The following is a 57,671-nucleotide window of genomic DNA, read 5'->3' as shown; positions in this document are numbered from 1 at the left end:
TTCTAATGCATATAGAGCGTTTAAATCATCGCGATATGCAAAAAATGGGTTTACAATTAACTCCTGAAGAAATCTATAGTATTAACAATCAAAGTTTAAAAGATGCTATTGTGCAATTCAATGGAGGCTGTACCGCTAGTATCGTTTCAGATAGTGGTTTAGTTCTAACAAATCACCATTGTGGTTATAGTGCTATTGCAGAATTATCTACTGCAGAACAAAACCATTTAAAAAATGGATTTTGGGCAGGTTCTAAAGCAGAAGAATTAAAGCCAGAAAGCTTATACGTTCGCTTTTTTGTGCGTATGGACGATGTGTCTAAACGTATGTTGGCGCAAGTTAATGACAGCATGAGCGAAAAAGAACGTGAAGCAGCATTGAACAAAGAGATTGCTAAAATAGAACAAGAAAATAGCGAAGGTGGTAAATACACCGTTTCTGTACGTTCGTTTTACCAAGGTAATGAGTTTTACTACTTTGTTTACGAAGACTATAAAGATGTGCGTTTGGTAGGAACACCTCCAGAAAACGTAGGTAAATTTGGTGGTGACACTGATAACTGGGAATGGCCAAGACATACTGGTGATTTTTCATTATTCAGAGTGTATGCGGATGCTGAAGGGCAACCAGCCGAATATTCTACAGATAATGTGCCTTTAAATGCAAAATATCATTTACCCGTTAATATTGATGGAGTAGAGGAAGACGACTTTGCTATGATCTTAGGATATCCTGGTCGTACTAACCGATGGATGCCAGCACAAGGTGTTGAGCAAAACATAAAATTTGCGTATCCTGCTTGGGTTGAAGGTTCAAAATTAAGTATGGATGTGATGAAAAAATACATGGATGCAGACGAGTCTGTTAACCTTATGTATGCATCTGGTTATGCAGGTATTGCTAACTATTGGAAGAATAGAGGTGGAATGATTGACGCTTTAACGGAGCATAAAACCGTAGAGAAGAAGAGTAAAACTGAAGCTAAATTTGATAAGTGGGCGAATAAAAAAGCTAACAAAGCGATGTACGGTGATGTGATTAAAAACATCAATAATTATTATAGCTTAACGAATGAAAAAGCGAGACAAACCAACTATTTATTAGGTATTTTACGTTCTAGTAAATTTGCTGTTTTACCGTATAGAGTAGGATCGGCATTAAAACAATATGTTGGTGCTAGTGAAGCTGAACGTAAAAACCTTTTACCACGATTAGAGGCTTATATAGAAAGTAACTATGAAGATTATCACTTACCTTTAGAGAAAGAAATTCTAGCAAAACAATTAGGCTTGTTGGCTTCAAAATCTAACTATTCCTTACCAGAACTAGTTGCAGAGGTAGGAGAAAAAAATGACAATGACTTTACAGCCTATACCAATGCTATTTTTGATTTGAGTTTATTTTCTTCAAAAGAAGGTGCTTTAGCGTTTTTACAATATCCTGATGAAGCGATTCTTGAGAATGATCCTATGTTTAAATTATCGAATCAATTATTGGATAAGTATAGAGAACAACCTGAATCTTTAGAGCAGCCAACAAATGATTTTGAGGCGTCTTTTAGATTATTAGTAAAAGGCTTACGTGAATCTGGATTGAGTGATATTCAATATCCTGATGCGAATTCTACCTTACGATTATCTTATGGAAAAGTGAGAGCTTTACCAGCCGATAAACGCAACGATGCTAAAGTGAATAATTATACCACTTTTCAAGGTATGATTAATAAGTACAAACCTAATGATAGTGAGTTTGATTTAGACCAAAGCATGTTAGATAGTTTTGAAAAGAAAGATTATGGTCGTTATGCGAATGAACGTGGCGAATTATCTGTAAACTTCTTAACCGACAATGATATTACAGGTGGAAATTCGGGATCTCCAGTGGTTAACGGCAATGGAGAATTGATTGGTTTAGCGTTTGATGGTAACATTGAAGCCATGGCTGGTGATGTTATTTTCGATAAAGATTTACAACGTACTATCAATGTAGATATTAGATATGTATTGTGGTTAATTGATAAGTACTCTAATGCAAAGCATATTGTTGATGAGTTAACAATTGTTACCAAGTAGTTATTCTTAAAACTAGTGCTACTAAAAAAAGCGACCTGAAATTCAGGTCGCTTTTTTTTTGCACTATAATAAACGGTGTTGTGGTGCTTAAGAGGTTTTATCGATTTTCATTTCGTGCTTTCAACTTGTGCTTAAACGATGAAAGAAGATGCCTATTCCTTAAGAAACTTAACCGTATCGTAAGCTCCTATAGTTAGGAAATAGGTGCCTTTCGTTAAATTGCTAATGTCAAGAGGAGTTTGATTGTTAGATTTTCCTCTCAATACTAATTTTCCTGAAATGTCATAAATTGAATATTCAAATGCCTCTAAATTACCATTGACTTGAATAAAATCTGCAGATGGGTTAGGGTACACGTTAATGTTTTGAGTCGGTGTTTCAATGTGGACTACACTAAGCGTTTCATTTCTCGCTTGAATATTATCAATGTCTAATACGGCATCAATAGGATCTCCTTCCCAGTTTGGTGTGTCGTTATGAAGTATTCGAAATTCTCTAACATCGTCAAACGTACTATTGTACCCAAGGCCAGAGGTTGTGATGTTCGTTAATGAATTTTCGTCAATAGGAAATACAATAGTTTGCCAGCCTTGTCCTGGGATGACCGCTATAGGATTGGTAGAACTAAACCTTCTACTGGTTGAAAAGCCTTCAAAAGTCAATCTTAAAAGAATAATTGATGAACCCGAATTCCTCACATCCATAGAAATATAAGTTACGCCAGCAGCATTATAATCTCCTTGCCATTGCGCATTATTGAAGGTAACTAATTTAGAATCTGAACCACTACCACCATTAGATTGTACTCTTAAGAAGTTGTCATCAGTTCCGTTAGGTCCGTCGGTTAAAATGTTTTGGTTTGGTACGGTGGAGTTGCTTCCTTTGGTCCAGTTTTCAGTGGTTACACCTTCAAAATCATCAATAAGACTTAAAGCTATTTTGGGTTCGCCTGTATCAGCTAAGCCCATATCGTCATTTCTCGCTGTAATATTGTCAATGTCCAATATGGCTTCAATAGGATCTCCCTCCCAACTTGGTGCATCGTTATGAAGCACTCGAAATTCTCTAACATCGTCAAACGTACTATTGTACCCAAGACCAGAGGTTGTGATGTTGGTTAATGAATTTTCGTCAATAGGAAATACAATTGTTTGCCAGCCTTGTCCTGGAATAACCGCTATAGGATTGGTAGAACTATATCTTCTACTGGTTGAAAAGCCTTCGAATGCTAATCGTAAATAAAGGGTTTCAGAACCTGAATTTCTCACATCCATAGCAATATAAGTCACGCCAGCAGCATTATAATCTCCTTGCCATTGCGCATTATTGAAGGTAACTAATTTAGAGTCTGAACCGCTACCACCATTAGACTGTACCCTTAAGAAGTTATCATCACTTCCGTTAGGTCCATCGGTTAAAATGTTTTGGTTTGGTACGGTGGAGTTGTTTCCTTTGGTCCAGTTTTCAGTGGTTACACCTTCAAAATCATCAATAAGACTTAAAGCTATTTTGGGTTCACCTGTATCAGCTAAGCCCATATCGTCATTTCTCGCTGTAATATTGTCGATGTCCAATATAGCTTCAATAGGATCTCCCTCCCAACTTGGTGCATCGTTATGAAGTATTCGAAATTCTCTAACATCGTTAAACGTACTATTGTACCCAAGACCAGAGGTTGTGATATTGGTTAATGAATTTTCGTCAATAGGAAATACAATAGTTTGCCAGCCTTGTCCTGGGATAACCGCTATAGGATTGGTAGAACTAAATCTTCTACTGGTTGAAAAGCCTTCAAAAGCTAATCGTAAAAAAAGGGTTTCTGAACCCGAATTTCTAACATCCATAGAAATATAAGTCACGCCAGCAGCATTATAATCTCCTTGCCATTGCGCATTATTGAAGGTAACTAATTTAGAATCTGATCCGTTTCCGCCATTAGATTGTACTCTTAAAAATTTATCATCAGTTCCGTTAGGTCCGTCGGTTAAAATGTTTTGGTTTGGTATTGTTGAATTGTTTCCTTTAGTCCAGTTTTTAGTGGTGTAATCTTCAAAATCATCTGTTTGATTAAGGGTTATTTGAGATAAAGCAAATAAGGGTAAAAGTAACAGTGTAATACATATAAAGAATTTCATTTTGTAATAAGTTTATGATTGATAGAGTTGGTTGGCTTCGCCTGTGCTTGGTGCTCGGCGCAGCTTGTTTCAGCGCCTAATTTAATAAATTGAACTTAAATAGACCCTGTGCGTTATGAACTAAAAATGTAAAATTCGTGTGTGGTTTTGTAAGTGGTTGACGTTTAGGTATTATTTTTATAAGGCGATGCTATTTTTTTTGTAGTACTTTGATGTGCATCGTATGTGTTTAGTTTATAATTCCTTTTGAAGATACACCAGCTACAAATGCTCAAATGATTACTACTCTGAGTTTTAAATTCTAACTACATATATGTCCGTTTATAGTTGTCAGAATTTCTAAATCTGTAACTTTCTTGTTTGATCGTTCAATTTCGTATTTGCTACGGTTTTTATCAAATTGTTTCAAACATGTTTATATATGGTCTCTTGCAGGTTTGAATCAACTAATTTAGGTGCTAAATACCGTATAGAAAATTCATGAGAATTTTTGGAAGTAGACTATAACTAGCAATGAATTATACACGCTTAAATTTGCAATAGTTTTTTAAAAGCAAGCATTAAGTTTTTCATCGATTTGCTGCATCAAAGCCCAAATATATATATGATAATCTTTCATATGAAAATCGCCCTCGGTAAAGATAATAGGGCTTTGTAAATTTTCTAATTCGTTAGGTCGTTGGTCCGAAATGTTTGGGGTGTAATTTACAGCCAAGCCTATTCTATGATTAGATTCTCTTTTTAATCGCGCCGTATACATATCATCAAAAGCTACAAAATTTGCGCCATTACTAAAATTATACTGAATACCTGGTGTGATATAACGCATTGGATTATTTTGCGAATTAAAAATTAAATTATCATGAAAAAACGTATCACTATTCAGATGAGTTGTACGATATACCAATCCGCTATTTACTAAAGTTTCACTAAACGAGGGAAAGGTTGTAATCGGTTCTGGTATGGTCTGGTCATTTTCATAACTTCTCCAGTAATGAACACAACCACACTCATTGGTGGTAGTACAGAGTCCTATGTTTTCCCACCAACCACCTAATGTTGAATTATCTAACCCATAAACGTAGCCCATGCCGCCTAATGCAGCAGTTACTAATTTTTCTCGTAGTTCTGGATTAGTGTCAAAGAGGTCTCTCACTAACATGGCTAAAAGAAACGACCCTTGAGAATGTCCTGCAAGAATAATCTTATTACCATTATTATGGTTGTCTAAGTAATTTTGAAAAGATGCTTTTATATCGGAATAGGCTTCTAATAAACCTGTTGCTCTTTCTTCTTCTGTATGAGAAGCACTTAGGAAAGATGCAGGTGTAGCTTGCCTATATTTTGGTGCATAAAAGCGACCATATTTTGCCAATAATGCTCCTTGAGCTAAAATGGTTAGACCAATATAATTTGTGTCTTGATTATCAATAGCTACTGTGCTTGGAATTAGTGGTGGATTATCAAGATGTGTTGGATGTACCCAAAATACATCAATACCTGTATTTGTGGTGGCGTTATTATTAATCTCAATGGTAGAACTTAGGCTTAAACTTTCATCAATCACTGCAATATCTAAATCATAAGATTCTAAAAAATTTAAAGGTTGATTGGGATGAAAATACCAATTATTCACTGTGCTATAGTCCGTTGTTGAAATAGGAATGTCTATAACATTAGAGTCAGGTTCTTGTTCTTCTTGAACAGTAAAACAAGAAAATAAGAAAAGTAGAACTATAAATAACCCGAAGCATTTTATTAATTTCATGCTTTTTTGACTATTGTAATCTTAAAAGGTTTAATAGGTATTTCGAATTATTTTTAAGTATAATTTTGTGTTTGTTGCGTTACGTTATTGAATAGAGCTTTAGTTTAGCTGCATTACAGGCCACTGTTTTGTATATGAAAAACAGCAGATTTTAAGCCCTATATTTTCAATGTAATAAGGGTTTGTAACTTATTGAAATTTAATTGTTTAATAGGTGGAATCGCTGTTTCTGATATACGTTTTTAGCTATAGTATTTTTACTGGTTTCTTATTATCGTCAATCGCAACAAATGTAAATTCTCCGGATACTGCTTTTTCTCGGAAATCGGTGTACATTTCCTCTACGAAAATATCTACTCTCACTTTTAAACTTGTATGTCCTACGTGGGTAACATATCCATCGAGTTCCACAATAGTTCCTGCAGGAATAGGCTTTTTAAAGTCAATTTTATCACTACTAACAGTAACCATTTGTTGTCGACTAAACCTTGTTGCTGTTATAAACGCCGTTTCGTCCATTAATTGCATTGCTGTGCCTCCGAAAAGGGTGTCGTAATGATTCGTTGTATTAGGAAAAACCGCTTTAAAGATTTTCGACCTTGATTTTTTTATTTTTTGCTCTACGTCCATTATACTACTTGTTTTTCTAATGCTATAAAATGCGTTGTTTCTTTGTGGTAAAGCGGTATAATCTTTACCTCACATTTGTAAATTGATTTGTCTTTTCGGTGATTGACTATGACTTCCTTGAACGGTTTGTTAAGTTCAATTTTAGACTTAATCTTTGCTTTAGTTCTTAATGAGGTTTTCTCGCCTTGTAAAAACCTCGGTGTTTTGTTTAGAGCAAATGATTTTGAATAACCAGTCATAGACGTGAAACCATCATTTACCCATATTATTTTCTGATTTATATCAGTAATAATCAAGGCTTCGTAATCATTCTCAGCAAAAGCAATTTCAAGGTCATTTTGCCAATTAAATTGTTTTGCAAAAGAAAGAACTTTTTCCAATTCAATTTTCTTTTTGGCTTCAGTCATTCGTTTATGATAACCATCCCTATAAATATCCCAACTCAATAATGGCATCGATTTTGATTTTCTAGTACCAATTTTATGTTTGATTTTGTCGTATTCCTCATTGGTCAGATTTGATAAGTAAATATCCAAAGAGTTCATTGCAGCAAGATCATGTTTCATAATATCGTTTTTTATATTGTAGCCAATGTATTTGTGTATGATTAGTGACGTGTTTAAACCCGCAATTTAGCACACTTGTTTGCGCAACAGCTAAGTAAAAACCGACTAGAAAATCGGGGTTCGTAAGCCAGTCCTGAGCGTAGTCGAAGGGTAGGCGAGGATTAGCAAGAAATTATATATACTGTTAGCCACTGGTTTAATTTAATTCAGTTGAGGTATCATCTATGTATTTTTTAATAATATCGAGTAAAAGATCTATCTGTTCAAGATGCGTTCTAAATTGAACAATGGCTATTCGTATCCAAAAGACATTATTTATGTTCGTAGATGATAGAAATATACGTCCATCAGTTTGAATGGCTTCAATTAACTCTCTGTTGAATACGTTTGCATCTCCATCTTTAGGAACGTACCTAAAAATAGCCACAGAAAGTTCTGGTTCTGGGCCTACTTCAAACCCAGGTAATTTTTGTATTTCATCATAAAAATATGTTGTGAGGTTTAGTTTTTCTTCTAATGCTGCTCTAAAAGGTTTTAAGCCAAATAATTTTAATGGCAGCCACATTCTCATCCCTCGAAAGTGCTTTGTTTGTTCGGCAGATATATCTGCAGGTGAAATTTCATCTTCTTTACCCACAGTATCTTGCATATAGTCCGCTAGACAGTGATAGGCTTTTAATAAATTCTCTTTGTCTTTTATGAGTACAGCACCTGTTCCATAAGGAAGAAAAAGTGTTTTGTGCGGATCTAGAGTTATGGAATCCGCTTCTGTTATGCCTTTAAATTTTGAATCTAATTTTTTAACTAATTTAAAGAAACCACCATAAGCTCCATCGACATGAAACCATAGTTTGTGTTTTTTAGCGATCTCTGCAATGGCTTCTAGAGGATCAATTGTTCCTGTATTGGTGGTACCAAATGAAGCATTGATATAGAAAGGAATCAACCCCTTTTCTTTGTCTTCAATAATGGCCGTTTCTAAATGTTCTGCGGAAAGCTTTAGGTTGTTGTCTAAAGGTATATATCTTAATTGCGCTTCAGATAATCCTGAAATTCGGATGGCTTTTAATATAGAATGATGTGCTTGTTTTGTAAGATAAATTACAGATTTTTCAAAATCTCTAGCTTTAAGGTTATAAGCTTCACGTGCTGTTACTAAGGCCATTAAGTTAGCAATGGATCCACCTGAAGTTAAATTCCCAAAGGCAGTAGTAGGATAACCCATAAGGCGACACATCCATTTAATAATCATATTTTCTAAACGAACGGCTCCTGGTGCAGCATAAAATACTCCAGCATAACGATTGCTAATGGCTGCCATATAATCTCCAAGCGCAGAAGGGTAAAGTCCACCACCAGGAATGTAACCCATGTGTCCGCCAGAGGCAGGATTTATACCTACGCCGTCAATATTTTTTGTTGTACTATCTAATAATGAGGTTAATTCAACTGCTTGCTCTTCAATATCTAAATTATAGATAGCCTTTCCATTTTCTTTAGACTGAATAAAAGCTTTTGAAGTGTCTAAGTTGTTTATGAATGTATTGGAATACTCTAAAACCTCAGCGTTCCATTGTTCTCTTATGCTTTCTTTAGGGTCTAAAAGACGTGATAATTTCTCTAACTCTTTAATCTTATTAATCATGGTTAAATAATAGTTGTGAATGTTATTATAAACTTGCGGCTAACTCGTAATATCATAATTTTCATAAGTCCTATCCATAAATTTATCAGGATATAACAAAGGTTTCTTATCAGAAAAATTATGAGAAACGAAGTTAATTATATTTATTGATATAGCGAGATGTAATTGTACGTATAAATCCCTAAATCACAGGCCAAGTTAAAACCTTTTATGCTATATAACGTTCGTTAAGCTGTAAGGTTGTGAAAAACAATGTCTTATATATTGAAAAGCACAAGGCTTGCGTTCAGTAGTTTTTAAACTGATATTAAGAAAATTATTATCGGAATAAACTATCAGCGTCCCGATTGCTAGGGATTCGCAGGTAGGCTTGCACTAGCAATGAACTATACACGTTAATAGCTTAGATTTTTTTTCAGTTCGTCTTTATCTATTAATATTAAAATACCTCCAATTACAAATCCACTTATTAATCCGCCAAAATGAGCTGCATTATCAATTCCTCCTAAAAACCCGAATAGCAGACTTACTCCAGCATAAAGTCCCAACAACATCCAAGTCATTCCACGCATATAATCTGGATAAATCTTGAAAACGGTAAAAGCTAAAATCAGTCCATAAAGTCCAAAAATTGCTCCAGATGCTCCAACGCTAACTGTATTTTCGTGCCAATAAATACTCGCTAAACTTGCTAGTGTTCCGCAACCAATGTAGATAATTATAAGTTTTAAAGAACCTAGAGCCTTTTCCAACAAACTACTGCCAAGTCCAAGTCCGATTAAATTCATAAACAAGTGTAAGAGTCCACCGTGAATAAATAAAGAAGAAAATAATCTCCAATATTCTCCATTCATAACTTCAAATCGTCTATTTCCTCCAATTTCGAGTAATTCTCTTGGTGTAGGAGAAACGATGTTAAGTCCGTTAAAGGTCATAATTAGGAATACAATAATATTTAGAAGTAATAAAATTGCTGTAGCTTTATTTTCGCCTATTGGATTTAAAAGGCTTATCAGATCTTTTAAATGATCTTCTTTTAGTGGTTTATTTTTCTTAAAATCGTTTAATTCCTTTTCGTCAATTTTAGGAATTACTACCATTACTAAAAGGGCTAGTGCTCCGATACCAAAAGACCCAAAAATCCAGGAAAACGAATTACCAAGTCTTTCTTCAAAAACATCTTTTTTAGGTACAAGTATTATTTGTTCCTTTTCGTTTAGATTAGCGTTTCTTTTTTGTATTGCTTCTATAAATCCATCTCTGTCGTCTGAATATCCTAGTCGTTCAAAATATTCTACATCGTGAAAATTATATGTTTTAAATTCTTGTTCTGATGTATTTAAAAAAGTTCTGTATTCTGATTTTTTTCTTTGTTCATTAATACGATTACTTAAATTCTTTTTATACTCAACTCCATACCAAATAGAACTCGTTTCCTTAAAAGGACAGGCGAGATATAAGTAAAAGTTTAGATTATCATTATTTCGACCAGAAGTTCTCGCAGTTACATATGGAAGGCTTGAGTTATGGTCAATATCAAATGAGCTTATTTTAAAATATTTTTCATTTTTTAATTCTTTAACTTTTGCTATTGAAGGTATTTCGTTTAAGTCAAAAGAATTTTTCTCAATGTAGTGTTGACTTATTATTAATGGCACAGCGATTGCTACGGCCATAGCAAATTGATATGCAAAATAGCCGTTATCTGTTTTGCCTCTAACATTTAAAATTCTAATTCTTCTTCGTAACCAAATAAGTATTGGAATGCAAGGAAGAGCGAAAGGAATCCAAAAATTCAATAGGTTTTCCTTTAAGGGTAGAATTCCGAGTTTGATATCTAAAGTCCAACGAAATATATTGTAAAAAAGAATTGTTCCTATCGAAACTATTAAAAATGGAACATATACGTCTTTAATTTTTGTTTTTATAGTGTTCAATAAGGAGATGTTGGTTTTAAATGCAAGCTAACATTTTTGTATATGGTTTGTTGTGTGGTTGTGTAACGTTTTTTATTTAGTACCATCTTATTTGATATGGATACTTTTCATAAATCACATTGTCTTCGTTTATTGTGTTTCCATTTCGACCATTAATCTCTCCTAATTTCTGTAATTCGTGTGCCTCTGTTGTTTTTCCAATTCGTCTTAAACAATCCGATTTGAAAATTTGGACTTCTGAAAAGTTAGGGTAAATTTCTAAAGCCTTGTCGAAAATTTCAATTGCTCCTAAATAAACTTTTTGCTCATATTTACTAATACCATAATAAAACAAGTCTAAATGGTGAAGCCAATCTTTGCCTTTATCTTTTAGTTGGTATTCGTAATCTTGTTTAAAAATCTGTTCCGCTTTTTCAAATTCATTTAATTGTAAGTAGGAAAGCCCAATGTAAAAGTCATAGGAATGGTCCATAACATAGCTATATCCAAACCTTTTTTTGCAATCTTTAAAATCTGTAATCGCATCTCTATACGTTTTAGCAAAAATACATTTTATGAATGCTCGATAATCTTGCCACCCTTGTCTGTCGTATTTTACAGCCTTATCAATAAAGTCCACTCCAACCTCATATTTTCCTTGTTTGAACATTGGCATTGCCTTTTGTTGCCATAAATATGCGATAGTGCTATCTTTTGCAAGTCCTTTGTCAATTTCTTCTTGCCATTCTCTTGAAAATAGTTCGTGTTTCCACGCTCCGTTTTTCAGATGTTCATTTATTATTTCTTTCTGCTTTTCTTTCTGCGGACTTAATGCTATCACTTTATTTTTTGCTAAATCTTTGTCAGATGTATCAGATTGGCCACAAGAAGACATTGTAGCAAATAATAAAATGGTCAATATTTTGATGTCACTTATCAATTTTTGGTCAAATGTTGCCTAGCGGATTAGCGTATGATATCATGGCGTGGTTATGCCCTAAAGTTTTCAATTATAGAAGACACATCTTCTATCTTTTTCCATTCAGTAGGTCTTTCAAAGTCCTGTCCTGACTTTAGAACTTTCGCATTTGGATAATTATCTCGAATGTTTTCCCAAGTCGTATCGCTCCATTTGTCGTTATCCATCTCAATGAGTTTTACATTCTTTAAGGGACCAGAAACAGCTTTACCAATCAATGGCCACCACAAGCTTTCTGTTTCTCTATCCCAAAGTACAAATCCATCTAACCCATTCCATATTTCTTTATCATAGTAGGTATATCCACTTAATGCAAATGTTAGTTCTTTATTTCCATAATTTCGCTCATAAATAGCACCCAAATCAGCCAATATACAATAAGCCGCCATTATAGGTTTACCATCCAGAACGTCGTTAACAACTTCGTGTCTAGTAAGGTCTTTAACAGAGTAAGCTTTAATCTCATTACCAGATTGTGCTAGCAAAAATCTTGTACTGTCTGCCCAAACTTGGTTAGCTTCTGTGACAGAAATAAATTCTGGTTTTAATAAGGCTGGAAATTTTTCACGACCAATTCCATAATGAAACTGTTCATCTTTAAGTAAATAGTCACTTATGTCGAAATGTTGATTTTCCAATTCTCCACCATACAACATTTTCTTTCCGTCAACTTCAAAAAATTTACCATCTTCTAAAGCAACAGGTCGTTTCTTTTTTACAATTTCTTTTTTGTCTACTGATTTAACGTCTTCTTTTTTTGACTGCTCTTTACATCCTATAAAAAGAATCGTCAGACATAGAAAAATGATTTTTTTCATTATTGTTTGTTTAATGTTCGCTAACGCTCTTGTATATGGTTAGTTACGTGGTTAGGCAACTAAGTTAGCAAACTTTTACGAACCTAATGAAATTTCGGCATTATGTTTCGTGGTTTTCAGCATCTATTTTAGAGACTTCTAGTTAAACGGCTAATAGTGCTAATCCAATTTTCTTAAAATGTGCTTGAATACTTTCTACTTTTTCAGCTTTAATATCGAAATAATAATGCTCGTATTCATATCTTATGTTTTCCGCACCAAAATTTACTATCATTTTACGATGTATTGTTTTTAATTTTTTGGAGGTTTTAAATTTGTACCTTTTCATTCTATCGTTTGTTCTTTCAGTTTTATTTTCTCAGTATATTTATTTTCAGCATTCTGCTTAGATATTATGGCCTAGGTGTTTCTTTGGTTTGTCATAAATTATACACGCTGTTGAAGCCAGTTATTTAATTCCAAATTTCATTCGATTCTGTTAAAATGACAGGATATTTATCAGTTACCAGTATCGTTTGTTCGTGTTGAGTTACATAGCCACCTTTATTGCCTACTAAAGTCCAACCGTCATTTAATTCTACAGCAACAGTTGAATTTGTTGAAATAAAAGTTTCTATTGCTACTGTGGTGTTTTTTTTGAATCGTTCTCTGTTACTTTTAACTCTGTAGTTTAAAATATTTTCAGGCTCTTCGTGTAAACTTCTTCCGACTCCGTGGCCAGCCAAATTTTTAATAACTTTAAACCCTGACTTTTTAGCTTCAGTTTCTATTAAATATCCAATTTCAGAAATTTTCACTCCGCCTTTTATATTGTTTATAGCTTTACGTAGAATGTTTTTAGAAGCATCTACAAGCGGTTGGTGATTATAAATGTCTTTTCCAAGAACAAAAGAGCCACCATTGTCAGACCAAAAACCGTTAAGTTCCGCAGAGACATCAATATTAATTAAATCTCCTTCTTTCAAAATCTTTTTATTTGATGGTATTCCGTGTGCTGCTTCTTTGTTTATACTTATACAAGAATAACCAGGAAATCCATAGGTTTCATAAGGGGCAGATTTAGCACCATAACTCTTTAAAATTTCACCTCCATATTCATCTAATTCTTTAGTAGACATTCCAACTTTAGCATATTCCCTCATTAATTTTAGTGTAGTTCCAACAACTTCACTAATTTTTTTCATTCCGATTAATTCAGATTCTTTTGTTATTGACATTTCGTAATTTTTATTAATCTTTTATTTTCATTAGTTGACTATACAATTCATCTAAAAATCTTTGTTGATTTTTATCTTCCTTAAAGTACCTTTGATTATTTACACCGCAAGATTCGATATCCAGAATGTTTTTTTTGTTAAAAGACCAATCATTTGTGTTCTCTACAGTTATTCCCAAATTATCATTACAACGTAACCATAAATTAGAAAATTGTGTTTTTTTAGTATTATTCAGCTTATCGAAATCGGCATTAACAGAAAACCCTTTCATTTTTGAGTTATAAAATTTATGAATAGAAGTTATCGGGACTCCTCCCCAATCTATTGTAACTCCTTTCTTAAAAGAAATATCAGTAACATTCTCTTCATTTAGTAATTTTTCTTGCTCGTATTTCTCCCAAAAAAAACGTTTTTTATATGTAATCTTCGTTCCTTTTGGTAAAGGTATATTTTTAATAGTTATGGATTCAGTAGTTATAAAATAAGGACTTTCATCTGGCTTATTGAGCACCCACATTGAACCAAGTGCATTCATATAAGCATAAATAGAACCAATCAATAAAAGTAGAATAATACTAATTATGATAACTAATTTTTTTCTTTCCATTTTTGTAATGCGTTCCAATTCTTATATTACAGGCAAAATGTCTGTGTACGTTTAGTTGCGTGGTTTAGGCAACTAAGTTAGTAAACTTTTACGAACCCGTTAAAATTCCGAAGGAATTTTTGTGAGTAGGGAAGACTCTAGCAAATTAATTAAACGCGGTGTTGTGCGTAGTTTTAGTCCTTATTTAAAATTCTCCACGTATTATCTGTTTCTTTTAAACCATTTAGAATACCACTAAAATGACCTTTTCCGTAAATTATTGCAATTTTCACTTTTGTTTCTTTTGCAACTTCATTAACAACAATTTGATTCCTAAATTCAACAACTGTGTCATCGTATTTTTTTTTATCTTTAAGCTTGTTTTCACAAGTTGATTCTTGAAATATAGAGGTTTCAAAGTCACAAGGTTCTAAATGTATAACTTCATACTTTTCTTCATAGTAATTTACCATATCTTTTAAGGTCGTATCTACGTTACGACTATTTAAAGAGTCAAGACCTAATTCTTTATTAGAAGGTTGATTGACTAACTCTTTTTTTAGTTTAAATTTAAACTTCTTTTTTAATAATGAATCTATTGAACCAGTATAGCCATTTTCTGTAAATGGGATATTTCTCAATTTTCTAACCTTCCTTAAAATTGTGTCTTCTTTTTTATGAGCAATTACATTTTCATAATAGAAATAGTACCCTTTTTGGTTTAAGGAATCAATTTTATATTTAATATCTTCATAAAGATTTTTTGTTCCGACATGGATCATTGGAAAAAATATAATCTCTTTAGAATCACTTTTTAATTTTATTAATTCAATTTTTTCATCGTATGCACCATATTTTTTTAGTGCCGTATTGAAAACTATGCCTTTACAGCTAATGCAAGTAATTAATAAAAATAAAAGAGAAATTTTTTTCATGAACATTGGTTTTTATTTGCGTACAAGGTGTTTGTATATATGGTTTGTTGCGTGGCTTAAGTACCTAATTTAGCAAATAAAAACCGATAGAAAATCCATTAGAATTTTGTGAGTAGGCTAGAACCAGCATTAAATTATATACGATGTAACCACCAGTTATTTTATCAGTTTAATAATATTCGGATATAAATTTTCCGTATGTCCTTTGTTCGTTTTAATAGCAAAAGTTATCGGTGATATGATATTCAAAGCATAAAGTGCGATAAATATATAAAATAGAATTTCATAAGTTCCGTAATGCATTAGTTTAAATAGAGCAAAAGTCGTTATAGAAATAAAAGTAAAAACAGACCAAACTATCTGAAAATTTAAAAGATTTGCTCCAATCTCTTTTAGTCCAATTATCTTATCTTTTTTGTTCATCCATAAAATGAGAGGAACAATTATGTTTCCAACTGGTATTGCCAAAAATACTATTACTGAAAGATGAAAAACTATTAAATAATTTTTATCCGTTTGTTTTCCGTAATCTAAAATATCTTCTGTATTTATGTTTAGAGCTTCGCAAATCAAATTCAAGGTTTTTCCACGTGGTTCACTTTCATTGTTTTCAATTCGTTGAATTGTCCTTAAATTCACTTTAGCAGATTCAGCCAATTCCTCTTGAGAAAGTCCTTTTTTCTTTCTTACTTCTCTAATTTTATTTCCGATTTCGTTCATAATTAATTTTGATTTATTGTTTGGACAAAACTACTTATGAATCTATCATTTTGATAACGGTTTGTTTGCGACATTTGTACGACATTCTTGTCAATATGTTGATTTTGTTGGGTTTTTCCGTTTATGTATGTTTAGTTGTGTGGTTTAGTAAATAAACACTAAACAGAAAATCTGTTAGGATTTTTGTAAGCAAGCTCAAACAAGCCATTAATTACACACGTTGTTCTACGCAGTTTTTATTCGTGTTAATTTTTAATTTCAGTTGTTAATTCAGTCGGATTATATTCAAAAGTTCCATTTCCGCTTGGGCAGCAATTCGCATCTTCTTCTGACCAAGCAAAATATTCTCCAATAATTGTTTTTCCAAGCCCTTTGGTCATAAGTCCAATTGCAAGAATTGGGAAAATAGTTTTTTTATAAAATTTGTTTAATTTTTCTAGTTTGTAATTTTGTTAAATTACGTAGAGCGGTCTCGTGTATCCGTCAGTTACGGGTTTAAAGTTACTGTTTTTCGGTTAATCACAGGCTTTAGCAATTCCGCGTGGATATGACTATGTCCGAATCCACGCGGAATTGTGCTTATACATTGTTGGCTGTAATGTTTTTTCAATCCCATATTTTTGGTCTTTCAATTTTCATTGCTCTTAAATACGACAAAAATTGTCCTGCGTGAACTGATTCGTGATATCCAATCCGCAATAAATATGTTCCAAGTATTTTCTTTTCTCCGTTCCCAGGATGAATGATTTCGGTTTCGTTTAATTCCGTATCCGAAAATTGCCTTACACGTTCTATAAATGTTTTTCTATACGGTTCGGCAAATTCAAGTTCATCAGTAAGGTTAATGAATGGTCGGTTTTTCCAAGGTGTTTTATAATTCGTCATATCACCTTGATTAATAATAAGGTTCCATCCATAATCAGCCTCCAAAACGTGTCTTATCATGTCTGACGCACTCATTGCTTTTTCGTCAGGTTTCCAATTATAATATTTCTCAGGTAGTCCATTCCAAAGTTTTATACTTCTTCTCCTTATTTCTTTAAAATTTAAAATTATAAATTCAGATTGGGTCATTTTCTTTGTATCGTGTTTCAAACAACTTATTTAGTAAATAATTACCGACTAAGAAAGACCGCGAGGACTTTCGTAAGCTAGCTAAAACTAGCAATTAATTTTATACGGTGTTATTTGCAGGCTTTACTTCATGGATTTTAATATATAGTTAGGTATCATTTCGTTTGGCGGTGTACTTTTACCATACAATTGATAAGAATTATAGTTTCCACCTGTAAATACTGTAATCATATCGAGTTCAGGCCAAATGTTGATTTTTTGTCCGCCATTACCCGAAGCTAAATATGAGTTATATGTTTTTCCGTTAATTATAAAATATTTATGTTCCCACAGATAACCGTAATCACCTTTGTCCATATTAAATGTTTTATCAATCCAACTTTTTGATATTATTTGATTGCCTTTCCATTTACCACCATCTTTAAATAATTTTGCTAATTTAATTAAGTCTCTTGATGTAAAATACGTTTGACTAAAATCGTCTTTACTCGTTTGATTTGGTTCGAAAGTCCATTTGTAATTTGAAATATTTAAAGGTTCAAAAAGATTTTCTTTTGCAAAATCCTCAATTTTCTTATCTGTTGCTATTTCTATTAAACTGCCTAAAGTCAAAGCACATCCTGTACAATAAGATGATGATTTACCAGATTCTTCAATCATTGGTAAATTGAGCGTGTATTTTACCCAATCTTTACTTTGCATCATTTTTAATTCATTTCCTTTACTTGCAGGATTATTGTTTTCACAATCCATTCCGTGGCGATACATTAAGAAATTTTCTATTGTAATTTCTTTTTTTCTTTTGTCTAAATTGGTAATTTCTGAATATTTAGAATTAAAATAGGGTAATAGTTCATCTTTTTCGCTTTTTATAAATCCTTGGTCAACCGCTATGCCGAGAATTCCGCCAATGAGTGGTTTTGTGGCAGACCTTAATTGATGTGGTGTATTTTCATCATAACCGTAAAAATATTCCTCAAGTACTAATGTGTTGTTTTTATAAATCAAGATGCTATGGACATCGGGAAAATTACCTTTAATGGTTTCTTTGACCATATCGACTATAAGTTTGGGGTTTTTAAATTCATCGTCCAAATTGCCCGTTAAAAGTCCATCATCAGTTTCTATCGGTTGCTTATACACGTAATTTTCTGGATTATCGAAAAGTTCTTTTCTCGGAAACATATTCGATTTATCAATAGCTCTTGTAAGTAACTTAAATTCATGACCGTCAGTCTTATAGTTTATTACTTTATTTGAGTTGTCCCTTTCAAAAATTACAGAACTTCCTTGCATATCTATAAAACTATCCAAAGCAATAAATTTTAAAGGATATTTTGCATTATCTATAACAGCATAAAGCGTGGTGTCCATCGCCGAAGCTTTAAGTTCTAATGTCGTATTATCAACATACTCGTATTTGCCTTCATAATCTAAAAGACTTTGGTATTCCGATTTCTCTTTCGTTACCGAACAACCAATAAATAAAGGAATTAATAAAAGTAAATATTTCATTTAAATTCTGTTTTTGGATAAGCAAGATTGTTTTTTTGCTTGCACATACCGTGTTTGTGTATGTCTAGTTGCATGTGTTAAACACTAAAGTAAGAAAATAAATGACAGCTATAAAGTACATAAGGACTTTCGTAAATAGGCTATAACTAGCAATGAATTTTATACGTTGTTGGCAAACGTTATTTATCCGTATGTTTAAATCAGAAATTACTATTTGTTCAGTTGCCCTAATTTTTCAACTTTTTTCAACCATTTAGCTCTAAACTCTTCTGTAGAAAGCCGTATAGGTCCAATGGCTGTAATTCGCACTTTTTTTACACCAATATAATGCAATGTTCCTTTTTTCATTGCATTGTGGCTAGGGCTTTTATAAACAAATTTGTAAAACCAAGTTGGTTGATCCATTGTGCAAATTATTCTGGCAGATTTACCTGTTAGGCACTTATCCGAAAGCAATGCGTTTTCTCTTTTTTTAAAAGCAAACCCAGGAAGTAATATCCGATCTAAAAAGCCTTTCATCATTGCAGGGACAGAGCTCCACCAAATAGGATATACCCAAACTATATGGTCTGCCCATTTTAATTTATCTTGTGCATCTAGTAAATCTGGTTCTAGTTCAGTCCGTTTTCTATATCCAAATTCTAGGTTTGGATTGAAATTCAATTCTCGAATATTAATTTCTTTTATTTCAGCATTTGATTTTTTTGCTCCTATTTTATAGGCTTCTGAAAGTGCAAAACTGAAGCTTTCCTTGTCAGGATGTCCGTTTATAATGAGTATTTTCTTCATCTACTTAGAGATATTTTTTGATTTTTGATTCAAATTGTGTTCCTGATAAAGTTTCTGTATTGAAGAATTTATAGAGTATGAAAGTAGCAGGAACGGTCAAAAAGAAGCTACAAATTGCAAAAGTGGTAATGCTACAAAGCACAGCTAAGATTTGTGAGCTAAGTTCTCCCAAGTAATTTTGTGCGATAAAAAAAAGATAGATGGCTTCTGAATAGTCATAAAAGCGAACGGTGGTTTCGTAGATAAGCCAAGTAGGATAAAACCATTTTCTAATAGGTTCCCACCATTTTCCCCAAATTGACTTTAGTTGTTTGTTGTTTTCTTCCATTTTTAAACTTTTTTACAAAGTTTATTTTAATGGAAGATGTATCATTTGATATAAATCAAATTCGTTTTTTTGGATTTCTTATTCTGCTTAATGTTTCAAGTGTAATTCCTAAATATGATGCAATGTGCGTAAGAGGTATTCTTTGGGTTATATTTGGATAAATATTTAAAAGGTGTTTATATCGTTCTTCTGCCTTGTTGAACTGAATTGTGTATAATCTTTCACAGAGTCCCAACATAGTTTGAGTCACAACTTTACTGATAAAACGTTCAAAATCGTGGTGCTTTTTTGAAAGGCAATCCACTGTATCTTTTGAAAATTCAAGGACAACGGAATCTTCAATAAATTCAACATAATGAGGACTTGGCTCTTCGCTGAAAAAACTGATAATTGCAGCCATTATTTCATTTTCAAAAGTGAACCAGTCAGAAATGTCCTTTCCGTCTTTTAAATAATATGCTCTTGAACAACCTTTTACAATTAAGTAGGCTTTTTTAGAAAATTGTCCCTCACGAACTACAATCTCACCCTTTTTATAACTTACAATTTTTGAATTCGCAATTAACTCTTGTTGACATTCATTGGTAATAGGATGATATGTTTCTCCAATTTTATTTAAGATATTTTCAATGTTCATTCTTTATTGACTGAAATTTTACGCTTTAGTACAGAGGTTCGTTTTAATGTTTGCCAACGTTTATGTATAAGAAAAGTTGCGGTTTTGTGTGCGAGGATTTTCGGAAATAAAATCAGACGTAACAAAAGAGCAACGATCTTTGTTTAAGCCTAAAATAGCAATTATTTTAATACTGTGTTGGGTACAGTTATTTTTATCGGTTTAATATTTTCATAAGGTTCTTTTTCGTTCGCAAATTGTAAATTGTCAAAAGCGATTGCAGATTTACCTTTTTCTATTTCAGTATTAATTAAATTTTCCAAAAACTCAATTCCCATTGCGTCAACTCCATAATAATCTAAAAGGATAGAATCGTTTTTTTCAAAACAGGCTTTAATGATTAGTGCTTTTTTGTTTTTGAAGCTCAAATATTCAAATTTCTCATTTAAACTAATTCCGATTTCTTCTGCGATTCTTCTTGCTGTAAGTTTGTCAATCTGCATTTTATTAATCAGATATTTATTTACAGTCAAAGGGTTTAAAAATTCCGTAACAGTATTTTGTCGGTAGTTTTTTGCCCAAGGAAAATCAGTTTTTTGATTTTGGAACCGTTTTATCAATTCGATAGTTAAGTCAAAACCTAATGGTAAGTTTTCAAGATTGAAATTCGGAATATAAATTCGGATTAGATTTCCGCTTTTTAATTCAAATTCAGGCACAGAAATTCCGTTTATCTCAAACTCTTCGTTATGAAAAATACTGTTCGTCATAATTGTACTCAACGGTCTCGTATAACCGTCAGTTACGGGTTAATATGCGTTAATTTTCGGTTTAGCACAGACGTTAGCAATTCCGAGTGGATTCGGACGTAGTCGAATCCGCCGTAATTGCGGTTATACATTGTTGTGAGCAGTACTTTATTCACAATATTCAGTCAGTTTTATGCTTTTTAATGCTTTAAAAAATTCAGTTTGCGTTGAGTCAGATAGATTGTTTCCATAAAAACTCAAACTTGTTTTGTTAGAATTCGGTCTACCGTTTTTTAAGTTGTCAATGTAAATTCCGCTTGCTCCAAATCCTTTATTTTTTGGCTTTATAAATTTAGCTACAAAGCAGTCAATACTGTCCAATTTGTATTCGTACTTAAAGTAATCTTTTGCGTCATATTCAGCGGTTAGAAAGTCCTCGATAACTAAATGCTTTACATTTTCTAATTGCTTTTTTTGCTTGTCGCTAAATTCTGCATATTCAGATTGCTCAAATACCAACACCTCTGGGTTTTTAGTCAAATCAGGTGAGTACCAACCTAAATCAAAAATCAGCGTGTCGTTTTTGTCTGTTATCAATCCGCTAACATAGCTGTCAATTCCTTTTATTTCATATTCCGACCAACTTTTGGGAACTGTTATTTCAAACGCTCCGTAGTCAATCGTTTTGTTTTCCGACTTATCACACGATAAAATCAGAAGTAAAATAAGTATCGATAGCGTTTTTCTCATATTGCTCACAACGTGAATTATAACAGCAAAATACATCGTTACCCAATTACATTCTCGGGATAAGGTTTGTTTTTACGCTATTATATATCGTAAATCTAACAAAAAGAAATCAATTTTTTCTACGATAAGTAACTTAGCAGCCACAAAAAAAACCACCAAGTTGTCACATGGTGGTTTTTTTAAGTTTCTAATATTTTTATTAAGATTCGGTATTTACGACACCAAGTGTATAGAGTTGTTCCATAGTTGGTGACACGCTTCCTCCTTCGGGTTCTAAAGTGATACCAAATGCTTGGCTTTCATTAGTGTTGGCAATGGTAAAGATTTTATTGTCGTCGGTATTAAAATCGTCTATTGTTCCTAAGCTTGTTGGTGTTAACGGATTTAGTGTAAGGGACCAAACTTGCCACACTTTCCCTTCTGGTGCACTTGGTAATCCTTCTCCATCGAGATAAATGGTATTGTTTGCTTTGTTCCAATATACTTTAGCAAAGCTAGTAGCAAACTCTCCTTGGCCACCAAGTGGTACGGCAATAATTTCTCTATCTCTAATAACATCTAATAGGTTTTTAGTGGCTGCCAAATCGGTTCTGGCATCTTCTATTTGTGTTTCGAGATATTGGTTTTCTATGTCAGCCGTTTGCAATTCTTGCTCTAGGTCTGAGTTCTGGTTTAATGTCCAAACTAAACCAGCTGCCAACAAGATAGATGCAGCCCAACCTGTATAACTGATCCAATTAGTCTTTCTTGGTTGTAGTTCTACCACTTTAGAGTCTTCAGCGTTTAACCTTGCCTTAATAGACGCATAGCCTTTTGCTCTTGGAGATGCTGCTGCGGTTAATTTAACCACAGCGCTTTCTATTGCTTCAACTTCTTGTAACAACTCAGGGTGTTGTTTTAAGCGTTGATAGATCTCTTCATTTTCTGTTTCAGGAAGTTTTCCGGCTACATATAGCTCTAAAATACCTGATTCTATGTAAGCGTTTATATCCATATTACAATACCATATCTCTTAATTGTTGAATACAATTTCGGTTTCTTGTTTTAATAGTACCTAATGGCATTTGTAATTCTTCCGAAGCTTCCTTTTGTGTGAATCCTTTAAAATACAGGAGTTCAATCACGGCTTTACATTTTTCGCCTAATTGCGTTACAAAGGTTTTAATACCAATGGCATCCGTACTGTTATCTAAATTATCATGGCTGGCTATAATATCTACGAAATAATCCGTATTCAGGTTTTTTCGAGATTGTTTAAATGCCTTAGACCGTGTTTTATCAATCGCTGCATTCCTAGCAATGTTAAGAATCCATGTAAAAAAACGCCCTTTTTTTGAAGAGTAAGTATCGGCCTTATGCCACGCTTTTATAAAAACATCTTGCATTAGCTCGTCTGCAATAGCCGTATCTTTAACGATATTGTAAACGACACCATGTATGCTTTTGTGGTACATCCCATAAAGCTTTTCAAAAGCTACATGGTTTTTATCTTGAAACTGTTTTACCAGTAATTCTAATTCCATTTATTCGCGATTTTACTTAGAATATTTCGCAGAAATGGGGAAGAAAATCGCCGCAATTGTTCTAACAATGTAATTGATGTAATATGTTTTAGGAGTTATTCAATAATACCTGCACAACCGATACGTGCACCTGCAGCTCCTGTAGGCTGCGTTTTTAAATCATCTTCACCTATATGTACAATAATGGCTTTACCTAAAATATCTTTGGTTTCATCTCCACAACCAATACACCATTCATCTGTAGTTTTGGTTATAGTTGCGCGACCGTTAGCATTAGCTTCCAAGTTTCCAATGTCTCCTTTGTGATAGCCAGCTTCATCTCCCCAAGCACCATGTGGTTGACCTGTAGGATTCCAGTGACCTCCAGAAGATGTACCATCATCAGCAGAACAATCTGCTTTTTCATGAATATGAATAGCGTGTTTACCTTCTTCTAAACCGGTAACTGTACCAACCATAGTTACCATTCCGTTTTTATCAGAAAAGTTAACTGTGCCTTCAACGTTACTTCCACTCTTTGGTGATAAGGTTATTGATAGTTTTTTTGGTGTCGTTACAACTTCTTCGATGTCTTCGACTTCGGTTTCAATTACCGTTTCATTTTCTTTTTTTGTGTCCTTACACGCTGTGGCTGCAGATAATACAATAAAAGAAAATATAATTAATTTTAAATTTTTCATAATATACTTTATTAAATTATTTATTGCTGTTAAAAATTCTCCTAACGGATGGTTTATTAATCATCACTAATTGAACTTGGTTCAATGCTAATTTTTAAAATTACGTTAGATAGAAATGATTATCAATCAATGCACACAAATTAATGAAGTAAAAAGTGCTTTAGATGCTCAATCACAACTATTATTAATTCATTTGATAATAGTTAAAATACGGTTATCAGATTTTAAAATTAAAAGGGGTTTACTTGTCGCGTAAATAAGTACTTACTTCTATTGCGACATCTTCCCAGGTTTTACTCACTCCGTCAGCACCTTTGTGCAGATCAAAGCAAACTTTATTTAAAGACTCTAAAGCCCCTAATGCGTCCCAATCTTCAAGATTCATGGTAGCTTTCATACTTACACGTCTTTCATCTGTAATATTTACTTCTAACGGTAGGTCTTTAGTAACGCCATTCATTGTAACTTCGGCAGAATAGGCCTCGTTAGCATATTTAATTTTTCCTGTTAAAAATTCAGGATTTAACATCACACCAAAAAATGAGTTCTTTAGCTTTTCATCTCTAATATCATCCATAGTAAATAAACTACTTACAGGAATAGAAAACTCTAAGTTATTTAAAGCAGCTTCTGGTGTTGCACCTTCTTTGTCATCAAAATTGAGCGTTGCAAATTCACCAGCTACGGGAACTTTGTCGGTTGTTTTATAAGCTGTCCATTTTACATTGGTAGCTTCAGACTTAACAACATATTTAATAGTGTTCTCTATAGTTTCTTTAGTATCGGCTTCTTTTTTTTCTTGTTTACAAGATGAAAGAACTAAGCTAATAGAGATTAAAAGTGATAAGAATTTTATGCTTTTCATGATTTGTTTATTTTGAGTAAAATTAATGATATAACTGCGTTAATGCAAGTAACACGTACGACTTAACTAGAAATTTTTAACCTGTATGATATAAATCATGTTTTAAGAGTAACGATACGGTTACTTTTGCCTCTAAACTTATAGTTATGAGCCAACCCTTAATTACTAAATACAACGTTGCAGGTCCTCGTTATACGAGTTACCCAACGGTTCCGTATTGGAACTTAGAGTCGTTTTCGTTGGCAAACTGGAAAGCATCTCTACAGCGTGCTTTTAAAGAAAGTAACGCTACCGAAGGTTTAAGTTTGTACATTCACTTGCCTTTTTGCGAAAGCTTGTGCACTTTTTGTGGTTGCCATAAGCGTATTACAAAACGTCACAGTGTAGAATCTCCTTACATACAAGCGGTTTTAAAAGAATGGAGTTTGTACTTGGCATTATTAGAAACAAAACCAATAATAAAAGAATTACACCTCGGTGGAGGTACACCAACCTTTTTCTCAGCAGAGAACCTTAATATATTAATTTCTGGACTTTTAGAAAACGCTGAACTCGCTGAAGGTTACGAATTTAGTTTTGAAGGCCATCCCAATAATACGACAGAAGCACATCTTCAAACCTTATATGATTTAGGGTTTAGACGCGTGAGTTATGGCGTTCAGGATTATAACCTTAGCATACAAAAAGCCATTAATAGAATTCAACCTTTTGAAAACGTAAAACGGGCTACAGATTTGGCGCGTAACATTGGTTACACCTCTGTTGGGCACGATATTATTTTTGGTTTACCGTTTCAGACCGAAGCAGATGTTATTGAAACCATTGAGAAAACAAAAGCCTTAATGCCAGACCGTATTGCATTTTATAGCTATGCGCATGTGCCATGGATAAAAGGAAACGGACAACGTGGTTTTAGTGAGGCCGATTTGCCAACACCAGCATCTAAACGTCAACAATACGAAACAGGCAAACAACATTTTGAAGCTGCAGGGTATGTTGAAATTGGTATGGATCATTTTGCCCTAAAAAGCGATTCACTATATAAAGCGATGGAAAATAAAACTTTGCATCGTAATTTTATGGGTTATACGGCTTCTAAAACACAAGCTATGATTGGTTTGGGAGTGTCTTCTATTAGCGATAGTTGGTATGGTTTTGCTCAGAATGTAAAATCGAATACGGAGTATTATCGTTTGTTAGAGCAGGATATCATTCCGGTGTTTAAAGGTCATATTTTAAATACGGAAGACCTTATCATTAGAAAACACATCTTAAATCTGATGTGTAATTTTGAAACGGCTTGGACAGATGACGCCTTAGTATTTAAAGAATTACCAGAAGTACTCATAAAACTAAAAGAATTTGAATCGGATGGCTTATTGCAATTTGGATCAAAACACGTTGTTGTCACCGAAAAAGGGAAAGCCTTTATTAGAAATATATGTATGGCTTTCGATTTGTTATTACAACGCAAAAAACCTGAAACTCAATTGTTTTCAATGACCATTTAATATCGAAAAAAAATGAAAAAAATAATCGTACCTGTAGACTTTTCAGAACATTCGGAATTTGCGCTTGAAGCTGCAGCAGGTTTAGCACAGAAATTTGAGTCTGAACTCATTGTGTTACATATGTTAGAATTGTCTAATGCTGTTATTTCATCTGCAAGCGAAGCATTAAATCAAGAAGCTATTTTCTATTTAAAATTAGCCGAACAAAAGTTTGAATCGTTTTTAGATAAACCGTATTTAAAAGATGTTAATGTGATACCAATTGTGAAGCATTTTAAAGTTTGGAGCGAGATCAATAAAGTAGCAGAAGAGCAAAATGCCGATTTAATAGTTATGGGGTCACAAGGGGCTAGCGGCATAAAAGAAGTGTTAATTGGTTCTAATACTCAAAAAGTAGTAAGGTTTTCAGATATTCCGGTTTTGGTTATTAAGCATAATCCTATTCTATTAGATTTTGAAAATGGTGTTTTTGCCAGTGATTTTACAGAAGAAGCAATTCCGCCTTATTTAAAAGCAAAAGAAACGTTTAAAGCACTTGGTATTTCTATGCATTTGGTATATGTAAACTCACCCGATGGCAATTTTAGAAGTTCTTCGGAAATAGATAAACGTGTCTCTCACTTTTTAGAAAAGGCAGATGGTGATTTAAGACATTTAGAGGACATTAATATTGTTTCAGATTATTCTATAGAAGCTGGTATTCTAAATTTTGCTAATGTTATTGGAGCAGATTTAATTGCTGTCGCTACACATGGTAGAAAAGGATTATCTAATTTTTTTGAAGGTAGTGTGTCAGAGGATATTGCAAATCATTCGACCTTACCTGTGATGACATTTAAGATATAGTAGTCGATATTATTGGTTAGTTAGTGTTTATAATATCGCCTAAACGAACGTCAAAGGTTTTTTCTTTGGCGTTTTTTATTTATCTCATTAAACGTCTAAATTCTTGATCTTGTTCAGCATTGAGTTTTAAATCTTCTTTCATTTGAGAAGCTGAAGGTTTTAGCATTACTAAATACGCTAGAAGCACAGCAGAAATAATTAAATAGATGAGATTTGAAGTCATTAAAAATATAACAATACCAAAAAACGCTGGTGCTTCAATCATTGCATATTGTATAAGTTTAGAAGTTTGTAAGTGAATTAATTTGTCTTGAATTGCAGGTTTTTCTTGAACCTGATTTAGGTTTTTTTGAAAAATAGTAACACTTAAAACGGCTGCAGCAATAGCAAATACAGGAACTAGATAAAGGAAAATATCATTAGCGTCAGATACATTTAAAAAGGCGTTTTCTGTAGTGAAGAACGTTACAGTACCAAATAAAAGTATAGTTGCGCAGAACGCAATATGTATAAACGTTATGTTTTTAAAAACACTTTTAGGACTTAGTGGTTGGTTATTTGTGGTCATTATTAAATTGATTGGACAACTAAAATAAAACAAAAGCTTTAATAGTCTAAATAAAAATTAAAAACCCCTTGATTTTAAAAACGATACCCAATTCTTAAATGTAGGTTTATAGCGAAACCATCAGAATCACTTAAATAGACGTTTTCTTCTTTAATATAGTGTATATATCCTAAGCCTATACCAGTTTCATAAGTGAAATGTTTACCGACGTTACGTCGTATTCCCCAAGTAGGAATAATAGAAATATCACTAATAAAATTCAAATTATTAGCGACAGAATTAATAACGATATCTGGATGATATGTGGTTTTTATAGCAATAAAATTACCGCTATTACCATCTATTCGTCGCGATTTGGATACGCGTTTATTAAGGTTGTAGTACCAACGCGGTTCAAAAGTAATTGCTGGTACCAGGACAAAACCACTACTTCCAATAAAGCTGTTACTATAAAAACCTGCATCTATACCCAGCTCAGAGCGTAAGGCTATAGAATTTGAAAGTTTAGATTCGTTATGTCCCCAAAATCCTAAAAACCCAAATTGGATGCCATAAGTAGATTGTTCTACACTAGCATCTTGTGCTGTAGCTGTTAAAATAGATAGACTAAAAATGAATAATAAGAGGCTTGTTTTCATGGTTATATCGTTGTAATTGGTCCGTAGCGAATATATCAATAATTAGACCACTTTGTAGGAAATCTTTTATATTTTAATGACACTCAATAGCGCTTGCTGCTGTTTCAACAATTGGAGCAGGAGAGAGGTAAGGTATGCCCAAGCCTAAGCCACGAAGAATAAATAACACTCCTATAACTACGACAAAAACAGGAATCGCTTTTTGAATGCGTTGTTTTATAGTACTGTTAAGAAACTTACCTAAATAAATAGCAGTGGTCATTAACGGAATTGTTCCTATCCCAAATAAAACCATGTAAAAACTGCCTTCAGCTAAACTGCCTGTGGCAACAGCGCCAAATACTGCCATATACACTAAGCCACATGGTAAAAATCCGTTGAGAAAACCAATAGTTAAAAACGTATCTGCTGTTTTCTTTTTTAAAGCTGAACCTAAGGATGATTTTACTTTAGAAATAATTTTATATAATGGTTTTGTAAGCGTGAATTTTCCTGTGATGTTTTGTGGTAAAAGCACAATGATAATCATTAAAACCCCAACAACAATAGACAATTGTTGTTGTAGCCCAAACAATGAAAAGCTTTTGCCCAGTAAGCCAAAAACCAATCCTATTATACTGTAAGCTAAAATCCGACCAAAATGGTAAATAGCAATCTGACTGACTTTTTTAAGAGAGTTTGAGCGATCTACAGGTAACATAAATGCAATAGGACCACACATGCCAACACAGTGTAAACTTCCTAATAATCCTAATATGAATGCTGATGCTAACATGTATTTTTCTCTATTGGAATGCTTCCGATAATTATTGGAAAAAGACCTATTTATAAGGTTTTGGTTAAATGTCCTCTCGACTCAGCTCGAAAAGACAACAAAGAAATTTAATAGGTGATTTCAGTTTTATAGATATAAGATTCGGTGTTGTATGTCCAATCTACAGTAATGTTCCATCGACCACCTAATAAACGTTTGTCAGGTATGAGCAAATTGTGGTTAGATAATGAAATTGGTATTTCAAAATCAAATTGCTTATTAGATGGCCTGTATAGGAACACTTTACCTTCTATGTTTTTAAAATCAATATCCTTAGGAAAGACGAGGTTAATACCGTCTTCTGTTTTTTTCCAAGTGATATTTGTTTTTAATGTTTTTGAATGTTCTTCTTTATTTAAGTCTTCTTGAAACTCTAATTCTTGTCCATAGTAATCTTCTGTTACTAAATCAAAATCATATTTAGCATCTGTACTCATTGTGATAATAAAGTACATGATAAAGCTAATGAATGCTACAAATGCGATAACTATTCCTGTTCCCCAATTTATTTTCATGGCAAATTTTATTTTGATTACCTGAACTTGTTTCAGGATCTTATATTTTAATATTAACTGTCACACTGTGCGCAGTGGATGTGTTTTTTTTAAACCTACATGGTTTTTGATTCCGGTAGCTATCGAATCTTGCGATTAATAAATTATGTTATCTGTTCAGACCTGCTAGGTCAATACTATAAAAGGCTTCAACGTCACGCTTCCAACTTCAATCTTCATGCTAAGTTAATTATAACTACGTGGTCCTAAAAAGTTGACCGTTGTGGTTTCAATTAACTCGTCTTTACTATAGACCTCTAGAGTTAATTTGTTTTTGTCGCCAGATAAATCACCTTGATCAATTTCGATAAACAAAGTACCTTCTGCTAAGTCTTGCGCTGGAACCATAAAATTATTTGTGACACCTACTATCTTAATTGTTCCATCGAATTTTCTTAGTTTAAAACTAATGTCGTTAATGTCTCTAGTGGTTTTGTTAACCAATTTATACGTGTAAACGTTACTTATAATAGTGCCTTCTTTGTGTTCGTATAATTGGCCAGGAAGTTTAAGTACAGTAGCTTCAACATCATTTCTTAATAATAGTAAGCCAGAAAATAATCCGATTAGAATGGTTAAAACGGCTATATAGCCTTTCATTCTTGCGGTTAGTTTAAACTTTTCTTTCTTTTCTATTTCATCTTCACTAGCATAACGAATTAATCCTTTTGGCAGATTAATACTTTCCATAATATGGTCGCACTCATCAATACACGCAGTACAATTAACACACTCTAATTGTGTACCGTTTCTAATATCAATTCCGGTAGGACATACATTTACACATTGCAAACAGTCAATACAGTCACCATGTCCTAAAGCTTCACGATCTTCGTTTTTTCTAAATTTCTTTCTGCCGTTTTCTGCTTCACCACGTTTATGGTCGTAAGCGACAACGATAGATTTATTATCTAAAAGTACACTTTGTAATCTGCCATAAGGACAAGCAATAATACAGACTTGTTCTCTAAACCAGGCAAATACAAAATAGAAGACTGCCGTAAAAATCAGCAGTGGAAAAAGTGTGCCTAAATGATCTAACGGATTACCAGTAATGTAGCTTATTAGCTTATCACTGCCTATTAAATACGCCAAAAACACATTAGCAATTACAAACGAAATAATTAAAAATATGAACCACTTAAATCCTTTTTTCCTGATTTTTTCAGCGTTCCACTCTTGTTTATCTAATTTTCGTTGTTTGTTTCTGTCTCCTTCTATCCAATACTCAATACGACGAAAAACCATTTCCATAAAAATGGTCTGCGGACAAATCCATCCACAAAACACACGTCCAAAACTCACCGTAAATAGCGCAATAAATACAACGCCAATAAGCATTGAAATCACAACTAAATAGAAATCCTGAGGCCAAAACGGTAATCCAAACACGTTAAAGCGTCGTTCAAGAATATTTAGTAATAAAAACTGATTTCCATTTACTTTTATAAACGGTGCCGCCAATAAAAACGCGAGTAATCCATAACTAACGTATTTACGGTATTTGTAAAGTTTACCACTAGGTTTTTTAGGGTAAACCCAAGCGCGTTTACCGTCTTCGGTTAATGTGCCAATGGTGTCTCTAAACGACTCGTTATTTGGTGTTTCCACGTGGTTTTAATTTTGTTAGGCAATTATTCTTCTTTCCAAATTTCGCCTTCTGCCTCTTTAGGCTTTTCGGGTGTTGTACCTTGGAATTGTAATACATAACTGGATACTTGCGCCATTTCTACTGGTTTTAAATCATTCTTCCATGGCACCATTCCTTTTCCAGCTCGTCCTCCTTCAGACACTGTATTAAATACATTTTTTATACCTCCTCCTAAAATCCAATATTCATCTGTTAGGTTTGGACCAATTCCGCCACCACCATCTGGCATGTGGCATGCTACACAGTTATTTTCAAAAATTGTTTTACCAGCATTTAAATCTGATTCTTCCGTTAATAGCTCAACAGTGTTAACATCTACTAAATTTTTAGCTGTTTTTTTGTATTCTTCAATGGCTATTTTAGCTTCTGCTAACTCGGTTTGTAACTCGTCATACTGATTTTCTCCATCAAAGATTTCATATTTCACTAAATAGATTGCGGCAAAAATAATAGACGCGTAAAACCCATAAAGCCACCATGGCGGAAGATCGTTATCTAATTCTTTAATACCATCATAATTGTGGTCGAGAATAATTTCATGTTCTTCTTGAATAGGTTTTGAACCTAAAGATTTTTTATACGTTTCTTTTATCCAGGCAACAACTTTAGATTCTTCATTAGCTTTAGCATCATAACGTGCTTTACCTGCTTCATCTAAACTTTGATAAAGAATATTTTTTAATGATCCTGAAATAGCTTCGATTGCAATTAATACAAGTAGTATTAACAATAGAAACAACAAAACTACGGGTTGTTCTATAAAAGCTGGCTGGTCACCAGATTCTACAAAATATTCTACTAATAATACGAGGGTAAAAAATACAACAGGTACTCTTAACCAAGATGGAATAGTGTTTCTCATAGTTCTGTTTCGTTTTGGTTATCTAATTCTAATGGTATATTGCTGACTTTATTGATGTAATCTTTTTTAGCAGTGAAAACCCACCAAAAAAGGATGACGAAAAAGCCAAAAAATATAAGTAATGATATAATTGGGAATACTTCTATTCCAGAAATACTGTCCATATGGTTTTTTACAAATTTTAGCATAATTCTAATTTTGAGGTGTTTCTAGATCTGTAACTTTAATATCTGTTCCTAAACGTTGTAAGTATGCAATTAAGGCTACAATTTCTCGATTACGCATTTCAACAAAATCATCACCACCAGCAGCTTTATCAGCTTCATAGGCTTCTACAAAATCGGGATCAGTATAAAGGTTTTCTTCAATTTGAGTCCCTTGTTCTAACATGTGTTGCTGTGCATTAGCAATCTCATCTTCTGTGTATGGAACTCCTAAGTTGACCATCACTTCCATTTTTTCCTCAGTTTGAGATTTATCTAATGGATTTCTTATTAGCCATTGGTACGTAGGCATAATAGAATTCTGATTCATGGCCTGAGGATCATACATGTGGTTAAAGTGCCATGTGTCTGAATACTTTTCGCCGATTCGATGTAAATCTGGTCCTGTACGTTTACTTCCCCAAAGGAATGGATGATCGTAAACAAACTCACCGGCTTTAGAATACTCGCCGTAGCGCTCTACTTCACTTCTAAACGGACGTACCATTTGAGAGTGACAACCGACACAACCTTCTCTTATGTAGATATCTCTACCTTCTAATTCTAGAGGTGTATAAGGTTTTACACTCGATAATGTAGGAATATTAGATTTTACCATTATCGTTGGTACAATTTGTACGATACCACCAATTAAAATAGCAATGGTTGCATAAATTGTTAATTTTATTGGCTTACGTTCTAAAACGGTATGCCATCCTTCACCTGCAGCTCTGTGTTTTGATACACGTTTTAATGCTGGTGCTTCTGCTAATTCATCTTCTACCGCACTTCCTTTTCTGATGGTAACGTAAACATTGTATATAAGAATTAACATACCTGCAATGTATAAGGTTCCACCTATGGCACGCATCCAGTACATTGGCATAATTTCCGTTACAGTTTCTAAGAAGTTACCGTACTTTAAAGTTCCTGCTGGGTCAAATTGCTTCCACATAGTTGCTTGTGTAAAGCCAGCAACATATAATGGTAAGGCGTAGAATATAATACCTAAGGTGCCAATCCAAAAGTGGAGATTCGCTAATTTAGTTGAGTATAATTTTGTTTTTACTAGTCTTGGAATTAACCAATAAATCATACCAAAGGCTAAGAAGCCATTCCAAGCTAAGGCACCAACGTGTACGTGTGCAATAATCCAGTCGGTAAAGTGACCAATCGCATTTACGTTTTTAAGCGATAGAAGTGGCCCTTCAAAAGTCGCCATACCATAACCAGTTAATGCGACAACCATGAATTTTAAAACAGGATCAGTACGTACTTTATCCCAAGCACCACGCAAGGTTAAAAGTCCGTTTATCATACCTCCCCAAGACGGCATTAATAACATTACTGAAAATGCAACACCTAAGTTTTGAGCCCATTCTGGTAAGGCTGTATATAATAAGTGGTGAGGTCCTGCCCAGATATAGATAAAGATTAATGACCAGAAGTGAATAATAGATAATCTATAAGAATAAACGGGTCTGTTGGCTGCTTTAGGAACAAAATAATACATTAGTCCTAAAAACGGTGTTGTTAAAAAGAAGGCAACCGCATTATGGCCATACCACCATTGCACTAAGGCATCTTGTACACCTGCGTAAACAGAATAACTTTTCATGCCAGTAAGACTCACTGGAAGCGCTAAACTATTAAAAATATGAAGTACAGCAACGGTTACAAAAGTTGCAAGATAAAACCAAAGCGCCACATATAAATGACGTTGTCTTCGTTTTACCATGGTTCCTATTAAATTCCATCCAAAAACGACCCAAACAACAGCAATAGCTATATCAATTGGCCATTCTAATTCGGCATATTCTTTAGAAGTAGAGTATCCTAATGGTAAGGTAATTGCAGCAGCAACAATAATAGCTTGCCAACCCCAAAAATTAATCTTACTTAAGACATCATTATACATTCTTGCTTTTAGCAATCGTTGTGTAGAGTAGTAAACACCTGCAAAAATGGCATTTCCAACAAAAGCAAAAATAACAGCGTTAGTGTGTAATGGTCTTAATCGACCAAAACTTAACCATGAGACGCCTCCTGGAAAAATTTCATCGATCATGTTTGGGAAAACAAACATAAATGCTAGTAGTAATCCTACAGCCATACCTATTACACCCCAAAATATTGTAGCATATAGGAAATTTTTTACGATCTTATTATCGTAATAGAATTGTTGTACTTCCATAGTAATTAATTGGACTTGTTAGTTTTAATCTTTGGTTTTGGTTCTTCTTTTACTAGTTCGTCTTCAAAAAGCATGCGTACTGATGGTGTGTAGTCATCATCATATTGACCCGACTTTACTGCCAAAATAAAAAGCACAAAGAAAGTAACGCCAATAACGACGCTAACGGATAATAAAATATAAATAACACTCATACCTACTGAAGTTATGGCTCAAAGGTAGTGTTGAGCCTATTTTTAAAACATGACATTTGTCATATTTTGTTATTTTGATTCATTCTAATCGTTTACCTAAAAGGTTTGTGGCGATTGTTGTAAATATAACAATACTAATTGAACTTAAAGGCATTAATATTGCCGCAACTACAGGTTCTAGCTGTCCTGTTGTAGCAAAATATAACCCTATTATATTATAAAAAAATGACAATACAAAGCTCCACTTAATAATTTTTATAGCTGATTTTGAAGCTGAGATGTATGAAAATAATTGTTCAAATTTTGAAGCATCTAAAATAGCATCGCAAGCTGGTGAAAACACATTGACATCTTCAGAAATAGCAATACCAACTTCACTTTGGGCCAACGCTCCAGCATCATTTAATCCGTCACCAATCATGAGTACTTTGGCACCTTCAGATTGATGATATTTTATAAAATCGAGTTTATCCTCGGGTTTTTGATTAAAAATTAATTTGGTTTTTGCTGGTAATAGTTTTGTTAGGTTCTCACGCTCTCCTTCATTATCTCCAGATAAAATAACCAAATCAAATTGCTGCTTTAATTGATTAAATAATTTTGAAACTCCTTTTCTGTAACTGTTGTAAAAGGTGAATTTCCCTTTATAAACATCATTGCTACTGACATGTACAGTTGTATTTAGAACGGCATTTTCATCAGGATTACCAACAAAACTTGCCGAACCGATTTTCATGTTTAGGTTGTTGTGCTTTACTTCAATACCTTTTCCTATGTGTTCTTCAAAAGTATCTAATGTAATAATGTTGTTTTCTTTTAAAATGTCATATAAGGTTCTACTCAAAGGATGGTTAGAACCACGAAGCGAATTCTTTAAAACGAGATTTTCAGAATCTGAAAGCGATGCACCATCATATTCAGCATTACTATTTTTATTAGAAGTAATGGTGCCGGTTTTATCAAAAATTACTGTGTTTATTTGTGCTAACTGTTCTATTACTGTAGCATTTTTGACATAGAACTTCTTTTTGCCAAAAATCCGTAATAGATTACCAAATGTAAAAGGTGCAGACAATGCAATAGCACAAGGACACGCAATTATTAACACTGCTGTAAATACATTCATGGCCTTACTAGGATCTACAAGCAACCAAAATGTCGTAGCAATGGCAGCAATGGTTAAAATAGTAATTGTAAAATGTTTACTGATGGTATTTGTAATATTGGTAAAGCCATCCTCTTTGTTTTTGTTGAATACATCGTTGCTCCAAAGTTGTGTAAGGTAACTTTGCTCAACCGATTTAAGAGCTTCCATTTCAATAACTCCGTTGGTTTGTTTCCCTCCTGCAAACAACTTATCTCCAGATTGTTTTGAGATGGTTTGCGATTCTCCTGTAACAAAACTGTAATCGATTTTCCCTTTTCCATTAATAAGAATACCATCTACAGGAATTAACTCTTCATTCCGAATTAAAATACGATCTCCTTTTTCTATATCGTAAACCTGAATGGAGTTTTCGTGACCGTTGTTATCAATTTTAGTAATAGCAATTGGAAAGTAAGACTTATAATCGCGTTCAAAAGATAGGAAGTTGTAGGTTTTTTGTTGGAAGAATTTTCCAGTTAATAGAAAGAAAATTAAGCCAGCTAAACTGTCAAAAAATCCAGAACCAATATCGAACATAATTTCGATAGTACTTCTAATAAACAATACTGCAACACCTAAGGCAATAGGCACATCAATATTTAAAAGCTTTGCTTTTAAACCTTTATATGCCGATATAAAATAATCTTGAGCCGAGTAAAAAACAATTGGTAAAGACATGGCAAACATTAACCATCGAAAAAATGGTTTGTATTGTTCTAACCAAAACTCATTGACCTCAAAATACTCTGGAAATGATAAAAACATAATATTACCAAAGCCAAAGGCAGCCACACCAAGTTTATAAATTAAACTGCGATTTATATGTTTTTTACCAGAATTAAAATCGTCTAAGCTTATATACGGTTCATAGCCAATGGAACTCAATAATAAGACTACGGCTTTTAAGTTGGTTGCATCAGAATTATACGTAACTCTTACGGTTTTCTTGCCAAAATTAACTTGAGAATCTGAAATATTTGGATTGAGTTTGTTGAGGTTTTCAAGAATCCAAATACAAGAACTACAATGAATATGCGGAATGTAAAGCGTTGCAACTTCAATAGAACCATCTCTAAATTCTGTTAGCTTCTCGATAATATTTTCTTGAGAAAGGAAATCGTATTTACCTTCTATTTCCTTAGGAATGGCTCCTGGTGAATTTTGTAGATCGTAATAACAGGTTAAGTCATTTTCGTTGAAAATTTCGAAAACAGTTTTACAACCATTACAGCAGAATGATTTCTCCTGAAATGAAATGACATGATTACCGCAGTCGTCACCACAGTGAAAACAACTTTCGTTTTTCATTCTTAATATGCTCTTATTTACCTGACAAATATTTTAAACTTCAAAATAAGAATAAATTAATTGTGAAGCTTAATTTTATGTCACAAAAGTCATAAAACTACTTATTAAAATATATGATATTTGTCATGTTTTAAGTAACTTTGAATTTAAGAGTTTTATACTATGAGCACGTGCCAACAATGTATTATTAAACAGTTTAACGCTTTAAGAGCTTTAGGAAAAGATGACTTAATTCGATTATCTGGTTGTAAAACTTCAAAATACATCACTAAGGGTGAAGTTTTATTTAGAGAAGGTGAAAGTATTAATGGTGTGTACTGTATAAAAGACGGTATTTGTAAGTTAACAAAGTTGAGTGCTAATGGTAAAGACCAAATAGTAAAACTCGTTGTTACAGGTGATTTATTAGGCCAACGCTCATTGGTGTCGGATGAGAAATCTAACCTTACAGCTATTGCTGTAAATGATATGGAAGTTTGTTTTATTCCTAAACGTGAAATTCTTCACGATTTAACTAGAAATGCTAGTTTTTCTTTAGATATGCTACAAGAAATGGCTAAAGAACTAAGAATTGCAGATAATATCATTGTAGATATGGCTCAAAAATCTGTAAGACAACGTTTAGCGGATTTACTACTTTATTTACATACCACGTTTGATGTTGATGAAGGTGGTTTTTTAAGCGTTATATTATCTCGAGAAGATTACGCTAATCTTGTAGGAACAGCAACGGAATCTGCTATTAGAATTTTATCTCAATTTAAAAAAGAAGGGTTGATTTCTACGACCGGAAAACAAATAAAAGTTGTTGATTTTGACGGTTTAAAACGTGTTGAATAATTACCTAACACCTCGACTTTTGATGTTAGCATCACACAGTTTAATAATCTCCTCGATTCTTTTTTGTTTTGTTTGTTCGCGTTTGGCTTGGTTTAACCAATATAAATAACTTTTTCTATAACTAGGTGCAAAGTTGAGGTAATTGCTATAGGCGTTTTTATTTTTATTAAATGCTTTTTTGAGGTTTTCTGGAATAATGCCCTTTTCTACAGTATCTAAAGCCGTCCAGCTGCCATTTTCTTTAGCAATCTTAATGGATTGAATACCTTTTGGGTGCATTAAATTGTCTTTTTGTAGCTCCTTAATGTAAGTTTTGTTTACCGCACTCCAAACACTTTTAGGGTTTCTAGGACAGAAGTATTGTCTCCGTTTTCCGTTTCCGAGACTTTTTACTGTAGAATCTATCCAACCATAGCAAAGGGCTACTTTTACGGCTTCTTCCCATCGCATGGAATCATTTTCGTGTTCTACTTTGAAGAAAATTAAGTGTACTCCTTTTATGGAATCGTGGTTGTTGTGTAACCATTCTCGCCATTCGGCATCTGTTTTAAAATAGAGTTCAGGTAATTTCATTTGTTACATTTAAATACTGTCATGTCGAACGTTACCGAGAAATTTCAAATAATACAATCGAAGTTTAAAATATTTACTGAACGGCAATTTTAACCAACCTTGTACGTCTTGTTCTTTTCCCGAGAAAACGGAATCTTTTGTTTTAAAACCTGATAGGTCTTTTCTATAGTTTAGTTGCGTAAACGTAAAAATCGCGATCAATGGTAATCTCATCAGCATTAATCGTTTTAGTCTGCCATTCCGCTTTAGGAAACAACCATTGCGTTTTTCCATCAATGCCAACTTGAATTGGCATGTCAAAGTCACTGACAATATCTGTCCAACGGTATTTTAACTCACCGTTATCAATTATATATTCTAAAGTGGGAATTTTAGTGGTTCTTAAATACTGATTAAAAAATGCGCTTAAATCAATACCTGTGTGTTTACTGAGGTAATCTTCAATCTGTTTTGTAGTCACTGTTTGATGATAGAATTCAGAATTTAAACCACGAAGGATTTGTCTCCATTGATCGTCATCTTCAACTAATTGACGAAGTGTATGAAGTAAATTTGCACCTTTGTAATACATATCGCTAGAGCCTTCATTGTTAACGTTGTAATGACCAATTAAAGGCTTATCGTTTTGAATGTTTTTTCGCGTGCCAATCACGTAATCGGCAGAAGCTTCTTTACCGTAATAATAGTCGAGAAAAAGATTTTCTGAGTAGGAGGTAAAGCCTTCATGAATCCACATATCTGCAATATCTTTATTGGTAATATTATTGGCGAACCACTCATGGCCAGCTTCGTGGATAATGATAAAATCGAATTTTAAGCCCCAACCTGTGCCAGATAAATCGCTTCCTAAGTACCCTTGTTTATACTGATTGCCATACGTTACTGAACTTTGATGCTCCATACCTAAATAAGGGACTTCAACGAGTTTAAAACTGTCCTCATAAAATGGATATGGACCAAACCAATGCTCAAACGCTTCCATCATTTTTGGTGTGTCTTTAAAGTGTTCTTTTGCGAGTTCTAGATGATCTTTTAAGACCCAATAATCCATATCTAAATCACCTTTTTCACCTGTATAAACTTCAGAAAAATTAGCATAGTCACCAATATTCACATTCACACCATAATTGTTAATCGGATTATTAACAAACCAGTGCGATGTCACCGTGTTATTATCATTTTCAACTAGTTCTCTAAGTCGACCGTTAGAAACATTCATTAAACCCTTTGGATTTGTTACGCTGATGAGCATACTGTCTACTTCATCGTACATGTGATCTTTGTTTGGCCACCACACACTTGCACCTAATCCTTGACAAGACGTAGCTATAAAGTGTTTGCCGTTGTTGTCTTTTTTCCAAGAAAATCCACCATCCCAAGGTGCATTTTTAGCTTCTTTTGGTTCACCTTCATAGAATACTTCTACGGTATGGACTTCTCCAATATTCTGATTGGAAATAAGATTTATAAAGTATGCATTTCCATCTCGTTTAAATGTTAGTGATTTTCCATATTGCATCACTTTGGTGATTTTTAATGGTTTCTGCAAATCGATTTGCATTACGGTATGAGGACTTAAAACTTTATAGGTAATTAGGTTTTTTCCAGAAATGTATTTCTCTTCAGGTTGTATGTCTACATCTAAATGATAATAGGTTAAATCCCACCATTCGCGTTCTGCAGTGATGCTTCCTCTTAGCGTGTCTTGTTTGGTGAACGTTTTCTTATTTTGAAGTAGTTGGGCTTGTAATGTTGAAAATGCCAGAACAAAAACTATGAGTAACTTGTTTTTCAATTTTTAGTGGTTTTTAATTTCAAATATTTAAAGAACATAAATCCTGCCAGTATTAAGTTTATTCCAAGATATATGGAACCAAAAATAACGAGGTCGTTCCAATCTTGTGTAATTCCATTAAATTCTGATAATTCTGAAAATAATGCTAATATTAAGACTAAGGAGAGGCAGAAAAATACAGATGAAATAATTAAGCCGAGTGTAATATTTTTCTTGATAATTTGATATATAAGAAGTGCCAATAGTCCAATGGCCATAGGATTTAAAGTATGAGCAGTTAAAGACCAATAATACAAAACTGAAATGATTAAGAACACTTCTGGGGTGTAGAATATTAGTTTTTTAAACATATGTATAATATGGTTTTTAGATTCATACCTGAGCAGGATTGACAGAACTATTATCTTAAAATTTTATTCGGAAAAACCACAACACTTTCATGGCCATTAGCACTTACAGCCGCAACTCCAAAAAAAGAATTATCAATAACAATACCATCTAAAGTAAATTCAGTAATATCTTCAACATAGCGACTATGATCCCAAGTTGGTGAAGTGGTCGCTCTCCAGTATATTTTATAGCCTTTAGCACCTTCAACTTCCGTCCATTTTAATTTTGCAGATGCTTCAACAATACCTCCAATACTCACTTCGGTTGGTGACGGTGGAGCAGAGGCAAGGCTTGCCATAGTGATGGCATTTACTGCAGTTAATTTTTTACAATATGGAAAGTTAACATGCTCAAAAGTATCACCATAATCTATTCCATTTTCAGTTCTAATATCTTGATGTTGTTGTGTGTAATTTTCGTGCGCTTCCATAATTCTAATACCAGCAAAACCGGCATCATTAAAAGGTCTGTGATGTCCGCCGCGACCAAATCGATCTAAACGATAGACTAGCATCGGATTCATTTCTGGCATATATGTTTGAGTAGTTTCATATACATAGCGTGCTAACTGACGTGAAATACCATCAACCTCTCCACCATAAAAACGACGTGCTCTTGCTTGGCTTGCTAATGCTTCGGGATCTGTTTCAGCTGTTGTAATGGGTTCTGAGAAAATTCGGAAGGTTCTATTGTCAATCACTCCATCGACACCAGAAATATTTCCAATCATATCATTATTCAACACTCCAATAATGTCCCAATTATTCTCTTGGGCATATTTAGCTAATCCTTTTCCTCCAAATAAGCCTTGTTCTTCACCTGAAAGTCCAACGTAAATAATACTATTTTCAAATTGATATTGTGATAAAACACGTGCGGCTTCTAAGGCTCCTGCCATTCCGGTAGCATTGTCATTAGCACCTGGCGCATCTGATGTGAAATCAATAGGGTCTGAAACTCTAGAATCGATATCACCACTCATTATAATAAACCGATTGGGATATTTAGTACCACGCTGTATGGCAACCACATTAACGACCATAACATCTTTAACGATACGTTGATTTTCTCCTTTTTTAACTAAATTTTTCTGATAAAAAACGTCTAAACAGTTGTCGCAATCATTTGAAATGGTTTCAAATTCAGATTTTATCCAACGACGTGCGGCTCCAATACCTCTTGTATCTGAAATAGTATCACTGAGGGTATGTCTCGTTCCAAAATCGGCTAAGGTTTTTACATCTTGTTTTAATCGTTGCTCTGAAACCGCATCAATTATATCGTAGATTTTTTGATCGGTTTGGGCATGTGATGTGAATGAGAACACAAGGACAATAAGGGCTAATAAATATTTCATAAGGTTTTAATTTCTTAGTTTTAAAGTTCCGAAAATATTAGCATCTATCCAACCTCTATTTTTATCTTCACCTTCGACATAAACAGAACCTATAAAGTTCTCTCGTGTTTTACTCGTATCATTATCGCAATAGGCTAGAGCGAATCCCATCACTTTGCCTACTTGTAACTTTAATGGTGTGTTTTTTGCATCATCTTTATAACTGTCATCAAAAATAGATATTTTCACCTCCCAAATAGATGTGTTTCCGGTTGTAATTCGTTTAGATTCGATATGAGAATTATAGAGTTTTCCCGTTTTTTTTGTTGACATATCTACCACATTTCCATCTAAAGCAATATGATAGGCAAAAGCATTGTGGTTGTATTGATGCTCGCCACCACTATTGTCCTCGTCTATAAAAATCTCTAAACAATCGTCGTCCCACCATGCTTCTAATGGATCTGGATTATTATCTACAAGAACATCGTCCGTGATTTCAGCTAAAAGATAAAGACCGTCTTCTGCCCAAGATAATTTATAACGACCAGAAAAGTCATCTTCGGTATAAGGGTCACCAAGCCATAATTGATCTAAAGGTAACCAAACGGTATCAGACCAAATAGCATCATTTGCTTTGCCATCAATTATAGGTTTTACTTTTGCTTTTTTTACAATGTTCAGTTGATTGATGTGTTTTGGTTCTTTTACTTGCTTTTTATAATTAAATGTAACCGTTTCTGTTTTTCCGTTTTCTTCGATATCAACATGGACATTCATTTCGGTTGGACTTACTTTTTCGAAAACCATACCTTCAAAAACCACTTTATTTTCTGTGATTTCTATTAATGGAAAATCAACGGTCTCATCTTTAGATTCCCAACCTTTTAAATCGGATCTAAAATGCTTTAATTGAAGTAACAATGTGTTTTCTACCTCTCTAATAACTTCGATTTCGTAAAAAGACACTCTGCCATCATTTATAAACTTAAAACTTGCCATCATACTGCCAGCCGAAGGTTCACTCCAAATTTCTTCTACTAGGCCTCCAAAAGCTTCGCCATGCCATGTACCCGAAATCCATGCGATGTTTTCTAGTTTTGGTTCTAAAACGTTTTGGGCTTGTGTTGCAGAGGTTAATGAATAGGCGAGTAGCAGGATGAGTAGTTGTTTCATGTAGTGGTACTTAGTTGTAATGAATGGCTGGTTTTAATTGGTGAAAAAGTTATTTTATATAAGTGACAGCAGAAATCAATCCGTTTTCAATTTCATAAATCGCTACGGTATATTCAATGGTATCGTTTATAGTTGTTTTTATTTTGTCAATTACTTTGTTTCCAATTATTATTCTGTTTACGATTTCGGCATATAAATTGGGTGTTGTTTCTACTAATGAAATATACTGATCGCGTAAAGCAGGTCTACCATCTATTGAGAGTTCATGCGGAAAATTATAAACCTTAACATCAGTAGAAAATGTTCTTCCATAGGGCTTCACATCTTTTTTATTATACATTTCTATTTGTTCATTTATTAAGACTTCTTGCTTCTTTTTTAATTTAGAATTTTCAATAAATGTCATTGTGGTTATTTCATCATCGTCTGTTTCATAAATGGTAACTTGTCTTTTTGTGGTATTATTAAGTGTAACAAGTTCTTCATCTATAACCACATTTTTTAATGTCATTCTATTTACAACCTTAACGCTTGATTTCTCGTTATTCTCATAAAATAATTTGTAATGTTCTATGAGGTTATCTCTACCATAATACATGATTTCAGCAGGAAAACTCTTTACAATAACATTGATATTAAAAGCGTTTGAAAATTCTTTTAAATTTCGATTGTTAAAAGGATCAATATGTTTGTCAACAATTTGTGCTGCATGATCTTCAATTAATTGAAGTTTTGAATCCATAATACTTAATAGACTATAATCTTCTGCGACATCACCAGCCAGCAATAATTTTGAACCTTTTGAATTAACAGCTAAGCGTGTAATATTTTCAATTCCATCATCAGATACATCTTTAACTTTTTTCCAATTATAATCCTTTTGAAGCGTTAGCTTATATAGCACACTCCCTTTACTCGATAGAAGAGTTTTGCTATTTAACCAACATATATCTTCTACACCTTTTACTGTGTTAGCGATAAGCTTTATCTCACCTGTTAAAGGATTAAGGGATTTAATTTGCCATAAATTACTATTCGATTTTGAAATGAAACTAACTAAGTTAGCGTTTGGAATTTTATGAAATGAACGCCCAACTTTAGAAGCGTATTTTTTATTGGTGCCATTTTTTATATCATGAACATATAAATTTAAATCGTCATTTTCTATGACAGCGGAAACAATTATGCTTTCATTGAACCATGTATAATAAGCCACCACGACATCTTTAATGAGTTCAGTGGATTCACCTGTAATCATATCATAAGCATATAGACGTTGTTTTCCGTCTTTATCTAACCGAACGGCAGATACACCATTTTTATTCGGCATCTGTAATGGTGTGTATTCTCCTCCTTCTGTAGAACTGATCCACGTTTTAGAAAAATCTAATGTATTGTATTTTAATATATCTGTTTGTTCATTTTTAGTTGAAGCAAATAGAATAGATTGATCATCTACAAACGAAGGTTGATTATCGTAACCTTTATTGTTTGAAAGGTTTTTACCGTTACTGATTTCAATTTTTGAATGCTTAGTATTGATATCAAATAGGAATATTTCGGTGTTGGATTGTGAAAAACTAAGAAATGGTATGAAGCATATAGAAATTAAGAGATAGCGCATAACGAATCATTTTTTTTTAAAGATAGAAATTTTGCGGATGATTTGCACCATTTAAATTTATTACTACATTTGTAGTATTAAAACTATATTTGTGGATATAAAACAGTTAAACAAATCCGAATTGCAGATTATGAAGTACTTATGGATGCTTGAAAAAGGATTCATGAAAGATATTGTTGAGAAATTTCCTGAGCCAAGACCAGCTTATACAACAATTTCAACATTATTAAAACGGATGACAGATAAAAATTATATTGGGTTTAACCGTTTGGGAAGAGACAAAGAATATTATCCAATTCTTAAAAAGAACGATTATTTTACAAAGCAAGTTAATGGAATGATTCAACATTTTTTTAACGATTCAAAAGCGCAATTCGCTTCGTTTTTTACTAAAAATGCTGATTTGTCAATGGAAGAACTACAAGAGCTTCAAGAATTATTAAATGAAAAAATGACTAAAAAGAAAGGTAAATGATCAGTTATTTTATGTATACAATTATTAGTTTAGGTTGTTCTTATACAGTTTATTTCTTGTTGCTAAGAAAACAGAAAACTTTTCAATTCAACCGCTACTTTCTTTTGGGGTCTTTGGTACTTTGTTTGTTGGCACCATTATTAGAGATTGAAATATTCAAGACAATTCCGAGTATTACAGAGATTCCTATTCAGTCATTTTCAGATTCAGTTGCCGTATCTCAAAATATTGACGAGGTTACTTATAAAAAGGTTGAAACGGTCAGTCCATCAACAAGCATTTGGATCTATATTTATATAGCAATTAGTCTTTTTCTTGTTTTTCGATTTTTGAAGAATAGTTTTGAAATATATCAATTGACCAAGGGGAAGCATAAACGTATTGGAAAGCTCAAAATAATAAAGAATAATGATTCTGAACTGGTATCGAGCTTTTTTAATTATATGTTTATTAGTGAAAATCAGGTTTTAAATACGGAAGATTTTGAAAGCATTATTAAACATGAAACAGTGCATTTTGAAGAAAAGCATACCTTAGATATCATTATGATAGAACTAATTATTTGTGCATTTTGGTTCAATCCATTTGTATGGTTGTACAAAAAAGCTGTACTTCAAAATCACGAATATATTGCTGATGATAAATCAGTCTCTTCAGGTATTGACATTGAAAATTATTCTAATACCATTATAAATTTAGGACATAAGGAATACCGCATTCCTTTAACTAGCGGATTTAATTTCATTCAAATCAAAAATCGAATTATTATGTTACATCAATCAAAATCATCAGTATTAAAACAAACCCTAAAAATTACTTCTGTAATCTTATTATTTGCAGGCATCTTTGTGTTTAGTTCTTACAAAGGTTTAAAAGCACCCCTTGTGGTTGTTCTCGACGTTGGACATGGTGGAATAGATCCGGGTAATTTATCTGATAGTATTTTAGAGAAGGATGTTGTATTAAATATTTCAAATGTACTAGCTTCATTGAGTGATGAAAATGTTGAAATTATATTAACACGTCATGAAGATGAATTTTTAGAATTAAGTGAACGTGCAGAATTTATAAATATTAAAAATCCAGATTTGTTTTTAAGTTTACATAGTAATGCACATCATGATGAATCTATAAGCGGAACAGAGGCCTATTACAATTCAGAAAATGAGCATAGTGATACAAGTCTTAAATATGCTAACATTTTAGTTGAACATCAAAAGAATTATTTTTCAAGTAGAGGAATCAAGAAAGCAAATTTATATTTATTAAGAAACACTTCTGTTCCTGGTGTTTATTTAGAATTAGGTTTTATGACGAATAAAAGTGATAGAGTAGTGCTTACAGATAAAGACCAACAAATAAAAATTGCACAATCCATTTTTGATGGCTTATTAGAAATTAGAAACAATAAATAAAAATAAAAAAGCCAATTCAACCCAAATCATGAAAGGGGAAGAATTGGCTTTTACCATTCAACTTAACTAAATTTTAGAAACAGTATTTATTCTCTGCTTTTACTTTTTCCGCTACTTCAATACGTAAATCTACGATATCTGGATAGTTTTGATATTTCGTAAAACGTTTCAATCCCATTAACATCATACGTTGTTCATCGCCTTCGGCAAAAGAAATAATACTTTCTTTTCCTTTTTCTTCAACGATATCTACAGCGTGATATAAATATAATTTCGCCATAGCGATCTGAGCAGATTGCTCTTTTTCGCTCGTGCGTTTCACATTTTTCTCAGTTCTTAAAATGGCTGATTCTGCCATATAGATTTCAATTAAGATATCTGCAGCAGCAATAAGTAGTTGTTGGTGTTCTTCTAAATCTTGTCCAAATTTTTGAACAGCACCACCAGCAACCATTAAGAATGTTTTCTTAAGTTTTGCAATCATTTCCTTTTCTTCTGAAAATAATTCAGAATAATCTGGTGTTTCAAAAGAAGGAATACCCATTAATTCTTCCTGAACTTTTTGCGCAGGACCTAATAAATCCACATGACCTTTCATGGCCTTTTTAACTAACATTCCAACACATAACATTCTGTTGATTTCATTAGTTCCTTCGTAAATTCGAGCAATTCTCGCATCTCTCCAAGCCGCTTCCATAGGTGTTTCTTCAGAGAATCCCATACCACCAAAGATTTGAATGCCTTCATCGGCACTGTTTTGTACATCTTCAGAAACTGCAACTTTTAAGATTGAACATTCAATAGCGTATTCTTCAACTCCTTTTAATTCTGCTTCTTGATGAGAGTTTCCGGCAGCTTCACGTAACGCGATTCTGTCTTCAATGTTTTTAGCTGCTCTATACGTAGCAGATTCACCAGCATACGCACTTGCAGCCATTTCAGCTAATTTGGTTTTAATAGCACCAAAGTCTGCAATTGGTGTTTTAAATTGTTTACGCTCATTTGCATACTGCACAGCAGTCGTTAGAATTCGTCTTTGAGAATCTAAACAAGCAGCCGCTAATTTTATACGACCAACATTAAGTGCATTCATCGCGATTTTAAAACCTTCACCACGACCTGCTAACATGTTTTCTACAGGCACAACCGTATCATTAAAAAATACCTGACGTGTAGAACTTGCTCTAATTCCTAATTTGTGTTCCTCTTCACCTAAAGTAATTCCGTTTGGACTGTCCATATCATATTCAACGATAAAACCTGTTATATTTTTATCATCTTCAATACGTGCAAAAACAATCATTAAACGACAGAAACCTGCGTTAGAGATCCACATTTTTTGACCGTTTATTTTATACGATTTACCATCAGCAGAAAGTTCTGCCGTAGTTTTACCTGAATTGGCATCAGATCCAGCTCCAGGTTCCGTTAAACAATACGCACCAAACCATTCGCCTGTAGCCAATTTAGGAACATATTTTTGCTTCTGTTCTTCGGTTCCGTATAAGGTAATTGGCATGGTACCAATTCCTGTATGTGCACCAAAAGCCGTACTAAAAGAACCCGTTCCGCTCGAGATGTAATCACAAGTTAACACCGTAGATACAAATCCCATTCCAAGCCCTTCATAAGCTTCAGGAACGGCAACACCTAAAAAGCCCATGTCTCCAGCTTTACGCATTACTTCTTCAGTGAGTGCGTAATCTTTAGCTTCAAATCTTGGTTTGTGTGCTATGATTTCACGTTCGTTGAATTCCATTACGGATTCCTTCATCATGTTTTGTTCTTCACTAAAATCCTCAGGAGTGAAGACGTCTTCGCAGTTGGTTTCCTTCACTAGGAATTGACCGCCTCGAAGGATGTCTTTGTTTTGTGTTTCAGCCATAATTTTATTAGTTTTAGTCTTTTCAAATTTATCTAAGAAATGAGAGATTAGAATTAAGAGGTTAGACAGCTATAGTTTTCCCATAAACCCAATTGTCATTCTTTGAAATTCGTTGTTTTTATTGTTTAATTGTTCGAATTGTATTTCAGTAATATATTTAGCATGTAAAGCCGCTATTAATTGTGTTCCTAGCTCAAATGAAGAGCCTAATGAATAATCCAAAAAAGTGCTAAAAGCTTTATCGGTTCGTGCAGAACCTTCAGCGATATTAGAGGGCATTGATACTGCACATCCCGTTAATTGAGAAGTTAGCCTAAAATCTTCTTTTTGCGGAAATGTTGAAGTTAAATCATAAACATCTTTCATAATCTCTGTGCCTAATTGCCAAATTTTTAAATTTCGATGATTATGTCGCTTTCTAATACTCATGCTTCAGCTCTAATTTCTAACATCTCATCTCTAATTTCTTTTTACGAAAGAAACTCAAACACCCCACAAGCCCCTTGACCTGTACCAACACACATGGTTACTGCACCATATTTACCTTTCATATCGCGCTTACGCATTTCGTCAAACAATTGAACTGATAGTTTTGCTCCTGTACATCCTAATGGGTGACCTAATGCAATGGCACCACCATTGACGTTTATAATATCTGGATTTAAATCTAATTCTCTGATGACTGCTAAGGATTGGGAAGCAAAGGCTTCATTCAATTCAATAAGTGATAAATCATCTTGTTTTAAACCGGCTTGTTTTAATGCTTTCGGAATGGCTTTAACTGGGCCAATTCCCATAATACGAGGTTCAACTCCTGCTGCTGCATAGTTCACCATTCTGGCAATTGGCTCTAAACCTAATTCCTTTACCATGTCTTCGCTCATGACCATAACAAAAGCAGCACCATCACTCATTTGAGAAGAGTTACCGGCTGTTACACTACCTCCTGCTGCAAATACAGCTCGAAGTTTTGCTAAGGCTTCTTTACTTGTGCCTTTTCTTGGGCCTTCGTCTTTAGTAACTGTATATGATTTTGTTGCTTTTTTTCCATTGGCATCTATATAAGTCTGTTCTATTTCTATAGGTACAATTTGATCCTGAAAACGATCTTCAGCTTGTGCTTTTAATGCTTTCATATGAGAATTATAGGCGAATTCATCTTGGTCTTCACGAGACACGTTGAATTTTTGAGCTACGGCTTCAGCCGTGTTTCCCATGCCCCAATAATAATCTTCGTGCCCTGCTTTTACAATGGCATCGTAATTTAATTCGGGTTTAAAACCTGTCATTGGTACAGCACTCATGCTTTCTGCACCACCAGCGATGATACAATCTGCCATTCCTGCTTGAATTTTTGCTGTTGCCATTCCAATTGTTTCAACTCCCGAAGAGCAAAAACGGTTGACGGTTACGCCTGGCACATCAACAACATCTAACCCCATTAAAGAGATTAAACGCGCCATATTTAAACCTTGCGAACCTTCTGGCATAGCGTTACCAACAATGACGTCGTCGATGCGTTTTGGATCTAAATTAGGCAGTTCCTTCATCATGTATTTGATGGTTTCTGCTGCAAGTTCGTCTGTTCTTTTAAATCTGAACACGCCCTTAGGTGCTTTACCAACGGCTGTTCTGTATGCTTTTACGATGTAAGCTTGTTTGCTCATAATAGTATTAAGATTTTTAGAATTAAGTATTAAGACTTATTAAGCGTTCTCTGTAAAGCGTAACTCATTTTAGTTACTTGTACAACTTCATTTATAATTGGTCTTACTTTTTCTTCCGTAATTAAGTTTAATCTTTTAGATAAATATAATTGTGTTAATAATTCATAAGAAGAACCATTCGCAATTCCTAAAAACTGTTTGAATTCTCCATTTGTATTTCGTCCTGCACCTTCAGCAATATTTGAAGGAATTGAAACTGCACTTCGTCTTAGTTGTGATGTTAATCCGTATTTTTCTTCTTTTGGAAAACTATCGGTTGCCCGATAACAATTTTCTGTAATGTCCATTGCCTTTTGCCATATTTTTAACTCTTCGAATCTGTGCATGGTAATTGATATTAAGATTGTAAGTATTTTGTTTTTCAGAATTTAATATCAAGATTCTAAACATTTTTATAGATTGGTTGAACTTATCTATAGTTTCAGTCTTAATACTTAATACTGATTACTTAGTACTTTTTTAATTTCTCAACGGTTTCCCCTTAGTCAACATATGCTGAATTCGTTCCAAAGTCTTACGTTCTGTACATAAACTTAAGAAAGCTTCACGCTCTATATCTAATAAATATTGCTCACTTACTTTTGTTGGCTCAGATAAATCTCCACCAGCCATTACATAGCCTAGTTTATTAGCAATCTTACGATCGTGTTCACTAATGTAATTGGATGCTTCCATGGAGTCTGTTCCAACCATAAACATACTAAGTGCTTGTTTACCTAAAACTAAAACATCATCGCGTTTTACAGGTTGTGTATAACCCATATCTGCCATTAATTTAGCGTGTTGTTTGGCAACTGCTATTTGGCGGTCTTTATTTACAACGACAACATCTTTGCCTTGTTGAAGCAATCCTAAATCGAAAGCTTCATAAGCAGATGTTGACACTTTTGCCATTCCAATCGTTAAGAAATATTCTTGTAATACATTTAACTGAACATCGCCTTTTTTAAAGGTATCTGATGCTCTTAAGGCCATTTCTTTAGAGCCGCCACCACCAGGAATAACTCCAACACCAAACTCTACAAGTCCCATGTAAGTTTCGGCTGCTGCAACTACTTTATCGGCGTGTAATGATAATTCGCAACCACCACCTAGAGCCATGCCGTGAGGTGCAGATATCGTTGGGATGGACGAGTATCGCATGCGCATCATGGTATCTTGGAAATATTTAATAGCCATGTTTAGCTCGTCATATTCTTGTTCTGCAGCCATCATAAAAATCATGCCAATGTTGGCGCCAACTGAGAAGTTTGCGGCTTGATTCCCGACTACCAATCCGGCGAAATCTTTTTCCGCTAAATCAATGGCTTTATTTAAGCCTGCAAGTACATCGCCTCCAATGGTATTCATTTTAGATTGGAACTCTACGTTAAGTATACCATCACCCAAATCTTCAATGACAACACCAGAATTTTTAAATACTTCGTTGGTTTTTCTGATATTATCTAAGATGATAAATGCATCTTGACCCGGAATTTTTTCTTGTGATTTCTTAGGAATGTCATAAGCGTAAGATGCTCCATCTTTAACGGTGTAGAAAGAAGAATTTCCGGAAGCTATCATTTCATTTACCCAAGCGTTAGGCTCTAAACCTTCAGCTTTCATCATCTCGATTCCTTTTTCTACTCCAATAGCATCCCAAATTTGGAAAGGACCATGTTCCCATCCAAAACCAGCTTTCATGGCATCATCGATTTTGTATAAATCATCGGTGATTTCAGGAATTCGGTTAGAAACGTAAGCGAATAAGGCTGAAAAACTCTTTCTGTAAAATTCGCCTGCTTTGTCTTTTCCTTTTACTAATATTTTGAAGCGGTCAACAACTTTATCAACTGTTTTTGTAAGTTCTAATGTAGCAAATTTTGCACGTTTCTTTTCGCGATAGTCTAAAGTGTTGAGGTCTAAAGATAAAATTTCGGTTTTACCTTTATCATCTTTAGTTTTTTTATAAAACCCTTGCCCTGTTTTACTACCTAACCATTTATTCTCCATCATGGTATTGATGAAATCAGGTAATTCAAACAATTCTATACGTTCGTCTTTTGGACAGTTTTCTCTGATACCGTTAGCTACGTGAACCAAAGTGTCTAAGCCGACAACATCAACAGTTCTAAACGTGGCAGATTTTGGACGACCAATTACAGGACCTGATAATTTATCAACTTCTTCAATAGTGAGATCTAAATCTTTAACCGTGTGAAATAAACTTTGAATGCTAAATATCCCAATTCTATTGCCTATAAAAGCAGGTGTATCTTTAGCGATTACAGACGTTTTTCCTAAGAATTTTTCGCCATAATCATTTAAAAAATCTAATACAGCCTGATCTGTTTTTGGACCAGGAATAATTTCGAATAATTTTAAGTATCGTGCAGGATTAAAAAAGTGAGTCCCACAGAAATGTTTCTGGAAATCTTCACTTCGTCCTTCACTCATAAACTTAATAGGAATACCTGACGTATTAGAAGTTATTAAGGTTCCTGGCTTACGGTGTTTTTCTAGCTTTTCGAAAACTTGTTGTTTAATATCTAGTCGTTCTACAACAACTTCCATAATCCAATCTACGTCAGCAACTTTTGCAATATCGTCTTCTATGTTTCCTGTAGTAATACGATTTGCAAATTTTTGACTATAAATAGGTGAGGGCTTAGATTTTAACGAGGCTGTTAAAGCATCGTTTACTAATCTATTTCGCACAACTTTATCTTCTAAAGTTAAACCTTTAGCTTTCTCTTTGTCGTTTAATTCTCGTGGTACAATGTCTAACAATAAAACATCAACACCAATATTGGCGAAATGACAAGCGATACCGCTTCCCATAATTCCAGATCCAATAATTGCTATTTTTTTAATTCTTCGTTTACTCATCTTATTTTAAAATGTGTTCGTTTTTATTATATATCTGTTTGTTAGAAATCATATTATTAATGATTTCGGCAACCTTATAGAAATTTGACAGTTCTTCTGGTGAGACGTTGTTTTTTATAGTATCATTAAAAGTGAGCACTTTTTCTTTTGATAATTCTCTTTTCTCTCGACCAAAATCCGTTAAGAAAATAAGTACACCACGTCCATCTTCAGGATTTGGTTTACGTACTATTAAACCTTTTGTTTCCATGGTTTTTAAGGTTCTGGAAAGACTTGTGGCTTCCATTCCCATTTTTGGACCTAAGGACGTTGAAGGTGTTCCTTTCTCAGGATCAATACTTAACAATGCAAACCCAGTTGCCATAGTTGTTCCAAAAGCGGAGGCTTCTTCGTTGTACATTTTGTTGACTGCCAACCATGTGGTTCTTAAGACATAGTCAATGGTTTTATCTTTCATGGATTGTATTTGAAAACCAAAGATAGTAAAAAAATACTATGCACGCATAGTATTTTTGAAAATTTATTTCATTATGTTAAAAATAAATCTTCTAATCTGAATATTACGCTGTTTAAGAGGGTAAATTTTGTGAATATATCAATATATTGACTGGTCGTACTATTAGTAGCACTAATTGTTTCATCTATAAAAAAACAAATTAGAGATTGTTTTAAAAAAAAACAGCCGCAATTATTATTTGCGGCTGTTTCTTTTATTAAGATCGTTAAATAAATGACTTATAATTATACGCGATAGATTTTGTCATAAAGATCTTGATAAATATCCTTAATTATGGAGCGTTTCATTTTCATGGTAGGGGTAAGGTGTCCACCTTCAATTGACCAAGCATCTGGCGTAAGTTCAAAACGTTTTATTTGTTCCCATTTTCCAAAGTGTTTATTATACTTGTCTACTTCTTGCTGGATACGGTTAATCACAATTTCTGAGTTAGCTATCTCAACATCAGTTTTGCCTACGTTATTTTGCTTCAGGTCAATCCAATCACGAATAAAATCAAAATTTGGTTGAATTAAAGCTGCTGGCATTTTTTCGCCTTCACCTACAACCATAATCTGCTCTATAAACAACGATTGTTTCATATCATTTTCTAAGAGCGGCGGAATGACATATTTTCCACCAGAGGTTTTAAACATTTCCTTTTTTCGACCTGTGATTCTTAAAAAACCATCGGCATCAACTTCTCCTTTATCTCCTGTGTGAAAGTAGTCTCCTGTCATTACTTCAGCTGTTTTGTCAGGATCTTTATAATAACCCATCATTACATTTGGGCCTTTTATTAAGACTTCACCATCATCAGCAATTTTTACGTCTACGTTGTCTATTACTTTTCCGACAGTACCAACTTTATACATGTTATCTCTATATAAACCTACAGAAATCACAGGTGATGTTTCTGTTAAGCCGTAACCTTCCATAACTCTCATTTTTGCTGCTCCAAAAATTCGAGCAAGTCGCGGTTGAAGCGCTGCACTTCCCGAAACCATTGTTCCTAATTCTCCACCAAGTGCTTCTCTCCATTTACTAAAAATAAGTTTATCCGCGATTTTTAGTTGAAATTCGTACCATGCTCCATTTGCACCGTAAGGTTCCCAACGTTCTCCTAAACTTACTGCCCAATAGAATAATGACCTTTTTATGCCAGAAAGATCATCACCTTTCAGCATAATTTTATCAAAAACTTTTTCGAGTAGTCGCGGAACAACACTCATTAAGTTTGGTTTAATTTCTTTGGCATTTTCACCAATTTTATCAATGCCTTCTGCAAAATAAATGGAAGTTCCTGCATATTGATACACATAGATTAACAAGCGTTCAAAAATGTGACAAATTGGTAAAAAGCTTAAAACACGCGTTTCTCCTTCTTTTAATGGCACTCTAGGTGAACTATCTAAAGCATTACTTGTTATATTCCAGTGAGAAAGCATAACACCTTTAGGTTTTCCTGTTGTACCAGACGTATAAATTATAGTTGCTAAATCGGTTGACTTTACAGCATCTTTTCTTAATTCTACTTCAGGTTGATTGCTGTGGTCTTCTCCGAGTTCTAACAATTCGGAATAGTGTTTACAGCCTTCAATATGATCAAAAGAATACACTTCTTTTATTTTGGTATTCGCTTGTACTTTTCGAACTTTTTCTAGGACTACTTCATCGGAAACAAAGCAATACGTAGATTCACTATGATTTAATACATACTCGTAATCTTCAGCACTAATAGTTGGGTATATCGGTATATTTTGTGCACCGAGCTGAAGAATTCCAATATCCATGATATTCCACTCTGTTCTATTTGTAGTTGAAATAACTGCAATTTTATCATTCTTCTGAACACCTAATCGCAATAAAGCTCTGCTCATTGCATTGGATTTATCTATGTATTCTTGCGTTGAAGTCGGTTCCCACTTTCCATTGTATTTGGTAACTAGCGCATTAGACGTTGGTTTGTGTTTTAATTGGTAGTAGGGGAAATCAAAAAGTCGTGTTACTTCTGTCATATTTATGGACGCTTATTTAGTAAGTGATTACGAAAATATAAAAATTAAAGTTAAAAATTATATAATTAATATCGTAGGTGATAATAAATTAGGAATTATTTATTGAATCAAGAAAATGGTAACGTACTAGCATGCGTTTAACTATTAGTTTGATAACAGTATCGTTTTATTATTAAAAAGATATTTATACGGTTAACCAGAAGGTTGAACCAATTGTTTAAAGCAATAATCTCTACATAAATGAAAACAATTTACACGTTAAAGACTGCCATTTTTGTTTGGAATATTAAACTAAGTTTAGTTAATCACACCATCATAAATACAAAAAGGTCAAGATAAAATTACCTTGACCTTTTTAATTATTGAATTAATATTACAATTTACTAATCCTTTTAGTTGTATTTCCTATTGCTGAAGAAAATTTAATCAAATAGCTGCCTGATGATAGATTATCTATATTGATATAATTTTCAATGTGGTTAATATCCATCACTTTTCTACCTATAGCATCATAAATTTCAATTTTCTCAAGATTGATGTCATCTGGAATTTCAAGATTAAGTCTGCCATCTCTATTTGGATTTGGATACAGTTTAATGCCATCTAATTTCGTGGCTTCATCTATACTCAATGATGGTTCTACAGTAACTTGCGCCACACAGGAATCTAAATTGTTGTTTTCGTCTTCTACTGTTAAAGTAACATCGTAAACTCCTGTTGCCGTAAATGTATCTTCCGAAAGACTAAATGTTAAGTCTTCAACTTCTGCACAGTTGTCAGTAGTTCCATTATCTAAATCTTCTGGAAGTATAGTTACTGAACCAGTCGTTTCATCTAACGCCACAGTTATATGCTGACACGCTATTGTTGGAAGTTCAGTATCTGTTACAATTACGCGTTGTTGTTGTGTAGTTTGATTGCCATTACCATCGTCGTAAACCCAAGTTACCATATAGTCGCCAGGTTGCGTATAGGCTGTCGCATCAGTTGTTGTTGCAGTAATAGTACCACTACAGTCGTCTGTAGCACTAGGCGCATTAAGTGTAACGCTACATGCTGCCTCAGCAACTGGAAGTACGCTTAAATCTGGAGTTGGCGCTGAATTAGCATTAAATACTGTGATTACAAAGCTTTTTTCATCAACACCTCCTTTATCGTCGGCAACATTTAAGATGACTTGGTGTTTACCAATTTGATCAGCGGTTGGAGTCCAGTTTATGGTGTTTCCTGCTAAAGTCATACCCTCTGGATGCGTTGGCATTGTTAATTCTAAAATATCTCCAGTATCAGGATCTGAATAGTTAACCGTAAATGTATATGGACTACAAGGATCTGTTACAGGAGCTAAGCTTTCAGTTTCTAACTTTGGAATGTTGTTAACATCTGGGCTTATAAATTCAAATTCTATAATATTAGATAAATTGGATTCTGTATATGAACCATCTAATTCTTCACGCATTGCAGTTACACCAAATTTATACGAACGTCCTGGTGCAATATCTTTAAAATCGAAAGCGGTTACATCACCAACACCTTGGCTACTACTGTAACGTGTTACCAATTCTTCATCGATATACATGACGTAGTGATCAGCATCATTTACAGGGTTCCAAGCAAGTTTAAAAACATTATCTTCTAAGGCACCAATTAATGTTGGTGTATCTACAGGGGATTCGTTTATAACAGT

General features: G+C 33.6%; 55 protein-coding genes (2 of these 55 cut by a window edge). 6 read left to right on the top strand and 49 right to left on the bottom strand.

The features are described 5' to 3' along the window. Positions 1-2,072, top strand: partial view of a S46 family peptidase gene (locus tag ITJ86_RS05810; protein WP_195870676.1) — the 3' portion only. 76 nt of this gene lie to the left of the window's left edge; the window shows 2,072 of its 2,148 coding nt (coding positions 77-2,148); its start codon lies off the left edge, out of view; the stop codon is at positions 2,070-2,072. A 152-nt stretch (positions 2,073-2,224) separates the two neighbouring features. Here the strand turns inward: ITJ86_RS05810 and ITJ86_RS05805 are convergent, their stop codons facing one another. The 25 genes from ITJ86_RS05805 to ITJ86_RS05695 all read right to left on the bottom strand — a co-directional run bounded on the left by ITJ86_RS05805 (position 2,225) and on the right by ITJ86_RS05695 (position 24,876). Further along, positions 2,225-4,207 carry a T9SS type A sorting domain-containing protein gene (locus ITJ86_RS05805; RefSeq protein ID WP_195870675.1) on the bottom strand — a complete coding sequence of 661 codons (1,983 nt, stop codon included), beginning with the start codon at positions 4,205-4,207 and terminating at the stop codon, positions 2,225-2,227. A gap of 547 nt (positions 4,208-4,754) precedes the next feature. Continuing rightward, positions 4,755-5,975: a DUF3089 domain-containing protein gene (locus tag ITJ86_RS05800; protein WP_195870674.1), complete on the bottom strand. Its 1,221-nt coding sequence runs from the start codon at positions 5,973-5,975 to the stop codon at positions 4,755-4,757. 246 nt (positions 5,976-6,221) lie between these two features. After that, positions 6,222-6,605, bottom strand: coding sequence for an acyl-CoA thioesterase (locus ITJ86_RS05795; protein WP_195870673.1), 384 nt, complete (start codon positions 6,603-6,605; stop codon positions 6,222-6,224). After that, a complete protein-coding gene (locus tag ITJ86_RS05790; protein ID WP_195870672.1) occupies positions 6,605-7,171 on the bottom strand; it encodes a PAS domain-containing protein in 567 nt (188 codons plus the stop codon). The genes ITJ86_RS05795 and ITJ86_RS05790 overlap by 1 nt, the downstream gene beginning before the upstream one ends. A gap of 196 nt (positions 7,172-7,367) precedes the next feature. Then, positions 7,368-8,816: a pyridoxal phosphate-dependent decarboxylase family protein gene (locus ITJ86_RS05785; protein ID WP_195870671.1), complete on the bottom strand. Its 1,449-nt coding sequence runs from the start codon at positions 8,814-8,816 to the stop codon at positions 7,368-7,370. Between the two features lie 395 nt (positions 8,817-9,211). Next, entirely contained in the window at positions 9,212-10,753 is a 1,542-nt protein-coding gene (locus ITJ86_RS05780) for a rhomboid family intramembrane serine protease (protein WP_195870670.1), read from the bottom strand. Positions 10,754-10,829: 76 nt separating this feature from the next. Then, positions 10,830-11,651 (bottom strand): tetratricopeptide repeat protein, encoded by an 822-nt coding sequence (locus tag ITJ86_RS05775; RefSeq protein ID WP_230080234.1) that lies wholly within the window; start codon positions 11,649-11,651, stop codon positions 10,830-10,832. 71 nt (positions 11,652-11,722) lie between these two features. Continuing rightward, positions 11,723-12,529 (bottom strand): DUF3179 domain-containing (seleno)protein, encoded by an 807-nt coding sequence (locus ITJ86_RS05770; RefSeq protein ID WP_195870669.1) that lies wholly within the window; start codon positions 12,527-12,529, stop codon positions 11,723-11,725. 142 nt (positions 12,530-12,671) lie between these two features. After that, entirely contained in the window at positions 12,672-12,803 is a 132-nt protein-coding gene (locus ITJ86_RS17440; RefSeq protein ID WP_262897289.1) for a hypothetical protein, read from the bottom strand. Between the two features lie 178 nt (positions 12,804-12,981). After that, the gene (gene map / locus ITJ86_RS05765) at positions 12,982-13,746 is read right to left on the bottom strand and encodes a type I methionyl aminopeptidase (RefSeq protein ID WP_195870668.1); all 765 of its coding nucleotides are present in this window, start codon (positions 13,744-13,746) and stop codon (positions 12,982-12,984) included. Between the two features lie 13 nt (positions 13,747-13,759). Beyond that, complete coding sequence (locus ITJ86_RS05760) at positions 13,760-14,353, bottom strand: hypothetical protein (protein WP_195870667.1); 594 nt, start codon at positions 14,351-14,353, stop codon at positions 13,760-13,762. Positions 14,354-14,526: 173 nt separating this feature from the next. Beyond that, positions 14,527-15,267, bottom strand: coding sequence for a hypothetical protein (locus tag ITJ86_RS05755; RefSeq protein WP_195870666.1), 741 nt, complete (start codon positions 15,265-15,267; stop codon positions 14,527-14,529). 156 nt (positions 15,268-15,423) lie between these two features. Continuing rightward, on the bottom strand, positions 15,424-15,987 hold the full coding sequence (locus tag ITJ86_RS05750; protein ID WP_195870665.1) for a helix-turn-helix domain-containing protein: 564 nt from the start codon (positions 15,985-15,987) through the stop codon (positions 15,424-15,426). 245 nt (positions 15,988-16,232) lie between these two features. Continuing rightward, positions 16,233-16,367 (bottom strand): hypothetical protein, encoded by a 135-nt coding sequence (locus ITJ86_RS17435; protein ID WP_262897288.1) that lies wholly within the window; start codon positions 16,365-16,367, stop codon positions 16,233-16,235. Between the two features lie 226 nt (positions 16,368-16,593). Then, positions 16,594-17,082: a DinB family protein gene (locus ITJ86_RS05745; protein WP_230080233.1), complete on the bottom strand. Its 489-nt coding sequence runs from the start codon at positions 17,080-17,082 to the stop codon at positions 16,594-16,596. Positions 17,083-17,184: 102 nt separating this feature from the next. Further along, complete coding sequence (locus ITJ86_RS05740) at positions 17,185-18,576, bottom strand: serine hydrolase domain-containing protein (protein WP_195870664.1); 1,392 nt, start codon at positions 18,574-18,576, stop codon at positions 17,185-17,187. A 210-nt stretch (positions 18,577-18,786) separates the two neighbouring features. Then, positions 18,787-19,365, bottom strand: coding sequence for an NAD(P)H-dependent oxidoreductase (locus tag ITJ86_RS05735; protein WP_195870663.1), 579 nt, complete (start codon positions 19,363-19,365; stop codon positions 18,787-18,789). Positions 19,366-19,369: 4 nt separating this feature from the next. Next, a complete protein-coding gene (locus ITJ86_RS05730; RefSeq protein WP_195870662.1) occupies positions 19,370-19,693 on the bottom strand; it encodes a hypothetical protein in 324 nt (107 codons plus the stop codon). A gap of 55 nt (positions 19,694-19,748) precedes the next feature. Continuing rightward, complete coding sequence (locus ITJ86_RS05725; RefSeq protein WP_195870661.1) at positions 19,749-20,330, bottom strand: Crp/Fnr family transcriptional regulator; 582 nt, start codon at positions 20,328-20,330, stop codon at positions 19,749-19,751. 161 nt (positions 20,331-20,491) lie between these two features. After that, positions 20,492-21,079, bottom strand: a complete 588-nt coding sequence (locus ITJ86_RS05720; protein WP_195870660.1) for a hypothetical protein — start codon at positions 21,077-21,079, stop codon at positions 20,492-20,494. 147 nt (positions 21,080-21,226) lie between these two features. Continuing rightward, a complete protein-coding gene (locus ITJ86_RS05715; RefSeq protein WP_195870659.1) occupies positions 21,227-21,808 on the bottom strand; it encodes a hypothetical protein in 582 nt (193 codons plus the stop codon). Positions 21,809-22,007: 199 nt separating this feature from the next. Beyond that, positions 22,008-22,802, bottom strand: a complete 795-nt coding sequence (locus tag ITJ86_RS05710; RefSeq protein ID WP_195870658.1) for an anti-sigma factor — start codon at positions 22,800-22,802, stop codon at positions 22,008-22,010. A gap of 1 nt (position 22,803) precedes the next feature. Further along, the gene (locus ITJ86_RS05705; protein WP_195870657.1) at positions 22,804-23,331 is read right to left on the bottom strand and encodes an RNA polymerase sigma factor; all 528 of its coding nucleotides are present in this window, start codon (positions 23,329-23,331) and stop codon (positions 22,804-22,806) included. Positions 23,332-23,426: 95 nt separating this feature from the next. Continuing rightward, positions 23,427-24,011, bottom strand: coding sequence for a superoxide dismutase family protein (locus tag ITJ86_RS05700; RefSeq protein ID WP_195870656.1), 585 nt, complete (start codon positions 24,009-24,011; stop codon positions 23,427-23,429). A gap of 241 nt (positions 24,012-24,252) precedes the next feature. Next, positions 24,253-24,876, bottom strand: a complete 624-nt coding sequence (locus ITJ86_RS05695; protein ID WP_195870655.1) for a YceI family protein — start codon at positions 24,874-24,876, stop codon at positions 24,253-24,255. A gap of 146 nt (positions 24,877-25,022) precedes the next feature. On the opposite strand from ITJ86_RS05695, the gene hemN reads away from it, so the two are divergent. Beyond that, a complete protein-coding gene (gene hemN / locus ITJ86_RS05690; protein ID WP_195870654.1) occupies positions 25,023-26,387 on the top strand; it encodes an oxygen-independent coproporphyrinogen III oxidase in 1,365 nt (454 codons plus the stop codon). Between the two features lie 12 nt (positions 26,388-26,399). Next, positions 26,400-27,233, top strand: coding sequence for a universal stress protein (locus ITJ86_RS05685; protein ID WP_195870653.1), 834 nt, complete (start codon positions 26,400-26,402; stop codon positions 27,231-27,233). A 79-nt stretch (positions 27,234-27,312) separates the two neighbouring features. Here the strand turns inward: ITJ86_RS05685 and ITJ86_RS05680 are convergent, their stop codons facing one another. The 10 genes from ITJ86_RS05680 to ITJ86_RS05640 all read right to left on the bottom strand — a co-directional run bounded on the left by ITJ86_RS05680 (position 27,313) and on the right by ITJ86_RS05640 (position 37,366). Then, positions 27,313-27,801 carry a hypothetical protein gene (locus tag ITJ86_RS05680; protein WP_195870652.1) on the bottom strand — a complete coding sequence of 163 codons (489 nt, stop codon included), beginning with the start codon at positions 27,799-27,801 and terminating at the stop codon, positions 27,313-27,315. A gap of 74 nt (positions 27,802-27,875) precedes the next feature. Beyond that, positions 27,876-28,439: a hypothetical protein gene (locus tag ITJ86_RS05675; RefSeq protein WP_195870651.1), complete on the bottom strand. Its 564-nt coding sequence runs from the start codon at positions 28,437-28,439 to the stop codon at positions 27,876-27,878. A gap of 73 nt (positions 28,440-28,512) precedes the next feature. Beyond that, positions 28,513-29,214, bottom strand: coding sequence for a sulfite exporter TauE/SafE family protein (locus ITJ86_RS05670; protein WP_195870650.1), 702 nt, complete (start codon positions 29,212-29,214; stop codon positions 28,513-28,515). Positions 29,215-29,321: 107 nt separating this feature from the next. Next, positions 29,322-29,768, bottom strand: coding sequence for a FixH family protein (locus tag ITJ86_RS05665; protein ID WP_195870649.1), 447 nt, complete (start codon positions 29,766-29,768; stop codon positions 29,322-29,324). A 225-nt stretch (positions 29,769-29,993) separates the two neighbouring features. Then, the gene (ccoG, locus tag ITJ86_RS05660; RefSeq protein WP_195870648.1) at positions 29,994-31,418 is read right to left on the bottom strand and encodes a cytochrome c oxidase accessory protein CcoG; all 1,425 of its coding nucleotides are present in this window, start codon (positions 31,416-31,418) and stop codon (positions 29,994-29,996) included. A gap of 23 nt (positions 31,419-31,441) precedes the next feature. Then, complete coding sequence (locus ITJ86_RS05655) at positions 31,442-32,320, bottom strand: cbb3-type cytochrome c oxidase N-terminal domain-containing protein (protein ID WP_195870647.1); 879 nt, start codon at positions 32,318-32,320, stop codon at positions 31,442-31,444. Further along, the gene (locus ITJ86_RS17350; RefSeq protein WP_225034778.1) at positions 32,317-32,508 is read right to left on the bottom strand and encodes a CcoQ/FixQ family Cbb3-type cytochrome c oxidase assembly chaperone; all 192 of its coding nucleotides are present in this window, start codon (positions 32,506-32,508) and stop codon (positions 32,317-32,319) included. Before ITJ86_RS17350 ends, ITJ86_RS05655 begins: the two co-directional genes overlap by 4 nt. A 4-nt stretch (positions 32,509-32,512) precedes the next feature. Next, a complete protein-coding gene (gene ccoN / locus ITJ86_RS05650) occupies positions 32,513-34,717 on the bottom strand; it encodes a cytochrome-c oxidase, cbb3-type subunit I (RefSeq protein WP_195870646.1) in 2,205 nt (734 codons plus the stop codon). 5 nt (positions 34,718-34,722) lie between these two features. After that, positions 34,723-34,911, bottom strand: coding sequence for a cbb3-type cytochrome oxidase assembly protein CcoS (gene ccoS / locus ITJ86_RS05645; RefSeq protein WP_195870645.1), 189 nt, complete (start codon positions 34,909-34,911; stop codon positions 34,723-34,725). Between the two features lie 79 nt (positions 34,912-34,990). Beyond that, positions 34,991-37,366, bottom strand: coding sequence for a heavy metal translocating P-type ATPase (locus ITJ86_RS05640; RefSeq protein WP_195870644.1), 2,376 nt, complete (start codon positions 37,364-37,366; stop codon positions 34,991-34,993). A gap of 162 nt (positions 37,367-37,528) precedes the next feature. On the opposite strand from ITJ86_RS05640, the gene ITJ86_RS05635 reads away from it, so the two are divergent. Further along, positions 37,529-38,206, top strand: a complete 678-nt coding sequence (locus tag ITJ86_RS05635) for a Crp/Fnr family transcriptional regulator (RefSeq protein WP_195870643.1) — start codon at positions 37,529-37,531, stop codon at positions 38,204-38,206. Here the strand turns inward: ITJ86_RS05635 and ITJ86_RS05630 are convergent, their stop codons facing one another. The 6 genes from ITJ86_RS05630 to ITJ86_RS05605 form a co-directional block, all read right to left on the bottom strand. Then, the gene (locus ITJ86_RS05630) at positions 38,207-38,779 is read right to left on the bottom strand and encodes a YdeI/OmpD-associated family protein (protein ID WP_195870642.1); all 573 of its coding nucleotides are present in this window, start codon (positions 38,777-38,779) and stop codon (positions 38,207-38,209) included. 163 nt (positions 38,780-38,942) lie between these two features. Then, entirely contained in the window at positions 38,943-40,574 is a 1,632-nt protein-coding gene (locus ITJ86_RS05625; RefSeq protein ID WP_394370112.1) for a M1 family metallopeptidase, read from the bottom strand. Next, the gene (locus tag ITJ86_RS05620) at positions 40,571-40,831 is read right to left on the bottom strand and encodes a hypothetical protein (RefSeq protein WP_195870641.1); all 261 of its coding nucleotides are present in this window, start codon (positions 40,829-40,831) and stop codon (positions 40,571-40,573) included. Before ITJ86_RS05620 ends, ITJ86_RS05625 begins: the two co-directional genes overlap by 4 nt. 143 nt (positions 40,832-40,974) lie before the next feature. Further along, positions 40,975-42,321 (bottom strand): M28 family peptidase, encoded by a 1,347-nt coding sequence (locus ITJ86_RS05615; RefSeq protein ID WP_195870640.1) that lies wholly within the window; start codon positions 42,319-42,321, stop codon positions 40,975-40,977. Positions 42,322-42,327: 6 nt separating this feature from the next. Next, positions 42,328-43,476: a DUF6265 family protein gene (locus ITJ86_RS05610; RefSeq protein WP_230080232.1), complete on the bottom strand. Its 1,149-nt coding sequence runs from the start codon at positions 43,474-43,476 to the stop codon at positions 42,328-42,330. 49 nt (positions 43,477-43,525) lie between these two features. Next, the gene (locus ITJ86_RS05605) at positions 43,526-45,100 is read right to left on the bottom strand and encodes a steroid delta-isomerase (protein WP_195870639.1); all 1,575 of its coding nucleotides are present in this window, start codon (positions 45,098-45,100) and stop codon (positions 43,526-43,528) included. Positions 45,101-45,191: 91 nt separating this feature from the next. Between ITJ86_RS05605 and ITJ86_RS05600 the strand changes: the two genes are divergently transcribed. Together ITJ86_RS05600 and ITJ86_RS05595 are read left to right on the top strand one after the other, a co-directional pair. After that, positions 45,192-45,575 (top strand): BlaI/MecI/CopY family transcriptional regulator, encoded by a 384-nt coding sequence (locus tag ITJ86_RS05600; protein ID WP_195870638.1) that lies wholly within the window; start codon positions 45,192-45,194, stop codon positions 45,573-45,575. Further along, positions 45,572-46,990: a M56/M15 family metallopeptidase gene (locus tag ITJ86_RS05595; RefSeq protein WP_195870637.1), complete on the top strand. Its 1,419-nt coding sequence runs from the start codon at positions 45,572-45,574 to the stop codon at positions 46,988-46,990. Before ITJ86_RS05600 ends, ITJ86_RS05595 begins: the two co-directional genes overlap by 4 nt. A gap of 73 nt (positions 46,991-47,063) precedes the next feature. Here ITJ86_RS05595 and ITJ86_RS05590 read toward each other — a convergent pair whose 3' ends face one another. From ITJ86_RS05590 to ITJ86_RS05555, 8 genes are all read right to left on the bottom strand, one after another. Next, positions 47,064-48,875, bottom strand: a complete 1,812-nt coding sequence (locus ITJ86_RS05590) for an acyl-CoA dehydrogenase family protein (RefSeq protein ID WP_195870636.1) — start codon at positions 48,873-48,875, stop codon at positions 47,064-47,066. Between the two features lie 69 nt (positions 48,876-48,944). After that, the gene (locus tag ITJ86_RS05585; RefSeq protein WP_195870635.1) at positions 48,945-49,304 is read right to left on the bottom strand and encodes a four helix bundle protein; all 360 of its coding nucleotides are present in this window, start codon (positions 49,302-49,304) and stop codon (positions 48,945-48,947) included. A gap of 41 nt (positions 49,305-49,345) precedes the next feature. Then, positions 49,346-50,542 carry an acetyl-CoA C-acyltransferase gene (locus ITJ86_RS05580; protein WP_195870634.1) on the bottom strand — a complete coding sequence of 399 codons (1,197 nt, stop codon included), beginning with the start codon at positions 50,540-50,542 and terminating at the stop codon, positions 49,346-49,348. A 29-nt stretch (positions 50,543-50,571) separates the two neighbouring features. Next, a complete protein-coding gene (locus ITJ86_RS05575) occupies positions 50,572-50,928 on the bottom strand; it encodes a four helix bundle protein (protein ID WP_195870633.1) in 357 nt (118 codons plus the stop codon). Positions 50,929-51,061: 133 nt separating this feature from the next. Beyond that, positions 51,062-53,470: a 3-hydroxyacyl-CoA dehydrogenase/enoyl-CoA hydratase family protein gene (locus ITJ86_RS05570; protein WP_195870632.1), complete on the bottom strand. Its 2,409-nt coding sequence runs from the start codon at positions 53,468-53,470 to the stop codon at positions 51,062-51,064. A gap of 1 nt (position 53,471) precedes the next feature. Continuing rightward, a complete protein-coding gene (locus ITJ86_RS05565; protein ID WP_195870631.1) occupies positions 53,472-53,927 on the bottom strand; it encodes a MarR family winged helix-turn-helix transcriptional regulator in 456 nt (151 codons plus the stop codon). 284 nt (positions 53,928-54,211) lie between these two features. Next, positions 54,212-55,984, bottom strand: coding sequence for an AMP-dependent synthetase/ligase (locus ITJ86_RS05560; protein WP_195870630.1), 1,773 nt, complete (start codon positions 55,982-55,984; stop codon positions 54,212-54,214). Between the two features lie 373 nt (positions 55,985-56,357). Beyond that, positions 56,358-57,671, bottom strand: the final stretch of a protein-coding gene (locus ITJ86_RS05555; protein WP_195870629.1) for a choice-of-anchor D domain-containing protein. Its footprint extends 5,091 nt past the window's final position; 1,314 of the gene's 6,405 nt are visible here — the last part of the coding sequence; the start codon falls outside the window, past its right edge; it ends in the stop codon at positions 56,358-56,360.

The organism is Winogradskyella marina, from assembly GCF_015645385.1.
GTDB lineage: Bacteria > Bacteroidota > Bacteroidia > Flavobacteriales > Flavobacteriaceae > Winogradskyella > Winogradskyella marina.
The sequence above is the reverse complement of the archived record's forward strand: the minus strand, read 5'-3'. Positions and strand labels throughout refer to the sequence as shown.

Bases quoted from the DNA above. Each gene is read 5' to 3' on its own strand.
- ITJ86_RS05805 (WP_195870675.1), bottom strand. From the start codon at position 4,207: ATGAAATTCTTTATATGTATTACACTGTTACTTTTACCCTTATTTGCT.
- ITJ86_RS05800 (WP_195870674.1), bottom strand. From the start codon at position 5,975: ATGAAATTAATAAAATGCTTCGGGTTATTTATAGTTCTACTTTTCTTA.
- ITJ86_RS05795 (WP_195870673.1), bottom strand. From the start codon at position 6,605: ATGGACGTAGAGCAAAAAATAAAAAAATCAAGGTCGAAAATCTTTAAA.
- ITJ86_RS05790 (WP_195870672.1), bottom strand. From the start codon at position 7,171: ATGAAACATGATCTTGCTGCAATGAACTCTTTGGATATTTACTTATCA.
- ITJ86_RS05785 (WP_195870671.1), bottom strand. From the start codon at position 8,816: ATGATTAATAAGATTAAAGAGTTAGAGAAATTATCACGTCTTTTAGAC.
- ITJ86_RS05770 (WP_195870669.1), bottom strand. From the start codon at position 12,529: ATGAAAAAAATCATTTTTCTATGTCTGACGATTCTTTTTATAGGATGT.
- ITJ86_RS17440 (WP_262897289.1), bottom strand. From the start codon at position 12,803: ATGATAGTAAATTTTGGTGCGGAAAACATAAGATATGAATACGAGCAT.
- map (WP_195870668.1), bottom strand. From the start codon at position 13,746: ATGTCAATAACAAAAGAATCTGAATTAATCGGAATGAAAAAAATTAGT.
- ITJ86_RS05760 (WP_195870667.1), bottom strand. From the start codon at position 14,353: ATGGAAAGAAAAAAATTAGTTATCATAATTAGTATTATTCTACTTTTA.
- ITJ86_RS05755 (WP_195870666.1), bottom strand. From the start codon at position 15,267: ATGAAAAAAATTTCTCTTTTATTTTTATTAATTACTTGCATTAGCTGT.
- ITJ86_RS05750 (WP_195870665.1), bottom strand. From the start codon at position 15,987: ATGAACGAAATCGGAAATAAAATTAGAGAAGTAAGAAAGAAAAAAGGA.
- ITJ86_RS17435 (WP_262897288.1), bottom strand. From the start codon at position 16,367: ATGACCAAAGGGCTTGGAAAAACAATTATTGGAGAATATTTTGCTTGG.
- ITJ86_RS05740 (WP_195870664.1), bottom strand. From the start codon at position 18,576: ATGAAATATTTACTTTTATTAATTCCTTTATTTATTGGTTGTTCGGTA.
- ITJ86_RS05735 (WP_195870663.1), bottom strand. From the start codon at position 19,365: ATGAAGAAAATACTCATTATAAACGGACATCCTGACAAGGAAAGCTTC.
- ITJ86_RS05730 (WP_195870662.1), bottom strand. From the start codon at position 19,693: ATGGAAGAAAACAACAAACAACTAAAGTCAATTTGGGGAAAATGGTGG.
- ITJ86_RS05725 (WP_195870661.1), bottom strand. From the start codon at position 20,330: ATGAACATTGAAAATATCTTAAATAAAATTGGAGAAACATATCATCCT.
- ITJ86_RS05720 (WP_195870660.1), bottom strand. From the start codon at position 21,079: ATGACGAACAGTATTTTTCATAACGAAGAGTTTGAGATAAACGGAATT.
- ITJ86_RS05715 (WP_195870659.1), bottom strand. From the start codon at position 21,808: ATGAGAAAAACGCTATCGATACTTATTTTACTTCTGATTTTATCGTGT.
- ITJ86_RS05710 (WP_195870658.1), bottom strand. From the start codon at position 22,802: ATGGATATAAACGCTTACATAGAATCAGGTATTTTAGAGCTATATGTA.
- ITJ86_RS05705 (WP_195870657.1), bottom strand. From the start codon at position 23,331: ATGGAATTAGAATTACTGGTAAAACAGTTTCAAGATAAAAACCATGTA.
- ITJ86_RS05700 (WP_195870656.1), bottom strand. From the start codon at position 24,011: ATGAAAAATTTAAAATTAATTATATTTTCTTTTATTGTATTATCTGCA.
- ITJ86_RS05695 (WP_195870655.1), bottom strand. From the start codon at position 24,876: ATGAAAAGCATAAAATTCTTATCACTTTTAATCTCTATTAGCTTAGTT.
- hemN (WP_195870654.1), top strand. From the start codon at position 25,023: ATGAGCCAACCCTTAATTACTAAATACAACGTTGCAGGTCCTCGTTAT.
- ITJ86_RS05685 (WP_195870653.1), top strand. From the start codon at position 26,400: ATGAAAAAAATAATCGTACCTGTAGACTTTTCAGAACATTCGGAATTT.
- ITJ86_RS05680 (WP_195870652.1), bottom strand. From the start codon at position 27,801: ATGACCACAAATAACCAACCACTAAGTCCTAAAAGTGTTTTTAAAAAC.
- ITJ86_RS05675 (WP_195870651.1), bottom strand. From the start codon at position 28,439: ATGAAAACAAGCCTCTTATTATTCATTTTTAGTCTATCTATTTTAACA.
- ITJ86_RS05670 (WP_195870650.1), bottom strand. From the start codon at position 29,214: ATGTTAGCATCAGCATTCATATTAGGATTATTAGGAAGTTTACACTGT.
- ITJ86_RS05665 (WP_195870649.1), bottom strand. From the start codon at position 29,768: ATGAAAATAAATTGGGGAACAGGAATAGTTATCGCATTTGTAGCATTC.
- ITJ86_RS05655 (WP_195870647.1), bottom strand. From the start codon at position 32,320: ATGAGAAACACTATTCCATCTTGGTTAAGAGTACCTGTTGTATTTTTT.
- ITJ86_RS17350 (WP_225034778.1), bottom strand. From the start codon at position 32,508: ATGCTAAAATTTGTAAAAAACCATATGGACAGTATTTCTGGAATAGAA.
- ccoN (WP_195870646.1), bottom strand. From the start codon at position 34,717: ATGGAAGTACAACAATTCTATTACGATAATAAGATCGTAAAAAATTTC.
- ccoS (WP_195870645.1), bottom strand. From the start codon at position 34,911: ATGAGTGTTATTTATATTTTATTATCCGTTAGCGTCGTTATTGGCGTT.
- ITJ86_RS05640 (WP_195870644.1), bottom strand. From the start codon at position 37,366: ATGAAAAACGAAAGTTGTTTTCACTGTGGTGACGACTGCGGTAATCAT.
- ITJ86_RS05635 (WP_195870643.1), top strand. From the start codon at position 37,529: ATGAGCACGTGCCAACAATGTATTATTAAACAGTTTAACGCTTTAAGA.
- ITJ86_RS05630 (WP_195870642.1), bottom strand. From the start codon at position 38,779: ATGAAATTACCTGAACTCTATTTTAAAACAGATGCCGAATGGCGAGAA.
- ITJ86_RS05620 (WP_195870641.1), bottom strand. From the start codon at position 40,831: ATGGCCATTGGACTATTGGCACTTCTTATATATCAAATTATCAAGAAA.
- ITJ86_RS05615 (WP_195870640.1), bottom strand. From the start codon at position 42,321: ATGAAATATTTATTAGCCCTTATTGTCCTTGTGTTCTCATTCACATCA.
- ITJ86_RS05610 (WP_230080232.1), bottom strand. From the start codon at position 43,476: ATGAAACAACTACTCATCCTGCTACTCGCCTATTCATTAACCTCTGCA.
- ITJ86_RS05605 (WP_195870639.1), bottom strand. From the start codon at position 45,100: ATGCGCTATCTCTTAATTTCTATATGCTTCATACCATTTCTTAGTTTT.
- ITJ86_RS05595 (WP_195870637.1), top strand. From the start codon at position 45,572: ATGATCAGTTATTTTATGTATACAATTATTAGTTTAGGTTGTTCTTAT.
- ITJ86_RS05590 (WP_195870636.1), bottom strand. From the start codon at position 48,875: ATGGCTGAAACACAAAACAAAGACATCCTTCGAGGCGGTCAATTCCTA.
- ITJ86_RS05585 (WP_195870635.1), bottom strand. From the start codon at position 49,304: ATGAGTATTAGAAAGCGACATAATCATCGAAATTTAAAAATTTGGCAA.
- ITJ86_RS05580 (WP_195870634.1), bottom strand. From the start codon at position 50,542: ATGAGCAAACAAGCTTACATCGTAAAAGCATACAGAACAGCCGTTGGT.
- ITJ86_RS05575 (WP_195870633.1), bottom strand. From the start codon at position 50,928: ATGCACAGATTCGAAGAGTTAAAAATATGGCAAAAGGCAATGGACATT.
- ITJ86_RS05570 (WP_195870632.1), bottom strand. From the start codon at position 53,470: ATGAGTAAACGAAGAATTAAAAAAATAGCAATTATTGGATCTGGAATT.
- ITJ86_RS05565 (WP_195870631.1), bottom strand. From the start codon at position 53,927: ATGAAAGATAAAACCATTGACTATGTCTTAAGAACCACATGGTTGGCA.
- ITJ86_RS05560 (WP_195870630.1), bottom strand. From the start codon at position 55,984: ATGACAGAAGTAACACGACTTTTTGATTTCCCCTACTACCAATTAAAA.